General features: G+C 66.7%; 46 protein-coding genes and 1 tRNA gene (2 of these 47 cut by a window edge). 29 read left to right on the top strand and 18 right to left on the bottom strand.

Features of this window, described 5'->3' with window-relative positions; genetic code table 11:
- The 3 genes from KOR34_RS13730 to KOR34_RS13720 all read right to left on the bottom strand — a co-directional run.
- Positions 1-855, bottom strand: partial view of a glycerate kinase type-2 family protein gene (locus tag KOR34_RS13730; protein WP_146565131.1) — the 5' portion only. Its footprint begins 492 nt before the window's first position; 855 of the gene's 1,347 nt are visible here — the first part of the coding sequence; its start codon is at positions 853-855; the stop codon falls past the left edge of the window.
- Positions 856-920: 65 nt separating this feature from the next.
- Positions 921-1,373 (bottom strand): ribose 5-phosphate isomerase B, encoded by a 453-nt coding sequence (gene rpiB, locus KOR34_RS13725; protein WP_146565130.1) that lies wholly within the window; start codon positions 1,371-1,373, stop codon positions 921-923.
- Positions 1,374-1,439: 66 nt separating this feature from the next.
- Entirely contained in the window at positions 1,440-2,576 is a 1,137-nt protein-coding gene (locus tag KOR34_RS13720; RefSeq protein ID WP_146565129.1) for an L-threonylcarbamoyladenylate synthase, read from the bottom strand.
- A gap of 341 nt (positions 2,577-2,917) precedes the next feature.
- On the opposite strand from KOR34_RS13720, the gene KOR34_RS13715 reads away from it, so the two are divergent.
- From KOR34_RS13715 to KOR34_RS13690, 6 genes are all read left to right on the top strand, one after another.
- Entirely contained in the window at positions 2,918-3,847 is a 930-nt protein-coding gene (locus KOR34_RS13715; RefSeq protein ID WP_146565128.1) for a hypothetical protein, read from the top strand.
- 2 nt (positions 3,848-3,849) lie between these two features.
- A complete protein-coding gene (locus tag KOR34_RS13710) occupies positions 3,850-4,293 on the top strand; it encodes a GxxExxY protein (protein ID WP_146565127.1) in 444 nt (147 codons plus the stop codon).
- A gap of 46 nt (positions 4,294-4,339) precedes the next feature.
- The gene (locus KOR34_RS13705; RefSeq protein WP_146565126.1) at positions 4,340-7,450 is read left to right on the top strand and encodes a VWA domain-containing protein; all 3,111 of its coding nucleotides are present in this window, start codon (positions 4,340-4,342) and stop codon (positions 7,448-7,450) included.
- 433 nt (positions 7,451-7,883) lie between these two features.
- Entirely contained in the window at positions 7,884-8,900 is a 1,017-nt protein-coding gene (locus tag KOR34_RS13700; RefSeq protein WP_146565125.1) for an AAA family ATPase, read from the top strand.
- Between the two features lie 67 nt (positions 8,901-8,967).
- Positions 8,968-9,192, top strand: coding sequence for a hypothetical protein (locus KOR34_RS13695; RefSeq protein ID WP_197531398.1), 225 nt, complete (start codon positions 8,968-8,970; stop codon positions 9,190-9,192).
- A gap of 99 nt (positions 9,193-9,291) precedes the next feature.
- A complete protein-coding gene (locus KOR34_RS13690) occupies positions 9,292-10,119 on the top strand; it encodes an enoyl-ACP reductase FabI (protein ID WP_146565124.1) in 828 nt (275 codons plus the stop codon).
- A 13-nt stretch (positions 10,120-10,132) separates the two neighbouring features.
- On the opposite strand, the gene KOR34_RS13685 is transcribed toward KOR34_RS13690, so the two are convergent.
- Positions 10,133-10,990, bottom strand: coding sequence for an excisionase family DNA-binding protein (locus tag KOR34_RS13685; RefSeq protein ID WP_146565123.1), 858 nt, complete (start codon positions 10,988-10,990; stop codon positions 10,133-10,135).
- A 300-nt stretch (positions 10,991-11,290) separates the two neighbouring features.
- Here KOR34_RS13685 and KOR34_RS13680 point away from each other — a divergent pair, with 300 nt between their 5' ends.
- Positions 11,291-12,763 carry an aldehyde dehydrogenase family protein gene (locus tag KOR34_RS13680; protein WP_146565122.1) on the top strand — a complete coding sequence of 491 codons (1,473 nt, stop codon included), beginning with the start codon at positions 11,291-11,293 and terminating at the stop codon, positions 12,761-12,763.
- Between the two features lie 836 nt (positions 12,764-13,599).
- On the top strand, positions 13,600-14,226 hold the full coding sequence (locus KOR34_RS27500) for a tetratricopeptide repeat protein (protein ID WP_146565121.1): 627 nt from the start codon (positions 13,600-13,602) through the stop codon (positions 14,224-14,226).
- 63 nt (positions 14,227-14,289) lie between these two features.
- On the opposite strand, the gene KOR34_RS13670 is transcribed toward KOR34_RS27500, so the two are convergent.
- Positions 14,290-14,913 (bottom strand): antibiotic biosynthesis monooxygenase, encoded by a 624-nt coding sequence (locus KOR34_RS13670; protein WP_146565120.1) that lies wholly within the window; start codon positions 14,911-14,913, stop codon positions 14,290-14,292.
- A gap of 182 nt (positions 14,914-15,095) precedes the next feature.
- On the opposite strand from KOR34_RS13670, the gene KOR34_RS13665 reads away from it, so the two are divergent.
- The gene (locus tag KOR34_RS13665; protein ID WP_146565119.1) at positions 15,096-17,132 is read left to right on the top strand and encodes a LamG-like jellyroll fold domain-containing protein; all 2,037 of its coding nucleotides are present in this window, start codon (positions 15,096-15,098) and stop codon (positions 17,130-17,132) included.
- Position 17,133: 1 nt separating this feature from the next.
- Here KOR34_RS13665 and KOR34_RS13660 read toward each other — a convergent pair whose 3' ends face one another.
- Positions 17,134-18,117 (bottom strand): bile acid:sodium symporter family protein, encoded by a 984-nt coding sequence (locus KOR34_RS13660; protein WP_197531397.1) that lies wholly within the window; start codon positions 18,115-18,117, stop codon positions 17,134-17,136.
- Positions 18,118-18,282: 165 nt separating this feature from the next.
- On the opposite strand from KOR34_RS13660, the gene KOR34_RS13655 reads away from it, so the two are divergent.
- Positions 18,283-19,500, top strand: coding sequence for an Hsp20/alpha crystallin family protein (locus KOR34_RS13655; protein ID WP_146565117.1), 1,218 nt, complete (start codon positions 18,283-18,285; stop codon positions 19,498-19,500).
- Here KOR34_RS13655 and KOR34_RS13650 read toward each other — a convergent pair.
- On the bottom strand, positions 19,445-20,302 hold the full coding sequence (locus tag KOR34_RS13650) for a hypothetical protein (RefSeq protein ID WP_146565116.1): 858 nt from the start codon (positions 20,300-20,302) through the stop codon (positions 19,445-19,447). The two genes, KOR34_RS13655 and KOR34_RS13650, sit on opposite strands and share 56 nt — an antisense overlap.
- 198 nt (positions 20,303-20,500) lie before the next feature.
- Here KOR34_RS13650 and KOR34_RS13645 point away from each other — a divergent pair, with 198 nt between their 5' ends.
- Together KOR34_RS13645 and KOR34_RS13640 are read left to right on the top strand one after the other, a co-directional pair.
- A complete protein-coding gene (locus tag KOR34_RS13645; RefSeq protein ID WP_146565115.1) occupies positions 20,501-21,202 on the top strand; it encodes a hypothetical protein in 702 nt (233 codons plus the stop codon).
- A gap of 64 nt (positions 21,203-21,266) precedes the next feature.
- Entirely contained in the window at positions 21,267-22,391 is a 1,125-nt protein-coding gene (locus KOR34_RS13640; RefSeq protein WP_146565114.1) for an arabinan endo-1,5-alpha-L-arabinosidase, read from the top strand.
- A 12-nt stretch (positions 22,392-22,403) separates the two neighbouring features.
- Here the strand turns inward: KOR34_RS13640 and KOR34_RS13635 are convergent, their stop codons facing one another.
- Positions 22,404-23,264, bottom strand: coding sequence for a helix-turn-helix domain-containing protein (locus tag KOR34_RS13635; protein ID WP_228714605.1), 861 nt, complete (start codon positions 23,262-23,264; stop codon positions 22,404-22,406).
- A 415-nt stretch (positions 23,265-23,679) separates the two neighbouring features.
- On the opposite strand from KOR34_RS13635, the gene KOR34_RS13630 reads away from it, so the two are divergent.
- Positions 23,680-23,997, top strand: coding sequence for a hypothetical protein (locus tag KOR34_RS13630; RefSeq protein WP_146565113.1), 318 nt, complete (start codon positions 23,680-23,682; stop codon positions 23,995-23,997).
- A 15-nt stretch (positions 23,998-24,012) separates the two neighbouring features.
- On the opposite strand, the gene KOR34_RS13625 is transcribed toward KOR34_RS13630, so the two are convergent.
- On the bottom strand, positions 24,013-25,533 hold the full coding sequence (locus KOR34_RS13625; protein ID WP_146565112.1) for a CoA-acylating methylmalonate-semialdehyde dehydrogenase: 1,521 nt from the start codon (positions 25,531-25,533) through the stop codon (positions 24,013-24,015).
- A gap of 195 nt (positions 25,534-25,728) precedes the next feature.
- Between KOR34_RS13625 and KOR34_RS13620 the strand changes: the two genes are divergently transcribed.
- The 9 genes from KOR34_RS13620 to KOR34_RS13580 all read left to right on the top strand — a co-directional run bounded on the left by KOR34_RS13620 (position 25,729) and on the right by KOR34_RS13580 (position 36,455).
- Positions 25,729-26,601, top strand: coding sequence for a nitrilase-related carbon-nitrogen hydrolase (locus KOR34_RS13620; protein WP_146565111.1), 873 nt, complete (start codon positions 25,729-25,731; stop codon positions 26,599-26,601).
- A gap of 25 nt (positions 26,602-26,626) precedes the next feature.
- Positions 26,627-27,100 (top strand): HesB/IscA family protein, encoded by a 474-nt coding sequence (locus KOR34_RS13615; RefSeq protein ID WP_146565110.1) that lies wholly within the window; start codon positions 26,627-26,629, stop codon positions 27,098-27,100.
- Between the two features lie 48 nt (positions 27,101-27,148).
- Positions 27,149-28,633, top strand: coding sequence for a uracil-xanthine permease family protein (locus tag KOR34_RS13610; protein ID WP_146565109.1), 1,485 nt, complete (start codon positions 27,149-27,151; stop codon positions 28,631-28,633).
- A 115-nt stretch (positions 28,634-28,748) separates the two neighbouring features.
- Complete coding sequence (locus tag KOR34_RS13605) at positions 28,749-30,101, top strand: aspartate aminotransferase family protein (protein WP_146565108.1); 1,353 nt, start codon at positions 28,749-28,751, stop codon at positions 30,099-30,101.
- A gap of 92 nt (positions 30,102-30,193) precedes the next feature.
- On the top strand, positions 30,194-31,321 hold the full coding sequence (gene preA, locus KOR34_RS13600) for an NAD-dependent dihydropyrimidine dehydrogenase subunit PreA (RefSeq protein WP_146565107.1): 1,128 nt from the start codon (positions 30,194-30,196) through the stop codon (positions 31,319-31,321).
- 80 nt (positions 31,322-31,401) lie between these two features.
- Complete coding sequence (gene pxpB, locus KOR34_RS13595; protein WP_197531396.1) at positions 31,402-33,099, top strand: 5-oxoprolinase subunit PxpB; 1,698 nt, start codon at positions 31,402-31,404, stop codon at positions 33,097-33,099.
- Positions 33,099-33,851: a 5-oxoprolinase subunit PxpA gene (locus KOR34_RS13590; RefSeq protein ID WP_197531395.1), complete on the top strand. Its 753-nt coding sequence runs from the start codon at positions 33,099-33,101 to the stop codon at positions 33,849-33,851. Before pxpB ends, KOR34_RS13590 begins: the two co-directional genes overlap by 1 nt.
- Before the next feature lie 280 nt (positions 33,852-34,131).
- A complete protein-coding gene (locus KOR34_RS13585) occupies positions 34,132-35,349 on the top strand; it encodes an OmpP1/FadL family transporter (protein ID WP_197531394.1) in 1,218 nt (405 codons plus the stop codon).
- A gap of 17 nt (positions 35,350-35,366) precedes the next feature.
- Positions 35,367-36,455: a fatty acid desaturase gene (locus KOR34_RS13580; protein WP_146565103.1), complete on the top strand. Its 1,089-nt coding sequence runs from the start codon at positions 35,367-35,369 to the stop codon at positions 36,453-36,455.
- A 2-nt stretch (positions 36,456-36,457) separates the two neighbouring features.
- On the opposite strand, the gene KOR34_RS13575 is transcribed toward KOR34_RS13580, so the two are convergent.
- The gene (locus tag KOR34_RS13575) at positions 36,458-42,436 is read right to left on the bottom strand and encodes an ATP-binding hybrid sensor histidine kinase/response regulator (RefSeq protein ID WP_146565102.1); all 5,979 of its coding nucleotides are present in this window, start codon (positions 42,434-42,436) and stop codon (positions 36,458-36,460) included.
- A gap of 419 nt (positions 42,437-42,855) precedes the next feature.
- On the opposite strand from KOR34_RS13575, the gene KOR34_RS13570 reads away from it, so the two are divergent.
- Positions 42,856-43,950: a class I SAM-dependent methyltransferase gene (locus KOR34_RS13570; RefSeq protein ID WP_146565101.1), complete on the top strand. Its 1,095-nt coding sequence runs from the start codon at positions 42,856-42,858 to the stop codon at positions 43,948-43,950.
- Between the two features lie 67 nt (positions 43,951-44,017).
- On the opposite strand, the gene KOR34_RS13565 is transcribed toward KOR34_RS13570, so the two are convergent.
- On the bottom strand, positions 44,018-45,070 hold the full coding sequence (locus tag KOR34_RS13565; protein WP_146565100.1) for an HD domain-containing phosphohydrolase: 1,053 nt from the start codon (positions 45,068-45,070) through the stop codon (positions 44,018-44,020).
- Between the two features lie 48 nt (positions 45,071-45,118).
- Positions 45,119-45,460 carry an Hpt domain-containing protein gene (locus KOR34_RS13560; protein WP_146565099.1) on the bottom strand — a complete coding sequence of 114 codons (342 nt, stop codon included), beginning with the start codon at positions 45,458-45,460 and terminating at the stop codon, positions 45,119-45,121.
- Positions 45,461-45,943: 483 nt separating this feature from the next.
- On the opposite strand from KOR34_RS13560, the gene KOR34_RS13555 reads away from it, so the two are divergent.
- Positions 45,944-47,737 carry a sigma-54-dependent Fis family transcriptional regulator gene (locus KOR34_RS13555; protein ID WP_146565098.1) on the top strand — a complete coding sequence of 598 codons (1,794 nt, stop codon included), beginning with the start codon at positions 45,944-45,946 and terminating at the stop codon, positions 47,735-47,737.
- Positions 47,738-47,763: 26 nt separating this feature from the next.
- Here the strand turns inward: KOR34_RS13555 and KOR34_RS13550 are convergent, their stop codons facing one another.
- On the bottom strand, positions 47,764-48,147 hold the full coding sequence (locus KOR34_RS13550) for a response regulator (protein ID WP_146565097.1): 384 nt from the start codon (positions 48,145-48,147) through the stop codon (positions 47,764-47,766).
- A gap of 54 nt (positions 48,148-48,201) precedes the next feature.
- Between KOR34_RS13550 and KOR34_RS27150 the strand changes: the two genes are divergently transcribed.
- Together KOR34_RS27150 and hemW are read left to right on the top strand one after the other, a co-directional pair.
- Entirely contained in the window at positions 48,202-48,723 is a 522-nt protein-coding gene (locus KOR34_RS27150; RefSeq protein WP_228714604.1) for a hypothetical protein, read from the top strand.
- Positions 48,724-48,754: 31 nt separating this feature from the next.
- Positions 48,755-49,888, top strand: coding sequence for a radical SAM family heme chaperone HemW (hemW, locus tag KOR34_RS13540; RefSeq protein WP_146565096.1), 1,134 nt, complete (start codon positions 48,755-48,757; stop codon positions 49,886-49,888).
- Between the two features lie 7 nt (positions 49,889-49,895).
- Here hemW and KOR34_RS13535 read toward each other — a convergent pair whose 3' ends face one another.
- On the bottom strand, positions 49,896-50,465 hold the full coding sequence (locus tag KOR34_RS13535; RefSeq protein ID WP_146565095.1) for a hypothetical protein: 570 nt from the start codon (positions 50,463-50,465) through the stop codon (positions 49,896-49,898).
- 274 nt (positions 50,466-50,739) lie between these two features.
- Positions 50,740-51,561, bottom strand: a complete 822-nt coding sequence (locus KOR34_RS13530; RefSeq protein ID WP_146565094.1) for a uracil-DNA glycosylase — start codon at positions 51,559-51,561, stop codon at positions 50,740-50,742.
- A 162-nt stretch (positions 51,562-51,723) separates the two neighbouring features.
- Here KOR34_RS13530 and der point away from each other — a divergent pair, with 162 nt between their 5' ends.
- Positions 51,724-53,085 carry a ribosome biogenesis GTPase Der gene (gene der, locus KOR34_RS13525; RefSeq protein WP_146565093.1) on the top strand — a complete coding sequence of 454 codons (1,362 nt, stop codon included), beginning with the start codon at positions 51,724-51,726 and terminating at the stop codon, positions 53,083-53,085.
- Between the two features lie 74 nt (positions 53,086-53,159).
- On the opposite strand, the gene KOR34_RS26720 is transcribed toward der, so the two are convergent.
- A complete protein-coding gene (locus KOR34_RS26720; RefSeq protein ID WP_197531393.1) occupies positions 53,160-53,330 on the bottom strand; it encodes a hypothetical protein in 171 nt (56 codons plus the stop codon).
- A 311-nt stretch (positions 53,331-53,641) separates the two neighbouring features.
- On the opposite strand from KOR34_RS26720, the gene KOR34_RS13520 reads away from it, so the two are divergent.
- Positions 53,642-53,715, top strand: a tRNA-Val gene (locus tag KOR34_RS13520).
- 452 nt (positions 53,716-54,167) lie between these two features.
- Here KOR34_RS13520 and KOR34_RS13515 read toward each other — a convergent pair.
- Positions 54,168-55,769: a sodium:solute symporter gene (locus tag KOR34_RS13515; protein ID WP_146565092.1), complete on the bottom strand. Its 1,602-nt coding sequence runs from the start codon at positions 55,767-55,769 to the stop codon at positions 54,168-54,170.
- Between the two features lie 397 nt (positions 55,770-56,166).
- Here KOR34_RS13515 and KOR34_RS13510 point away from each other — a divergent pair, with 397 nt between their 5' ends.
- On the top strand, positions 56,167-56,730 hold the full coding sequence (locus KOR34_RS13510) for a YXWGXW repeat-containing protein (RefSeq protein ID WP_197531392.1): 564 nt from the start codon (positions 56,167-56,169) through the stop codon (positions 56,728-56,730).
- Between the two features lie 41 nt (positions 56,731-56,771).
- Here the strand turns inward: KOR34_RS13510 and KOR34_RS13505 are convergent, their stop codons facing one another.
- Positions 56,772-57,114: the 3' portion of a hypothetical protein gene (locus KOR34_RS13505; RefSeq protein WP_146565090.1), read on the bottom strand. 1,217 nt of this gene lie beyond the right edge of the window; only the last 343 of its 1,560 coding nucleotides appear in the window; the start codon falls outside the window, past its right edge; the stop codon is at positions 56,772-56,774.

The following is a 57,114-nucleotide window of genomic DNA, read 5'->3' as shown; positions in this document are numbered from 1 at the left end:
GTCGACCGCCGACGCGTTGTTGGCGATCACCACGTTATCGACCACACACGACGCGGGCCCGTCTTGCGCCGGGGGCTTGGCCTGCAGCGCCGCGATCACCGGCTGCGCGTCCGGGTGGTCGGCAATCCCGAGGTCGTCGAACACCCGCAGCGCGTCGGCGACGGAGTCGGGGTTCTGGACCGTCGGGCCCGAGGCAATCGACTCGAGCGGGTCGCCCAGCACGTCGGAGATGATCAGGGTCACCATCTGCGCCGCGCGGCACGCCCTGGCGAGCCCGCCCCCTTTGATGCGGCTGAGCTGCTTGCGGACCGTGTTGAGCTGCTGGATGTCGGCGCCGGCGCCACTGAGCAGTCGAGTGACCGCCGCCTTCTGATCAAGCGTGATGCCGTCGATCGGCGCCGGCAGCAGGGCCGATCCGCCGCCCGACAGCAGGCACAGGCAGAGGTCCGTAGGCTGCAGGTCGGCCACCAGGCGGAGCATCTCCTCCGCCGCCGCTGCGCCCTCCGCCCGTGGCTCGTTGACGCCAGCCGGCCGTCCCGCGACCAGGCGGATGGCCTGCGTCGCCGCCAGGCAGTCGGCCGGCACGCTCAGCAGGCCGGACACCTGCTTCTCGGCGAGGATACGGGGGCCGAGCGCCTGCTCGAGGCCGAGGGCCATGCCGGCGCCCGCTTTGCCGCCGCCCACTACCAGGATGCGGCCGACCAGATCCAGTTCGAACGAAGTATCACCTACGACTAGCAGCTCGTCCTCTGCCTGCACAACCTCGGGCAGGAGCCGCAGCGGGTCGACGGCGTCGACGCCGGCCCGCCAGATGGCCAGAGCGTCTTCACGGAGCTGATCGGGAGATCGGCGCATGGGGATCGGCGGGATTCAGGGGGGAAACGTCTGCTCCGCCCGGCAGACGCGTGACTATCGCCGGGCTAGTTGCAGCAGTTGTCGGATTCGATTTTCGTGATCTTCTCGATCCGCCGCCCGTGCCGGCCCGCTTCGAACTCGGTGTTGACCCACACGTCCACCATCCGTTCCACGACCCGCGGGCTGAGCAGGTCGGCCGACAGGCAGAGCACGTTGAGGTCGTTGTGCCGGCGGCTGATCTCGGCGGTGACCTCGTCGGTGCACGGCGCCGCCCGGACGCCGCGGAACTTGTTGGCGGCGATCGCCATGCCGATGCCCGTGCCGCAGATCAGGATGCCGCGGTCGATCTCGCCGTCGCTCACCTTCTTGGCGACCACGGCGGCGAAGTCGGGGTAGTCGACGCTCTCGTCGCCGCGGGCGCCGACGTCCTGCACCTCGTGGTCGTTCGACTTCAGGAACGACACGATCTTGTCCTTCAGGTGGTACCCACGGTGGTCGCTGCCAACGGCGATACGCATGGTAGTGTCCTCGTCCTCGATGGTTCGCGGTTTCGCTTCGCTGCGGGCGGGGCCTGCGCGGGCTGGCTACTCGCCCGACCCGACGCCGGCGACGACCTCGTCGACGTGCGGGTCTAGCGCTTTCTCAATCTGGTCGGCGCACGCGCGGTAGACCGCGGCCGATCCGCCGATGGGATCGCTCAGGTCGGCCTCGGGGAGCAGCGGCCTGATGCGGGACGCGGCGTCCGGCCACGACGCCAGGATGGCCCGGCGGTGGCCGTGGGTCATGGTGACGATCATGTCGGCCGAGCGTACTAGCTGCTCGGTGAGCTGCTGCGACAGGTGCTTGTCGAGCGGGCAGCCCAGCTCGGCCATCAGCGCGGCCGCCTCGGGGCTGGCGGGCGAGCCGCCGCCGGCGTTCACGCCGGCCGAGCCGACCATCACGCCACGCTCCTCGAGTTCGTCGACGCCGCAGCCGAGCTTCTTGGCCAGCTTGCAGCGCATCAGCATCTCAGCCATCGGGCTGCGGCAGGTGTTGCCGGTGCAGACCATCAGCACCATGAATCGCGACAGCCGGTCGATGGTGGAAGCCCCCACAACGCCCTCCCTCAGTACTTTGTGCGACGAGCCGTCCACCCGCACGACCGAAGATGGCTGGCCGTAGTGGGCCGGGCCGTCGTCCATGACCAACGCCACGTGGTCGCCCAGCGCCTTGGCGGCGTCCCGCGCCGAGAGCGTGTCGGGCTCGCCGTGCAAGTTGGCGCTCGACAACGCCAGCGGCCCCGGGATCATCCGCAGCACGTCCTGCACAATCCTGTGCGCCGGGCACCGCAGGCCGACCGTGCCGTTGGGGCAGACGTGCTGGCGGGTTTCGTCCGGCAGCTGGTTGATCAGGCCGCCGTCGCTCGGCGTGTCAACCACCAGCGTCACCGGCCCGGGCCACGCCCGGCGGGCGAGCCGCCGCGCCAGCGGCGGGGCCGTGGGGGCGTAATCCTCCAGCTCCTGAGCGCTCTTGACCGCCAGGGCGAAGGGCGAGTTGCTGCCCCGCTGCTTCAGCTCCGCCAGTCGGCGCATGCCCGCCGCGCTGCACGCGCTGGCGGCGACTCCGTAGACGGTCTCGGTGGGCATGACCACCAGCTCCCCCTCCGCCAGCGCCTGGACGGCGCGGTGCACCACGTCCCGGATGTCATCCGCTCGGGCGACTTCGATGACAATCGGCGGCATAGTGCCCTGACGCGTTAACTTGAATCGGTTGGGAAGGTAAGGCGAGCCTCCTGCGAGGCGCTGTCGGCGGCGCGACCCGCGTGCCCCGAATCGACGAGCCGTGAACGACGTGATCCGCAGCCAACCGACGACTTACCGTTAGGCGCCCGGGCCCGCCCGGTGCTAGCCAAGACTTTATACCCCTCGAATAATGGCAGGGTCAAGCGGCTCGGTCCGGGGGCTCGGATCGCAAGTTGCTCGCTTGCAAAGGATTAGGGCAAGAGCTGCACTCGCGTGCGATCTCGCGTACCATGCGGCTTAGCGGGCCGCGCGGGGCGTCGCATACCTGGGTTGAGAGCCGCATGAACCGTCGAGAATTCTGCCGATCGATCGCCGCCGGGGCCGCGCTGGCCGCCTGCGGCGGGTGCGACCAGACCGGCGGCACGCTTGGCCGGCTGCAGAGTGTCTGGTCCCGCCGAGGTCTCGTCGACGGCCGTTTGTGGCGGCCCCGGGCGATGGACGTCGACGCCGACGGGCTCGTCTACATCGTCGACTTTACCGCCCGGATCCAGGTGTTCACCCCCGAGGGCGAGTTTGTCCGCGGCTGGCAGACCCCCGACTACAAGAACGGCAAGCCGACCGGCGTCACGATCGCGGACGACCGGCTGCTGGTGGCCGACACCCACTACTTCCGCGTGCTCTCCTACGCCCTGGACGGCACGCTCATGGAAGACGAGACCATCGGCGGCACGGAGGGCCACGGCCCGGGCGAGTTCGGCTTCGTGACCGACGCCGTGCGGGACGCCAGCGGCGCCATGTACGTTGCCGAGTACGGCGACTACGACCGCATCCAGAAATTCGCTCCGGACGGCGAGTTCATCCTGCAGTGGGGCTCGCACGGCGTCGAGCCCGGCCAGTTTGTCCGCCCGCAGAACCTGTTCGTCGACCCCCAGGACCGGATCTGGGTCTGCGACGCCTGCAACCACCGCATGCAGGTGTTCGACACCGAGGGCGAGCTGCTCTTCATGTGGGGCGAAGAGGGCGCCGCGCCCGGTCAGCTCTCGTACCCCTACGACATCGCCATGGACGAGTCCGGCAACGTGATCCTGATCGAGCACGGCGGCAACCGCCTGCAGGTCTTCACCGAGCAGGGCGAGCCGCTCGGATGGTGGGGCAGGGCCGGACGCGCCGAGGGCGAACTCGACCGCCCCTGGGCCCTCGCCCGCGATCACAAGGGGCTGGTGCACGTGCTCGACACCTACAACCACCGCGTGCAGACCATCACGATTTAGCGATGGTTGATCTATCGGAACCACCAAGGCACGAAGACACTAAGAGCTGGATGACAAGCCTTGTTCCGATACCCGCTGAAACCGAGTTGGTGGCCAAGCAAGTTGTTGACGCCGTGTTTCGAGTGCACTCAACGCTTGGTCCGGGGTTGCTCGAGTCGGTTTACGAGACATGCCTTTGCCACGAGCTTTCCAAGCGTTCGGTATCTTTTCGACAGCAGGCGATCCTCCCAATCGAGTACGATAGTGTCACAATAGATTCCGGGCTGAGGCTCGATTTGGAGGTCGAGGAGTGCTTGATCGTAGAGTTGAAAGCTGTCGAAGTGATTGCACCAATCCACTCCGCCCAGTTGCTGACGTACCTCAAACTTGCCGGCAAACGTCTGGGGCTCCTGGTCAACTTCAACTCTGTCCTAATCAAAGACGGCATCAAGCGAGTTGCCCTGTAGCCACCGTGCTTTGTGCCTTCGTGTCTTTGTGGTTCGAATAACTTAGATGGCCGACCTCAACCTCCCCTTCGACAACCCCTGGTGGCCCTACCTGCTGGGGTTGCTGGCGGTGCTCATCGTGGCGCTGGTGGCGATCGGCCGGCGCAGCCTGTCGGGGCTCGGGCGGTGGCGGTGGCTGCTGGCCATGACGCTGCGGTCGCTGGTGGTGGGGCTCATCATCCTGGCGATCGCCGACCTGCAGCACCGCGAGAAGAGCGACAAGCTGACCGTGCTGTACCTGCTGGACCAGTCGCTCAGCATCCCCGAAGACCAACGCGACGCGATGCGGCGGTTTGTCAACGAGTCGGTTGCCGAGCACCGCCGCGACGAGAAGGAAGACCGGGCGGGCGTGATCGTGTTCGGCCGCGACGCCGAGGTCGAGCTGCCCCCGGTCGACTTCGACTACGGCATCACCCGCATCGAGAGCACCCCGGACCGCAACTACTCCAACCTGGAGGGGGCGCTGCAGAAGGCGATGTCGCTCTTCCCGCCCGACGCTGCCAAGCGGATTGTCGTCGTCACGGACGGCAACGAGAACGTCGGCAACGCGCTCCGCCAGGCCCGCGCGATGGCCGGCGCGGGCATCAGCATCGACGTGCTGCCGGTGCCGCTCGAGGCCCGCAGCGAGGTGGCGGTCGACAAGGTGGTGCTGCCGGCCGATGTCCGCCGCGACCAGCCGTTCGAGATGCGCGTCGTGCTCGACAACCAGCCCCCGCCAGAGGACCCCAACAAGGTCGCCAAGGGCAAGCTGCGGCTCGTCCGCAAGACCGGCGAACGCGAGGAGACCCTCGTCGAGAAGCCGGTCGAGCTGAAGCCCGGCAAGAACGTGTTCGGCATCCAGGAGAAGATCGACCAGGCCGACTTCTACACCTACGAAGCCCGCTTCGAGCCCGATGAGACGCGCGCCGACGCCTCGGCCCAGAACAACACCGCCACCGCGTTCACCCACGTCCGCGGCCGCGGCCACGTGCTGGTGATCGAAGACTGGGAGCACCCGGGCGAGTTCGCGTTCCTGGTCGACCGGCTGCGTTCCGAAGGGCTGGAGGTCACCCTGCAGCCGAGCGACCAGCTGTTCACTTCGCTGGCCGAGCTGCAGCGGTACGACTCGGTCGTGCTGGCCAACGTGCCCCGCAGCAGCGGCTTCACCGCCGACGCCGGGGGCGGCGTCGACACCGACACCATCGCCGGCTTCAGCGACGCCCAACTGCAGATGCTGGTCTCGAACACCGAGGACCTGGGCTGCGGGCTGATCATGCTCGGCGGCGACCGCAGCCTGGGCGCCGGCGACTGGGAGGGCACCGAGGTCGAGAAGGCCCTGCCGGTCGACTTCCGCATCAAGGCCGCCAAGGTCGAGCCGATCGGCGCGCTGGCGATGATCATGCACGCCAGCGAGTTCGCCAAGGGCAACTACTGGCAGAAGGTCATCGCCCGCGAGGCGATCCGCACGCTCGGCCCCCGCGACTACTGCGGGCTGATCCAGTGGAACGGCACCGACCAGTGGCTCTGGAACCACCCCAACGGCATGCTGCCGGTCGGACCCAACCGGGCGAAGATGATGGCCCGGGTCGACCGCCTGGTGGTGGGCGACATGCCGCAGTTCGACCCGGGCATGAGACAGGTGATAGCCTCGCTCACCAATCTCGCCAACTCGAACACCCCACCCGCCATCAAGCACTGCATCATTATCTCTGACGGCGACCCGTCGCCCCCGGCGGCGTCGACGATCGCGGCGTTCAAGAAGCAGAACGTGCAGATCACCACCGTGGCGGTCGGCGCGCTGGGCGGGCACGGCGACCTGAAGATGATGCAGCGGATCGCGCTGCAGACCGGCGGCAAGTTCTACGTGGTCAAGAACGCCAACGCGCTGCCCAAAATCTACAAACGCGAGGCCCGCCGCATCGCCCGGCCCGTGACCAAGGAGTTCGACCCGCCGGTCTACCCCACGATCACCAATAATGTGCACGAGATCGTGCAGGGCATCGACAGCCTGCCGCCCATCAGCGGGTACGTGAAGAGCTCGCTGAAGCAGAACTCGCTGGTGGAACAGATCGCGGTCGTCCCCGAGGAGGTCGACGCCAAGTACGCCACGCTGCTGGCGGTGTGGACATACGGCCTGGGCAAATCGGCCGTGGTGAGCACCGACGCCGGCGCCCGCTGGGCCAACGACTGGACCGCCTGGGAGAACTACGGCCGCTTCTACAGCCAGCTGGTGCGTTGGTCGATGCGTCCCACCGGCGACACCGGCGCCTACTCGGTCGCCACCGAGGTGCGCGACGGCAAGACCCGCGTGGTGGTCGACGCGCTCGACAAGGACGACCAGTTCATCAACACCGGCTCGATGACCGCCACCGTGCTGGCGCCCGACATGACCGCCCGCACCGTGGTGATCGAGCAGGTGGCCCCCGGCCGCTACGTCGGCGAGTTCGACACCGACAGCTCCGGCAGCTACATGCTGGCCGTGAACCCGGGGCCGGGCCAGCCGATGATCCGCACCGGCGTGAACGTTGGCTACAGCGACGAGTTCCGCGACCGCGAGACCAACCGTCCGCTGCTCACCCAAATCGCCAGCCTCGAGCCCCGCGGCGGACAGCCGGGCAAGCTGATCGACGAGGAGGCGGGCGTCGAGCTGCCCGCCGCCGGCGACATCCCCGAGCAGCTTGTCGCCGTGGACCCCTACCGCCGCGACATGCCCCAGGCGGTCAGCAGCCAGGACCGCTGGCCCTTCCTGGTGCTGCTGGCCAGCTGCCTGTTCTTCGCCGATGTCTTTGTCCGCCGGGTTCAGTTCGACCTCAGCTGGATGAACCCGGCGATCGACTGGGTGAAGGTGAACGTGCTGGGCCGCGCGGAACAAGTCGCAGCCGCGCCGACGATGAGCCGTCTGCAGAGCAAGAAACGCGAGCTCCGCCAAGCGACCGAGAGCCGCGCGGCCGAGACACGCTTTGAGTACGATGAGGCGGCCCCGCAGGCCGACGTCCCCCTGGCCGATATCAAAACGCCGCCCAAGCCCGACCCCAAGCGGGCCCAGGCCGGCGGCGGCGTGAGCGAAGAGCAGCCGGCAGAAGAGAGCTACCTGTCGCGGCTCAAGAAAGCGAAAGAGGACGCGAAGCGGAAGAAGTGAGTGGTGGGCTGTTGGCTATTGGTTGCTGGCAAGTGAGTAGCACACCCCCAGCAACCCACGGCGGAGGCCGTGGGGGAGACATGCAACCCTTCGGCTCTTGCCGCAGGTTACCGAGCGATACCAAGTACAAAGCGTGGCCTGAAGGGTATGCCTACCCGCCAGCTGGGCTATACCAGCGCGACCCTTTGGACCTAGCGTATGAATACCTCCGACCCCAATCCGTACGAGTCGCCTCTAGCGAACCCAACAAGAGGTCTGCTTCCAGGTAACAATGATCGGCGTTCAGTCAGCCGGAGTCGGTACTCGTGGCTTCTGATTCCGGGCTTGATTATCGCTTTGTTGCTGTTCCTTGATTGGTTTCTGCCAGACGTTCAATGACAAGCATGTCCAAGTAAGCTGTCCCCCTGAATCCCAAACCCTACCCCCTCCCAATATGTCCATCGGCGAATCGATCGAACAACGCGCAGCGGAGTTCTCCGAGCGTTACAAGGCGGTCTTCAACGAGATCAGCAAGGTCATTGTTGGCCACAACGAGATTGTGCACGGCGTCTTGACCTGCCTGTTCTGCGGCGGGCACACGCTGCTCGAAGGCGTGCCGGGGCTCGGTAAGACGCTCCTGATCCGCACGCTATCGCAGACCTTGGACCTCGACTTCAGCCGCATCCAGTTCACGCCCGACCTGATGCCGGCGGATATCCTCGGCACCAACCTGATTGTCGAGGACCCGGACGGGCGGCGGCGGTTTGAGTTCCAGAAGGGCCCGATCTTCGCCCAGATCGTGCTTGCGGACGAGATCAACCGCGCCACGCCCAAGACGCAGTCCGCCATGCTCGAGACCATGCAGGAGAAACGCGTCACGGCCGGCGGGCAGACCTTCGAACTGGACCCGCCGTTCTTCGTGATGGCCACCCAGAACCCGATCGAGCAGGAGGGCACCTACCCGCTGCCCGAGGCGCAGCTCGACCGCTTCTTCTTCAAGCTGGTGGTCGGCTACTCCAGCCGCGAGGACCTCAACACGATCATCGACCGCACCACTAAGGGCTCGTTTGTCACGCCGGAGAAGGTGATGGACGGCGCCGAGATCGTGAAGCATCAGTCGCTGGTCCGCGAGGTGATCCTGGCGCCGCACGTGCAGGACTACATCGCCCGGCTGACGCTCGCCACCCACCCGGAAGGCCCGTTCGCCACGCCAGAGACCAACCAGTACCTCCGCTGGGGCGCCAGCCCCCGCGGCGCCCAGACGATGGCGCTCGCCAGCAAGCTCAGCGCGCTGCTCTCCGGCCGGTACAACGTGAGCTTCGAGGACATCCGCCGCGTGTTCGTGCCCGCGATGCGGCACCGCGTGATTCTCAACTTCGAGGCCGAGGCCGAAGGCGTCAGCCCCGACACAGTGCTCAAGGGCATCCTGAAGAACGTGCCCGAGAAGGCTGACGACGCGAAGGTGGCATGAGATTCGCTGTCGGCGAGTCTGCTAACAGCGGCGCCAAGGTTCCGCCGCCGCCAACGAATCACACCCTATGAACGAGGAACTTTTTATGTCTGGCCAAGGGTCCACCGGAAACGTGATTGCTGCGGTCTGCAGCTTCTTCATCCCCGGGCTTGGGCAGCTTGTGCAGGGGCGGTTCGTCGCCGCGGCGATCCAGTTCGTGCTGGCCGCGGTGCTGTGGTGGGTGCTGCTCGGCTGGATCGTGCACATCTGGTCGATTATCGACGCCGCCCGTTGGCGGGCGCCGCTTGGTTGAGGCCGGCCGCATCGGGCCCGTTCCCGCAGCCCGCCCGCCCTGCTAGATTGTGGGGCCTGACCAAGCAAATCCTCCCCACTCAGCGAAGCGGAAATCCCTATGGCCGGACTGTTCGAAGGCAAGCAGGGCCTGATCACGGGCGTGTTCAACAAGCAATCGATCGCCTGGGCCATCGCCGAGCGGGTGATGGACGAGGGCGGCGTGTGCGGCTTCACCCACATGCCCGACAAGCCGGACGACGCGCGGAAGAAGAACGAGGGCCGCCTCACCAAGCTGATCGGGGACAACCCGGCCGCCAAGTTCGTGATCCCGATGGACGTCACTCGTGACGAGGACATCGCCGCGGTCGCGGAGAAGACCAAGAGCGAGTTCGGCAAGATCGACTTCGTGTTGCACTCCATCGCGTTCGCCCCGCCCGAGGACCTCCGCGGCGAGACGGTCGCCACCAGCCGCGACGGCTTCAAGCTGGCCATGGAGATCAGCGCCTACAGCCTGCTCGCGCTCAGCAACGCGGTGCGGCCGCTCCTGAACCCGGACGCCAGCATCCTCACGCTCACCTACTACGGCGGCGAGAAGATGGTGCAGGGCTACAACGTGATGGGCGTGTGCAAGGCGGCGCTCGACAGCTGCGTGAAGTACCTCGCCTACGAGCTCGGCGCCGACAGCGTCCGCGTGAACGCGCTCTCCGCCGGGCCGCTGCAGACCATCTCCGGCCGCGGCGCCGGCGTCGACGACATGCTCAAGCTGTACGAGGGCATGGCCCCACTGAACCGCAACGTCACGCACGAGGAGGCCGGCAAGAGCGGCGCCTACCTGCTGTCGGACATGTCGAGCGGCGTCACCGGCGAGATCCTCCACCTCGACTGCGGCTACAACGTGATGGGCAGCCCGGGCCGGATGGTCGACAAGCACAAGGCCCAGGCCTAGCCGCCCGCCGGCGCTAGCTGTTGCCGAACTTCGCCAGGTACAGCTCCAGGTCGCACAGCGTTCGGGCCAGCAGGTCGCACTTGAGCGACTTGGCCGCGGCGTGCTCCACCGCGCACCCGCCGATCACCAGCGACACGTTCGCCAGCAGCTCCTCGGCGAGCACCTCGTTCACCTCGTTCACGAAGGTCGGCAGGTCCTCGACGTGCGTGGCGGTCAGGCAGACCAGCCGCGGACGGTGCAGCCGCACCGCGCTGTGGATCTGGTCGAGCGGCAACGAAGCCCCCGCCGCCGCGGCGTTCCAGCCCGCGTTCAGCAGCGTCAGCTCCAAGAGCCACAGCGGTGTCTGCGCAAAGTCCGGCGCGGGCGAGGCGCACAACGCCAGCGGCGCCGACGCCTCTGGCGGCGCTATCCACTGGCGGATTTCGTGCAGCACGGCCAGCACCGCCGTGCAGGCGCGGCGCTCGTGGTGCACGTCCAGTTCGCCGTCTGCCCAGTACCGGCCGATCTGCCGGAACACCGGCGACAGCAGCCGGTCGCCGATCTCCGCGATCGGCAGCCCGTTCTGGTACAGCCCGACCAGGATGTTGCGGGTGGCGGGCTCGTCGCCCTCGATCAGCCGGTTGAACAGGTCGGTCTGCAGCGCCTCGGGGTCGATGCAGCTGATCTTGCTCGCCAGGCCCAGCAGCTCCGGGTCCTTGAACTGCTGGCCGGTGGCCCGTGCGAATGAGACCACCGCGCCCAGCGGCAGCTTGCGGTGGCCGCCCAGCGTGCGAGTCGCTCGCAAGCGGCCGCTGTCGACCCAGCGCTTGATGGTCGACTCGCTCACCCCAAGCGCCGTGGCGACTTGTCGCGGCGTAAAAACCGATTCCATGGTTGCCCCAATAAACACCCACGGGGCGGGCGCCAAATGAGGTTGGTGTCCACCGGGTGGGGTGATTTCTTACGTCCCTGTGGAATACCGTCGCCCGCCCGCTGGGTATTCCTCCGGCCCTCGATGGAACCGGGCCGTATAGCTTGCCACATCGCCCAAAACAATCAATCGTCCGCCGGCGAGATGGCCCGAATTGGCTGGCATTGGCGCTGGATTCACTTAGAATTTCTGCCAGCACTCGTCCGTTCTGCTCTTCTCCATGGAGGGGGCGTCCGCCGTCTTTTCGAAGGAACCATGACCATGGCCACCATTACTGAAGTTACGCAAAGGCCCCAGGTTAAGCAGACCCAATGCTTTATCGGCGGCAAGTGGCTCCCCGCCGCTAGCGGCAAGACCTTCGCGACCATCCACCCCGCCACCGAGGAGGTGATCGCCGAGGTCGCCGAGGGCGACAAAGAAGACGTGGACCTGGCTGTCGACGCCGCCCGCGAGGCGTTCGACCACGGGCCGTGGGGCAAGATGGACGCGCGGCAGCGCGGCCGCCTGATGTTCCGCCTGGCCGACCTGCTCGAGGAGCACGCCGACGAGCTCGCCGCGCTCGAGACCCTCGACAACGGCAAGCCGATCCGCGACTCCTCCGCCGCCGACATCCCGCTGGTCATCGAGTGCATCCGCTACTACGCCGGCTGGGCCGACAAGATCCAGGGCGCCACGGTGCCCATCAAGGGCGACTACTTCTGTTACACCCGCCGCGAGCCCGTGGGCGTGGTCGGCCAGATCATCCCCTGGAACTTCCCCGCGCTGATGTGCGCGTGGAAGTGGGGCCCGGCGCTGGCCGCCGGCTGCACCATCGTGATGAAGCCCGCCGAGCAGACCCCGCTCACCTGCCTGCGGATGGCCAAGCTCGCGCAGGACGCCGGCATCCCCGACGGCGTGATCAACGTGGTGCCGGGCTACGGCCCGACCGCCGGCGCCGCCATCGTCCGCCACCCGGGCGTGGACAAGATCGCCTTCACGGGCGAGCTCGCCACGGCCAAAATCATCCAGCGTGACGCCACCGAGACCATGAAGCGGCTCACGTTCGAGCTCGGCGGCAAGAGCCCCAACATCATCTTCGCCGACGCCGACCTCCAGGCCGCGGTCGACGGCGCGCACTTCGGGCTGTACTTCAACCAGGGCCAGTGCTGCTGCGCCGGCAGCCGCGTGTACGTGCAGGACACCGTGTACGACGAGTTCTGCGAGCGCATGGTCGCCGCCAACGAGCAACGCCAGGTCGGCGACCCGTTCGACCCCGCCACCCAGCACGGGCCACAGGTCGACCAGGACCAGTTCGACAAGATCATGCGTTATGTCGACTACGGCAAGCAGGACGGCGCCAAGCTGCTCTCCGGCGGCGAGCGGTTCGGCGACCGCGGCTACTACGTGCAGCCCACCCTGTTCTCCGACGTCAGCGACGAGATGCGCATCGCCCGCGAGGAGATCTTCGGCCCCGTGATGAGCGTGCTCCGCTTCCGCGAGCCGGCCGAGGTGGCCCACCGCGCCAACGACAGCAACTTCGGCCTGGCCGCCGCGGTCTGGACCCGCGACATCGGCAAGGCCCACCGGCTGGCCGCCAGCGTGCGGGCGGGCACCGTGTGGGTGAACTGCTACAACGTGTTCGACGCGGCGGCGCCGTTCGGCGGCTTCAAGGAGTCCGGCCTGGGCCGCGAACTCGGCGAGGCCGGCCTGGACGCCTACACCGAGACCAAAACGGTCACCGTATCGATGGCCTAGCCACGTCCGGCCCGCCAATCCCCTCCCCCCCCCTGGGGGAGGGCCAGGGTGGGGGCGCCCCGAGGAGAGCCCCGCCAACCCACGCGTCCGCCACCGGGCGCAGCGCCCGAACGTCTACTCCTAAACGTTCTGCCCAAATCGTTCTGCCCAAATCGTTCTGCCCAAATCGTTTTGTCCAAATCGTTTTGTCCAAAAACACGAGCGGAGCGGACAAGACTCGGGGCACAGCTCCGCCCCAATTCCTCGTGTAAACCTTTTTACAGCAGCGACTTGCAGCGTAGCCGGCGTCGTGGGCCGGCTGGGGTTTTGTCCGTTTCTGACCACCACAGCGGACGCAACCCCGACCCGCGGGCGGTCCCCAACAGTTCGGGCGACGCCCCGCACAGAACCCACCTCCAACCGCCTCTGCAAATCGAGCAATCGCCACGCGAAGCCCAACGCAAGAATCCCCTCCCCCTCAGGGGGAGGGCTAGGGTGGGGGCGCCCCACGGACAGCAAACACCCACCGCCGCGCACCCAACTCCGCCCACCGACCAAGCCGCCGCCGCTCCCCCTATTGGACCGCGTTGGGTGGCCGGTTTCTACTGAGAAGTTGGGCGCCTAGTCGCATGCTCGCGCGTGAATAGGTGCGATCTTTCCATCACGTCACGCGTTGTCGGGCGCCAACGAGGATAGATCTCCCAAGCGCAGCGACCAACTCATAGGCATGCCCACGCTGCTACGGGTGGGCATGGCGCCCAGCGATCGCTCAGACCGGCCCGTTCCTCGGCGCGGTCTTGCATGGTAGGGTTTTTCTGGAAGCCCGTTGGATACCCGGATGCCACCGTGATGCGGTTATGACGCACTTGCTTATCCTTAGCCGCAAAGCTGAAGCAGGAAATGCTAGGGCCCAATGCAATCTGGGATGGCTCTATGATCAAGGGCAAGGTGTCCGGAAGTCGTATAAGAAGGCGTTCTATTGGTACTCTAAAGCCGCGACGGCCGGCAACCGGGTAGCCCAATACAACCTCAACCTTTGCTATTTGGAAGGAAGAGGTGTGGATGCCGACGAAGTCCAAGCATTCAAGTGGGTGCAACGCTCCGCAAACGCCTCCTATCCAGATGCGATTCTCGCGCTCGCTTGGCACTACCACAATGGTTGCGGCACCGAGGAAAACTTGAAGGAGGCTGAGCGGTGGTATCGTAAGTCTGCACGACGGCGAGAAGCTAGCGCACAGTTCAGCCTGGGGCAGATGTGCTATGACCGTGAGGACTACGCAGCGGCAAGGGATTGGTTCGAGAAGGCAGTCTTGCAGCGGCATCCAAAGGCGAAATACTACCTTGGGCGCATTTACCTCGAAGGGCGGGGCGTTCGGAGAGATGTTGCTAAGGCGGCCGTGTTAATCCGAGAGGCGTCAAGTCAGCACGTAGGTCGTGCTACACGCTTGTTGCGAAGCAAGAAGTTCAAAAGGTTGACGTCGTGAGCGACGAGGCCGTAGCACGCTATTGGAGCTGTCGATCTGAGTTCCTATCATCTGCGACTCACCTCACCGCGGCCGCTCGCCGTCGGCGGCGACCGGCGCCCCGAGGTGCACCTCGCGCAGTTCCGGTCGCAGCCAGGTGCGCGACCACCGCGTCAGCCGCGGCATGATGACCCACGCCAGCAGCAGCACGACCAGCATCGTCAGCACGGCGGTTTTGCCGGGCAGCGGCCAGCTTTCTAGCAGCGGGGCCACGGTCAGCGACACCAGCAGCACCGACGGGTAGACCGCCAGCCAGGTCAGCACCGCCATCTTCCACCGCGGCGGCACCGCCGCCCCCTCGCGGAAGAACGCCTCGAAGCCGTGCAACGGCCGCACCACCGCCCGGCCCTCGATTAGCGGGCCCGCCTCGCGCTGGTAGTCCTGGAAGAGTTGAGACTCGTAGAACCGCCGGCTCTCCTCGCGGTTGAGGAACGAGCGGTGCAGGTGGAACTCGCGCGAGTCGGATCCTTCCGGCGGCCGCATCAGGTGCACGCCCGTCACGCCGGGCAGGTCGAGCGACCGCTTGGCGAGGTCGACCAGCCGCGCGTCGAGCTCCGCCTGGCGTCCCTCCTTCGCGACCAGCGAGATCGCCCAGTGGACCGCTTCGCTCGGGAGGTTGGGGCTGTGGTGGGCGGTCGGCGGCTTCATGGCGTTGCGTGTTGGCGGGCGGCGGGTGGCGTCGCGCGAGGGACGCCCCGTCGGTTATACACGAGGCGCGTCCCGCTGCGGGAACGCCGCCGCCCGCGGCGGGGCGCACGCAAGCCGCCGGGAGCGTGGGGTATACTGAGGCTCCCTCCCCGCCGCCCCTCTCCCCGACCGAACGGCCCGCCATGCCCCGCCTGCTGCTGCTGATTGTCTGTTTGTTCCCGGCCGCCGCGGCCGCACAGAACGCCGACCGACCGTTTGTGCACCCCGGCATGCTGCACACGGCGGCGGACCTCGATCGCGTGCGGGCCAGGATCGAAGCGGGCGAAGAGCCGTGGCTCTCCGGCTGGCGGGCGCTGGTCGATAGCCCGCTCGCGCAGCTCGACTACCGCCCGCGTCCGTTGGAGCGGGTGGTCCGCGGGGGCCAGGGGCAAAACTTTGTGCTGCTCGCCCGCGACGTGCACGCGGCGTACCAGCTCGCGCTGCGGTGGCGGCTCAGCGGCGACGACGCCTACGCCGACAAGGCGGCCGAGGTGATCAACGCCTGGACGGGCGAGCTGCGTGAGATCACCGGCAACTCCGACCGGTTCCTGGCCGCCGGCATCTACGGCTATCAATTCGCCAACGCGGCCGAGCTGCTACGCGGCTACCCAGGCTGGTCGGGCGAGGACCTGCGCCGCTGCCAGCGGGTGATTCTCGAGGTGTTCTACCCAATGAACCACGACTTCCTAGTCAACCACAACGACGCCGCCATCACCAACTACTGGGCCAACTGGGACCTGTGCAACATGGCCGCGGTGATGTCGATCGGCGTGCTGTGCGACCGCCGCGACCTGTACGACGAGGCGCTCAACTACTTCCACCGCGGCCACGGCAACGGCGCGATGGACAAGGCGGTGTACTTCCGGCACCCCGGCAACCTGGGCCAGTGGCAGGAGGCCGGCCGCGACCAGGGCCACACCACGCTCGGGATCTCCCTGATGGGCCCCCTCTGCGAGACCGCCTGGAACCAGGGGGACGACCTCTACTCGTACGACAACCACCGCCTGCTGGCCGGCGCGGAGTACGTGGCCCGCTACAACCTGGGCGAAGAGGTTCCCTATCAGTTCTACGCGTGGGGCATCGGTCAGCGGGGCGACTACCGCGAGCAGCCGGAGATTTCGGCCGCGGGGCGTGGTGCGCTCCGGCCCGGTTTCGAGCTGGTGCTGAACCACTACACCAATCGCCTGGGGGTCGCCGCCCCCTACAGCGAGCGGTACGCCGCCCGGCTCCGGCCAGAACGGGGCGGCGGCGGGCACGCCTCAACGTACGACCAGGTTGGGTTCGGCACGCTGACCGCCACACGCGAGCCGGAGGTGGACCAGCCCCGCCCATCCGGCCTGACGGCGCGGCGGCACGCCGGCCAAGTAGTGCTCTCATGGTGGGGCGCCGCCGGCGCCAACGAGCACCGGGTGCTCCGAGCAAGTTCTGAGGGTGGCCCCTACGAGGAGCTCGCCCGCTACAACCCGTTCACCTCCACGCATACCGACGCCAATCCGCCGGCCGGCGAGTGCTGGTACGCGGTCGCCGCGGTTGCCGGCGGGAAAGTGCGGTCACGCTCTCAGCCGGTGCGTTTTGTTTCGGCCCCACGGCTGGTGAGCCCCGGGTCCGCTGACTCCGGGTGGCTGCAGCCGGCCGATGGCGCGAAGCTCTCCCCGGCCGGCGTGCTGACGCTCGACGGCGAACGTGGGCACGCTGCGCTGCCGCCGGGCGTGGTGAGCGGTTTGTCCGACTTCACGTTCGCCGTTTGGGTCCGCCTGGACGAGGCCCGGCCGTGGTCGCGGGTGTTCGACTTCGGCGACGACCGCGGCCGCTACCTGTTCCTCACGCCCCGCAGCGACCAGGGCGGCGCCCGGTTCGCCGTGGCGTCCAACTACCGGTACAACGAGCAGCGGATCGACTCCGCGGCGCCGCTGCCGGTGGGGCGGTGGACGCACGTCGCGGTGACGCTGAGCGGCCGCACCGGCACGCTGTACGTCGACGGCCAGCCGGTCGGACAGAACGAGGGCGTCGACTACCCGCCGCACCAGCTTGGCCGCACGCCGGAGAACTGGATCGGCCGTTCGCGGTTCCCCAGCGATCCGCCGCTGGCCGGGCAGGTGCAGGGTCTGCAGGTGTACGACGGTGCGCTGACCGATGGGCAGGTCGCCAAACTCGCCGAGCGGCCGCCGCAGGCGCCGTAGGCTAGGGCGTTTCAGAGTCTGAGTTCTGGTTCGCCTCCGCGGCATCCCCCTCCGGCGAACGCATCCGCCAGGCGACGGCCAGCACGCTGCCGATCACCGAGTGCGCGACCGCCGAGATGGCGCACGGCACGGCGGCCAGGCAGAGCAGCGTCTGGGCGTTGGTGAAGTGCCGGGTGGCCAACGCGGCGCCGAGGCCGGAGTTCTGCATGCCGACCTCGATCGACACCGTCCGCCGCACCAGCTTGTCGTAGCCGAACAGCCACGCCGCGGCGTAGCCCAGCCCGAACCCGCCGGCGTGCAGCAGCCCAACCGCCGCGGTCAGCCGGCCGCTGTGCTCGATCACCTCCGCGGCGTTCCGGCCGATAATGTTCGCGCAGATCAGCGCGATCAGGATCACGCTCACCAACGGCGCCACGGGCGTGACGCGCTCGACCGCTTTGGGCGCCACGTGGTGCAGCACCAGCCCGGCGAGCACCGGCAGCAGCACCACCTGCACCGTTGAGAGGAACAGCCCCCACGCGTCCACCGGCAGCCGCTCACCCACCAGCCACTTGGTCAGCAGCGGCGTGAGCGCGATCGCGGCGAAGGTGCTGCACATGGTCATCAGCAACGACAACGCCAGGTTGGCCCGCGCGATGTAGGTCACCACATTCGAGGCCGTGCCGCCCGGGCAGCAGGAGACCAGGATCAGGCCCACGGCGATCTCGTTGGGCAATCGAAAGGCGGTAGCGATCGCCCAGCCCAGCAGCGGCATGATGGTGAACTGCGCCGCCACGCCCAGCAGCACCGGCCGCGGCTCACGCAGCACCCGCACAAAGTCGCCTGCCGTGAGCGTGACGCCCATCCCCAGCATGATGCCGCCGAGCGCCGGCACGATGTACGGCCCGAACCAGTCGAACAGCGGCGGGTGCACCAACGCCGCCGCGCAGCACACGACCACCCAGACCGGGAACAGGTTGGCGAGGAGGTTGAGGAGGCGAATCACGCGGGGGATTGTAGCAGAAGCCGCCCCGCCGCGCGTCCGCATCTGCTAGAATGCCCGCCAAGCTTCGCAGCGACTCTTCCTTCCCACCTATTCCGCGGCGCTGTCTGCGATCGCCCTCGTTCGATGGGGTCGGCCGACGCCGCCACCTGCCATGGAGCAGCGAGCATGATCTTCAGAGCAACGCTACTGATCCTAGCGGCCGGTCTGCCGGCTGGCCTGGTGTTCGCCCAGCCGGCGCCGCTCGTGTATGACGCGGAGAACTCTAGCGAGCCGTTTGACAAGCCCGTGCTGCCAGGGATCGACGAGCTGCCGTCCGTCCCGATGCTGCCCGACCCGTTCGCGTGGTCGGACGGGAGCGGCGGCTCGACGGAACTCGGCGACTGGCCCCGCCGACGGTCGGAGATCAAGGCGGAGATCGAGCACTACGGCATCGGCCCCAAGCCGGCCCGCCCAGAGAACATCACGGCCGAGTACGCCGACGGCGTGCTGACCGTTGAGGTCACCGTCAACGGCCAGACGCTCACCCTCACCGCCCAGGTCGAGCTGCCCGACGGCGCCGGCCCGTTCCCGGCAGTGATCGGCGTCGGCCGGCCCACGGGGAGCCTGCCGGCGGACATCTTCGCCAGCCGCGGTATCGCGCGGATTGCGTTCGACTTCCGCCAGGTCATGTCCCACACCCAGCGGCGGGGCAGCGAGCCGATCAACCGGCTCTACCCCGAGCTGACGCACATGGGCGCCTACGCCGCGTGGCCGTGGGGCGTGAGCCGGCTGATCGACGGGCTGGAGCTGACGCAGGAGAGCCTGCCCATCGACCTCAAGCATCTGGGCGTCACCGGCTGCTCGTTCGCGGGCAAGATGGCGCTGTTCGCCGGCGCGCTCGACGAGCGAATCGCGCTGACCATCGCGCAGGAGTCGGGCGGAGGAGGGGCCGCGGCATGGCGCGTGTCGGAGACCCTCGGCCGCGTCGAGACGCTCGGCCGCACCAGCCACCAGTGGTTCATCGAGGACATGTTCAAGTTCTCCGACACCGTCGACAAGCTCCCCTACGACCACCACGAGCTGATGGCGCTGGTCGCGCCGCGGGCGCTCTTGGTGTTGGGGAACCCGGACTACGAGTGGCTGGCCGACGAGTCGGGTTACGTATCGTGCCGGGCGGCGCACCAGGTTTGGAAGACGTTTGGGGTGGGCGACCGGTTTGGGTTCTCGATCGTCGCCGGGCACCCCCACTGCCGCCTGCCCGACAGCCAGCGGCCCGAGGTCGAGGCGTTCGTCGACAAGTTTCTGCTCGGCAAGCAGGACGCGGACACTGCGGTCACCAAGCACCCGTTCAAAGACGTGGACCACCGGCGGTGGTACGCCGATTGGGCGACCGGCGACAAGTAGCCACGGCGGCCAGGCACGCTAGGCCCAGCGAGGCGGGCTCCGGCACGCTGCCACCGGTCGAGACCACCGCGTACAGCTTGCCGTCGGTCGGCGCCGTGCCGGCCACCGGCGCCACACCGCCGAACAGGTCGGTCAGCTGCTGGTAGACGCCCACGTTGCCCTCGCCGGTCCAGCCGGCGAGCAGGCCCTCGAAGCTTGGGTTGGTGAGCGAGGCGATGGTCGCGCCGGTGACATCACGGGCGCGGAAGTTGTCGATCGCCAGGCTGGTGTCGGCGAAGTGGTCGAACGTGTCGGCGACCAGGATCTCGAGCGACAGCGGACGGTCGGCCGCCGCGGGCGGGAACGACAACGCCGCGGTCGCCCAACCGGTTCCGCCGTCCAGGTGGTACGCGTCGATGGTCAGCCCGAATCCGCCGGCCGACGCTTCCGACGGCGCGGTGGTCCCCATCGGCGGGGCGCCAACCGGCGTGAACGAGCCAGAGTAGCCGGCGGGCGTCGGGTCGAGGGCCCAGTCCTGCGCGTCCACGACGCTATTGTTGGTCGGGTCGATCAGCCGCACGTAGAAGACATCCTCGCCGCCGCCCCCGAAGAACTCGCTGGAGAACGCCTGCCAGTCGAACTCGATCCGCCCGCCGACCGCCGGCGCGAGGAAGGTCTGGCGGAGGGCCGAGTACTCGGTCTGATTGGCGCCGCTGCCGTCGAGGCTCGTGCCGGGAGGGAAGGCAACCGGCGGACCCGCGGCAGCGGACATGCAGGCCAGGCAGCAGGCGAGCATTGCAAGGCAGGAAGTAGAGCGTTGCACGGCGTGTCTCTCCGGGGTGGTGCGTTGGTCGCAGATCACCAACCGTCGGTGATCCCCGCCAACCCACCCGGATGGGAAGCGTAAGGTGAAACGCTCCGCGGCTTTTTCGTTTTACGGTTGAGTGCGGCGTGCCGCAGTGCTAGTATGGCAACGACGGGTGCGAGATCCTCCCCAAATAGTCGAGGGAAGGGCTGACTCATGTTGCTTACGCTGACTCGACTGGGTTGCTGTGGCGTCGCGGTGGGTTGCGGCTGGCTGGCCGCAACCTGCGGGCCAGCCCTCGGCCAGACGTTCACCGGCAGGCCATCGGCGCCGTTCCGCACTACGCTCGCGACGACTCAGAAGCCAAAGCCGACCGGCGCCTCCAACCCGGCCGGCGTCGGGTGGGGCGCGCCGGCTAGTCGAAGGCCGGCTTTCAACCCGTACGAGAAACGCCTGCACTACGATCTGCACCGACCGACATCGCCGGGCTTCGCTACGCCGGGCGTGGTACACGGTTCGAGTGGACGCCAAGCGCCCAGCGGCGCGCCGCCTGGGACGAAGGCGTGGTGGGAACGTCGGAAGCCGGAGGTCATCAAGAGACAAAACCTGGGCCCGTCGGTCGCCAGGCCGTCAACCGCTCCGCCGCCCACGTCCCAACCGCCCAAGATGCTGTCGGGACCCAGCGACTTTAAGGCGGCGCCCGGCGCCGGCAGAGCGTCTCTAGGGGCGATAGATCTTGGCGGCGCTCTTAATGGGGGGAAACTATTCGGTGGCGCAGCATCCCCTACCATCGCCAAGCCGATCGAGTTCCGCACACCGGCGTTAGATCTCGCCCCTCTGAACCTGCAGCCCCTGGACCTGACGCCGCTGCAGGGCGGGTTGCGGCCGCTTGTCGACACGCCTTCGCTGGCCGATTAACATGCCAAGCAGCGCGGGTGTCGCCCGCGGTGGCTCGTCTTCTCTGTCTTGCATCGGTTTCGGCATGCTTGGATTCTGTTTCGATCATTGCGCCCGCTGGTCGGTTTCCCCGTGGCGAGCCTTCACGTGGCTGGTTGTTGTTGGGCTCTTCCTTGGTGAGGCAGCCACACCGGCCGCTGCTCAGTCAGACCTGCCGGTCGTGCACGACCCGGTGATGGCCAAGCAGGGCGATACGTACTACTTGTTCTGCACCGGTCGGGGCGTCGACATCTGGACGTCCACGAACCTCAAGGAGTGGCGCCGCGCGGGCAGCGTGTTCGAGCGCTCGCCCGAGTGGGTGAAGGAGATGCTGCCCCGCTTCCGCAACCACGTCTGGGCGCCCGACATCTTCCACGACGGCGATCGGTACTACCTGTACTACTCGGTGTCGGCGTTCGGGCGGAACAACTCGGCGATCGGCGTTGTGACCAACACGACGCTCAACCCAGAGGACGAAGCCTACGAGTGGGTCGACCACGGCATGGTTGTGCAGTCGGTCCCGGGGCGGGACATGTGGAACGCGATCGACGCGGCCGTGTTCCGCGACGCCGAGGGCACGCCCTGGATGGCGTTTGGCTCGCACTGGGGCGGTTTGAAGCTGTGCAAGCTATCCGAAGAATTGACGGCTCTCTCTGAGCCGCAGGAGTGGCGGACCATCGCCGCCCGGCACCGCTACTGGAAGCTCGACGAGTTCGACGCGGGCGACTCGGCCAACCCCGAACTCGACTACGACGAGCTCTACAACCCGAAGCTGACGGAGCTGAACCGCGCGTCCCAGAGCGGTGCGATCGAGGCGCCGTTCATCTTCCGGCACGATGGCTACTACTACCTGTTCGCGTCGTGGGACCGCTGCTGCCGCGGAGTCGACAGCACGTACAAGGTGGTCGTGGGCCGATCCAAGGACGTAAAGGGGCCCTACCTGGACCGCGAGGGCGAGTCGATGGTCAACGGCGGCGGGTCGCTGGTAGTGCAGGGCGTCGAGCAGAGCGACCGCTGGGCGGCGCTGGGGCACAACGCGGTCTACACGTTCGACGGGACCGACTACCTGATCTGCCACGCGTACGACAAGCAAGACGAGGGCCGGCCGAAGCTCTTCATGCGTCCGATTGAGTGGGACCCCCAGGGCTGGCCCGTGGTCAACGTCGACTAGCAGCCGGACCAGCTACCTGCGGAACTGCTTGCGGAACGCGCGGGGCGTCATGCCGGTCGACGTGCGGAACGTTCGGTTGAAGCTGCTGAGCGACTCGAAGCCGGCGCCGTACGCGATGTCGATGATCGGCTGGTCGGTGCTGAGCAGCTTGCTCTGCACGTCGGCCACCCGGTGCCGTGTAACCTGCGCATTGATCGTTACGCCGAACGACTTGCGGAACACGGTCGCGGCGTAGTCGGGGTGCAGGTCAACGCTCGCCGCGATGTCCGCGATCGGGATCGCACGCTTGTAGTTCTTGGCGATGAAGCACGCCATCCGCTCCGCCTTCTCGAGGGTCGACGCCTGGGGCTTCGGGCGGACGGCGGAGTCGTCGTCGCCGACCGGCGGCGGGCCGAGCGGCGCCGACTGGCTCAGCCGCATCATCCGCGCCTGCAGCTCCAGCAGCACGATGCGGTGCGTCTGCTCGTCGGCGTGGTTCAGGTCGGTGCGCCACCGCTCCAGCAGGATGGCGTCGATCTGGCTCTGCTGGGGGTCGGTGCACGCGATGGCGTCGCCGACCAGCAGGTGCGACTGGACCGACTCCGGCAGCCCCCACTGCAGGAACCGGTCGAACGGGATCGTGACCACAAAGTAGGACGCCACGCCCTTGAACGAAACGATCTGGTGCGGCAGCGCCGCCCAGAACATGGTCAGGCGGCGGGGCTCAAGGCGGATCTGCCGACCGCCCAGGTTGTAGACCAGCGAACCCTCGTTCAAGTAGTTGATCTCGATCTCTTCGTGCCGGTCGGGCCGCGGCATGCGGTGCGGCTCCCACAGCTCGCAGGTAAAGCCGTAGGGGGCGAAATCGGATCGTCTTGCATTGAAATGCTTCACGGTCTCAGGATATGGCAAGTTGAGCCATCTGTCGAGGGAGAGTAATCATATCCTGATGCAATAGGATGAAGGAACGAGGTAGAGATCCGGCAGGCGGGCCGTGACCGGCCGCCGGGTGCGAATCCTCGACAGGCGGTACTTGTCGCACACGCCCCGCGCCGGGGTCCCCGCTGTTCCGGGGCCCGCTCGGCAATCGGCTCGTTGGGGAGGGCGGTCTGCGGCGGGCGCCGAGCGTAGTCCACACGCGATGGATCCCGGACTTGTCATGATGCCCGAGCACACGGACTGCAGTGTCACGCACGGTCAGATCGCGATGGGGCTCTGCCCCTGGTGCGACGCAGAGCTGAGCAGCGACGCCGCCCGGGAAGACACAGCCGCGGCTAGAACCCGCAAGTGCTTTTGGAGTACGACAGCAATGGCTACGGCGCTAGAGAATCTGGATTCTGGTATCCGCTCCGCGACGGTCACCAACCTGGTCGTCGAGCACGGGCCCGAGGTGTCGGCCGCGATCCCGCTGCTGTCCAAGGCGTTCAAGGACCGCTCGCCGCGGGTGCGCGACCTCGCCCACGGGGCGCTGGAGCGTCTGGGGCAGGGCCTGTCGGCCGACGAGGCCCGGGACCTGGCCGACCACCTCCTCGACTCGCCGGGCGAGCTCGCGGTGCGGTCGTTGCTGCTGGCGTACTACAACCTCGGCTCCGGGAACTTTGGTTCGGGGCCGGCGCCGGCCAACTAGCCGGCGGCACGGTCGCTAGCGCGACGTCTTCCAAACCGGGTCGGCGTGCGACTGGTCCGGCCGCGGCCAGCGGGAGAGCGTCACCTTCTGACGCGTGTAGAACTGGATCCCCTCGACGCCCTGCACATGCAGGTCGCCAAAGAAGGACCGGTTCCAGCCGGTGAAGGGGAACCACGCCATCGGCGCCGGCACGCCCACGTTCACGCCGATCATGCCGGCGTTGAACCGCTGCGTGAACTCACGCGCCGCGTAGCCGCTCTGCGTGAAGATCACCGCCCCGTTGCCGTACTCGCAGTTGTCGCCCAGCGCGAGCGCGTCCTCGAGCGTCTTGACCCGGCTCACGCTCAGCACGGGTCCGAACACCTCCTCGGTAGCGATCCGCATGCCGGGCGCCACGTGATCGACGACGCTGGGCCCGATCAGGAACGCGTCCTCGGTGTCGCCGCGACGGCCGTCGAGCGCGACGGTCGCGCCGTCCGCGCCGGCGATGTCCAGGTAGCCCGCCACCCGCTGCCGGTGGGCGTCGCGGATCACGGGGCCCATGTCGACCGACTCGGCGGCGTCATCGACGTCGGGATCGCTCGGTCCGACGTTCATCTTCCGCGAGAAGTCGACCAGGCCCTCGACCAGCGGGTCGCCCGCGGCGCCAACCGCCACGGCCATGCTGCCGGCCATGCACCGCTGGCCGGCGCAGCCGTAGGCGCTGGCCGCTAGCGCCTTGACGGTCTGGTCCATGTCGGCGTCGGGCATGATGATCAGGTGGTTCTTCGCGCCGCCGGCCGCCTGCACGCGCTTGCCGTGGGCCGTGCCGGTCTTGTAGATGGCCTCGGCGATCGGCGTGGAGCCGACAAACGACACCGCCGCCACCTGCGGGTGCGTGAGCAACGCGTCGACGCACGGCTTGCCCCCGTGCACCAGGTTGAACACGCCGGGCGGCAGCCCGGCCTCGTCGAGCAGTTCGCCCAGCAGCACCGCCGACAGCGGCACCTTCTCCGACGGCTTGAGCACAAACGCGTTCCCGCAGGTGATCGCCACGGGGACCATCCACAGCGGCACCATGTTGGGGAAGTTGTACGGCGTGATCCCCACACACACGCCTACCGGGTGACGCACGCACGATGCGTCGACCCCCGCCGCGATGTTCGGCAGCGAGTCGCCCATCAGCAGGCTAGGGATGCCGGCGGCGAACTCCACCATCTCCACGCCGCGGTTCACCTCGGCCCGCGCCTCGGCGAGTGTCTTGCCGTGTTCCCGGGTGACCAGCCGGGCGATCTCCTCGAACCGCTCGTCCATGAGCTGCCGCAGCTTGAACATCACGCGGGCCCGCTCGACCACCGGCGTGTCGGCCCAGGCGGGCAGGGCGGCGGCCGCCGCCGTCACAACCCGGTCGACCTCCGCGGCGCAGCCCAGCGGCGTGCGGGCGATGACCTTGCCGCTGGAGGGGTTGTAGACGTCCTCGTACGCGTCGGCTTCGAGCTGCAGCCACTGGCCGCCGATGAGTGAGGGAACGGTTTCGACGCTGACGGCGGTGCTCATTATCATCCTAGGGAGTATCCCCAGGCTACGGTGAGGTTGGCGCTGGGCCAACATGGAAGGTTGCAAGAGTCCTCTTCGCACGACTGCGCTGCTTGCGGTAAGATACCACCTCCCGCAGATTGCACCAAACTGGCAAGCGGGGAGGGCGGACCTTACGACGCAGCTTCCCGCATTCCTCTACCGAAGGTCCCGCGTATGCCCCGCCCCGTCCGTGGCGCCCTGATCCAGGCCACCACCTGCGAGCCCACCACGTCGCCCACCGCCAAGATCAAGCAGGCGATGATCGACAAGCACGTGGCGATGATCGAAGAGGCCGCTAGCAAGGGCGCGCAGGTCTGCTGCCTGCAGGAGATCTTCTACGGCCCGTATTTCTGCGCCGAGCAAGAGACCAAGTGGTATGAGCTGACCGAGCGGATCCCTGACGGCCCGACCACCAAGCTGATGCAGGAGCTGGCCAAGAAGCACCGGATGGTGATGGTCGTCCCGATGTACGAGGAGGACCTGACCGGCGTCTACTACAACACGGCCGCCGTCATCGACGCCGACGGCGAGTACCTCGGCAAGTTCCGCAAGATCCACATCCCACACTGCGCGCCCGGCTTCTGGGAGAAGTTCTACTTCAAGCCCGGCAACCTGGGCTACCCGGTGTTCGACACCGCGGTGGGCAAGGTGGGCGTCTACATCTGCTACGACCGCCACTTCCCTGACGGCGCGCGCTGCCTGGGGCTCAACGGCGCGGAGATCGTGTTCAACCCGTCCGCCACCGTGGCCGGGCTGAGCGAGTACCTCTGGAAGCTGGAGCAGCCCGCCCACGCGGTCGCCAACCAGTACTTCGTCGGCGCGATCAACCGGCCCGGCTGGGAAGAGCCGTGGCGGATCGGCGAGTTCTACGGCCAGAGCTACTTCGTCGACCCCCGCGGGCAGTTCATCGCGTCTAGCGAGAAACGCGACGAGGACGACATCGTTATCGCCGACATGGACCTCGACCTGATCCGCGAGGTGCGGAACACGTGGCAGTTCTTCCGCGACCGCCGGCCAGAGACTTACGGGGCGATCACGGAGTTGTAGGAAGACCATCAACTAGGATGATGTCATGAGAAGATTCTATTTGCCGAGTGTCCCGCTGATTCTCGTCTTGATCGGTGTTGTTGGCTGCACCGACGAACGTTCTGCGTTGCAAGGCGACGGTGCGACGGGAACTCCAAATGCTGCCGTGTGCGCCGCGGTGCCTGACGGAGCCGCAGAGGTGATTTCGTTGACTCCGGCTGCAGCCGCGCAACTGAGGCTGGTGATGGAGCAGAACGATCTCTCGGAAACCGACTACTTGCGAGTCTTGGTCACTCAGGGCGGTTGCCAAGGTTACCTATATGACATGCGGTTCGTTACGGAAGTTGAGCCGCAGAGCGACGTTGTCCTGCTCTCCCATGGAGTGAATGTAGTAGTCGACAAGAAGAGCTTACTCTTCCTCAGCGGCACAACGATCGATTTCTACGACGGAGTGGAGAAACGTGGATTCACGTTTGAGAATCCGAATGCCGTAACATTTTCGGGCGATCAATCGTCTTAATACGGGGCATCCAGGCCATCAACTCACAGGCGAGTTTGGCGAGAGTGAATGGCAGAAAGCAACGTCATCCACGGCCTCGACGATAGGCCTCCCCTCGGCCGCGCGGTGGTGCTCGGCCTGCAGCACGTGCTGACGATGTTCGGCTCCACGGTGGCGATCCCGCTGCTGTTTGGGCCCGCGATGGGGATGTCGATCGAGCAGATCGGCGTGCTAATCTCCTCGGTAATGCTCTGCAGCGGGCTGGCGACCATGATCCAGGCGACCTTCGGGTCGCGGCTGCCGATCATCCAGGGCGTCAGCTTCTCGTTCATCGCGGCGTTTTTCGGCATCATCGGCGCCGTGTCGGCCGACGGCGGGTCGTCGTCAGAGATGATGCAGTACATCGCCGGCGCGGTGATTGTCGGCGCGGTCGTCGAGATGGTCGTCGGCTTCTCCGGCCTGATGGGCTGGGTCCGCACGGTGCTCTCGCCGGTGGTCGTGGGGCCGGTGATTATGCTAATCGGCTTAGCGCTGTTCCAGCACGGCGCGCCGAAGGCGGGGACCGACTGGGCGATCTCCGGGCTCACGATGGCCCTGGTGATCCTGTTCTCGCTCGTGCTGTCGCGGAATAACCGCTGGTTCAAGCTGTTCCCGATCATTACGGCGCTGGTCATCGTCGTGACGCTCTGCTGGGTGCTGTCGCTGGCCGGGCTGTACGGCGGCGACCACCCCTCGCACGTTAACCTCGACGCGGCCAAGTCGGCCCAGTGGGTGCGCTACCAGCCGAGCGAGATCTTCTTCCCATGGGGCTACCCCAAGTTTCAACTCGGCTTCATCATCGCCGTGCTGGCGGGCTACCTGGCGAGCATGATCGAGTCGTTCGGCGACTACCACGCCTGCAGCCACATGGCCGGTGGGGGCGACCCCACGCCGCGGCAGATCTCACGCGGCATCGGCTGCGAGGGGATCGGCTGCCTGCTGACCGGCGTGCTGGGCGGATTCAGCTCCACCAGCTACTCGGAGAACGTGGGCCTGATCGGACTGACCAAGGTCGGCAGCCGGTTCGTCGTGCAGATCGGCGCCGGTATCCTGATCCTGCTCGGCTTCTTCGGCAAGTTCGGCGCGCTGGCCGCGGCGATCCCCGGGCCGGTGGTGGGCGGGCTCTACTGCGTGATGTTCGGCCTGATCAGCGCCGTGGGGGTCCAGCAGTTCGCCAAGTGCGACCTGCGGAGCGACCGCAACCTGCTGATCGGCGGCTTCTCGCTGTTTATGGGGCTCAGCATCCCCACGTACTTTTCCTCGGTCGCATCACCGGAGGGGATACAGGCTGGTCAGACGCTAGCGCTCTACCGGCCGACCGCCGAGAGCTTCCTCGGCATGCTCCCCGCTGGCATGCAGTCGATTGTGATCTCAATCGGCTCGACCGGGATGGCCGTGGCGGCGATAATCGGGATTACGCTCGACAACCTGATCCCCGGCACGAAGGAGGAACGCGGATTGCACGACCCGGGCGTCCTCGTTCCCGAAGCGGGCGACGTTGGCGAGGGGGCGTAGGTCTTATAACCACAATTGACACGAAGAGCACGAAGGAGAGTCCGCTCGAGGAAAGCATCCAGTCGTGCTTCGTGACCTTTGTGTCCTTCGTGGTAAACCAGTGAGGACGTCGGCTATGTCTAGCGACGCGAAGCTCCAGCTCCCCGTGATCGACCACAAGCCTGCCGCGTACAACGGCCCGTCGCGTGAAGAAGTTATTGCGCTGCGGAAGCAGTACGTGTCGCCGGGCGTGATCACGTACTACAAAGAGCCCCTGATGGTGGTCGAGGGGAAGATGCAGTACGTGTGGGACGAGACCGGCAAACGCTACCTCGACGCGTTCGCCGGCATCGTCACGGTCAGCGTCGGGCACTGCCACCCGAAGGTCCTGGAGAAGGTGCACGCCCAGAACGGCGCGCTGCAGCACACCACCACGATCTACCTGCACCCCGGCATCGCCCAGTTTGCCGAGAAGCTGGCCAGCAAGATGCCGGCAGGGCTGTCGCGGTCGTACTTCACCAACAGCGGCAGCGAGGCGAACGAGATCGCCATCCTCAGCGCCCGCGAGCACACCGGCAACACGGACGTGATCGCGCTGCGGAACGGCTACCACGGCGGCACCGCGACGGCAATGGGGCTGACCGCGCACGGCACGTGGAAGTTCAAGTCGAACAATGCCCCCGGCGTCCACCACGCGCACGCCGCCTACTGCTACCGCTGCCCGTTCGGGCTGGAATACCCGAGCTGCGGGCTGAAGTGCGCCCACGACGTTGAGAACGTGATCCGCTACCAGACGCCGGGCGAGGTCGCGTGCTTCATCGGCGAGCCGATCCAGGGCGTGGGCGGCACGGTCACGCCGCCCAAGGAGTACTTCCAGATTGTCTACGAGATCGTGCGGAAGCACGGCGGGATCTGCATCGCCGACGAGGTGCAGGGCGGCTTCGGCCGCACGGGCGCGCACTACTGGGCGCACCAGAACTACGATGTGGTGCCGGACGGCGTGACCATGGCCAAGGGCATCGGCAACGGCGCGCCGCTGGGCGGGTTCACCACCACCGAAGAGATCAGCCAGGTGATGACCAACCGCATCCACTTCAACACCTTTGGCGGCAACCCCGTCAGCATGACCCAGGGGCTGGCCACGCTAGAAGTGATCGACGAGGAGGGCATCCAGGAGAACGCGCTAACGGTTGGCGCCCGGCTGAAGGACCACCTGCTCGAACTGCAGGACAAGCACCCGCTGATCGGCGAGGTCCGCGGCATGGGCCTGATGCTCGGCGTCGAACTGGTCCGCGACCGCAGAACCAAAGAGCCCGCCAACACCGAGGCCGCCGAGGTCATGGAGCAGATGAAGCACCGTGGGGTGCTGGTCGGCAAAGGTGGGCTGTACGGGAACACCCTCCGCATCAAGCCGCCAATGTGCCTGACCGCCGACGACGCGGACTATTTGGCGGCTATGCTGGACGAGGTGCTCCAGAACCTAGAGTAGAATAGCTACAGAGTCACCTAGAGCACGAAGGCGCCGCCGCGGCCCCTTTGTGTCTTCGTGCCTTCGTGGTTCCCCACTCATTCGAGGTAACGATGGCTTCCTTAGCGACTACCGTCAACGGCCTGAAACTCCCCAATCCGTTCGTTATCGCCTCGGGCCCTCCCGGGACGAACGGTAAGGTGATTGGCCGCGCGTTCGACGAGGGCTGGGGCGCCGTGGTGTGCAAGACCGTCAGCCTCGACGCGTCCAAGGTGGTGAACGTGCAACCGCGGTACGGGCGGCTGCGGAGCCGCGAATCGAACGAGATCTACGGCTGGGAGAACATCGAGCTCATCAGCGACCGCCCCTTCGAGGCCTGGATCGACGAGTTCAAGGCGCTCAAGGACTCGCACCCCGACGGCGTGCTGATCTGCTCAGTGATGGAGGAGTACAACAAGGACGTGTGGCAGGAGATCATCGGCCGCTGCGAGGAGGCGGGCGTCGATTCCTTCGAACTGAACATGTCCTGCCCCCACGGGCTGCCGGAACGCAGGATGGGTGCCGCCATGGGCGAGAACCCGGACATCCTGCAGGAGGTGTGCGGCTGGGTGATGGAGGTGGCGACCAAGCCGGTGTGGGCGAAAATGACGCCCAACGTCACGCACATCGAGGACCCCACCCGGGCCAGCCTCCGCGCCGGTTGCGACGGCATCGCCGCCATCAACACTATCCGCAGCGTGATCGGCGTCGACCTTCAGACGCTCCGCCCCGAGCCATCGGTCGAGGGGTACACCACGCCGGGCGGGTACAGCTGCCAGGCGGTGCTGCCCATCGCGCTTCGGATGTGCATGGAGGTGGCGACCGTCATCCGCGACGAGTTCCCCGACGCCACCCTGAGCGGCATCGGCGGCGTCGAGACCGGCGAGGACGCCGCGCAGTTTATCCTGCTCGGGTCCCACACGGTGCAGGTCTGCACCGGCGTGATGAAGTCGGGCTACGGCATCGTGGCGCCGATGAAGGAGCAGCTGCTTGCTTTCATGGAGAGGCACAAGTTTGCATCGCTGGACGACTTCCGCGGGCACTCGCTGCAGTACTTCACCACCCACGCCGACCTGGTGAGGCGCCAAGCCGAGGCCCGGGCCGCCAAGAAAGCGGAGCACGACAAGAAGATGGTTAAGGCCGACACCGAGTGGGACGGCGACGACTTTGTCGATCAGAGCGACGCTCTGGCCCGCGGCTAGGGGCAGGGCGACGGCGATGTGGTTCCTAATGGGCGCCTGGTGAATGGACGTTCGGCGGCCAGTCCGTAGAATTGTCCGCTGTGCCAAGCCAAACGCCACTCTCCGCCGACACATCCGACCTGCGCTTCGAACTGCTAGGCGACGCAGCGTTGCTGGTCCACATCGGCGGCGAAACGGGCGAGCGACGCAGCCTCGCGGCCGCGTTGGTCGAGGCGTGCCGCGATCAGCCGCTGCGTAGCATTTGCGATGTCGTCCAAGCGTTCGACGTCGTGGCGGTTTTCTTCGATCCAGGGGCAGCGGAGCAGGGCGGCGGCGTCGAAAGCTGGGTCCGCGGGCGCAGGGCAACGTTGAACGGCGCGCCGCGCGTGACAAGCCGGACGCACACCTTGCCGGTGTGCTATGACCGCGAGTTCGCACCCGACCTGGCCGCGCTGGCGGCCCACGCCGGCTTGAGCGAAGAGGAGACCGTGCGCCGACACAGCGGGGCAGAGTACACGGTGGGCGCCGTCGGCTTTACCCCAGGTTTCGGATACCTAGAGGGTCTGCCGGCGGAGTTGCAGATGCCCCGCCGAGACACCCCGCGAACACGTGTCCCGGCGGGCGCAGTGGCGGTCGGCGGGACGTACACCGCGGTCTACCCAAACGAGTCCCCCGGCGGATGGAACCTCGTTGGCCGTTGCCCGCTACGGATGTTTGACCCGTTGGGTCAGCCGCCCGCAGTGCTGCAGGCCGGCGATCGGGTGAAGTTTGAGCGGATCGACCGCGACCGATTTGAGCAGCTTGAGGAACACTCGCGATCTCTTGGGTCAAACGCTCCAGATGGAACGCCCGTGTTGCGTGTCGTCTCACCGGGAGTTCAGTCGACCCTGCAGGACCTCGGCCGTCGCGGTGTGCGGCGGTGGGGAGTTGCTGTCGGCGGGGCGGTGGACACCGCCGCGCTCCGCATCGCGAACGCGTTGGTTGGAAACCCCGCCGGCGCCGTTGCGATGGAGGCCACCCTGGTGGGGCCGGTGCTCGAGTGCCTTGCGGACTGCGAGGTCAGTGTCGCGGGGGGCGTGCCCGAAGCCATCGGCGGGTCGCGGCGGCTGTCGCTATCGGTGGGCGACCGGCTTGATCTCCGCGGGCTGACGGGCGGCCGCGCCTACCTCGCGGTGCAGGGGGGATTCGCCGCGTCGACCGTTTTAGGCGGCGCCGGAACCGATCTGCAGGCGGGCTTCGGTGGTCTAGGCGGACGCATGCTGCGAGCCGGGGACTCGCTCCATCAAGCCAACGCGACCGCCGCACAGCGTGCTGATTCCCGTCGTGATTCCGGGCAATTCTTTGTAGGGCGGGAGGCGGACCCCGACGTGACGGTGCTGCGGATCCTGCCCGGGCCGCACCGAAACGCTGTAGACCCCACCCAATGGGAGGCGTTTATCTCAACCGTGTACGAGGTCTCGTCGGAGTCGAGCCGCATGGGGATCCGTTTGAGGGGCCCGTCTTTGGCCTCCGGTGGAATGGGCTACGGCGCGTCATTTCCCGTGTGCCCGGGGGCGATCCAAATCCCCCCTGACGGGCGCCCCATCGTGCTGTCCGCCGATTGCCAGACACTGGGCGGCTACCCCGTGGTGGCTTGTGTTATCGCCGCGGACTTGCCAGTATTGGGGCGGTTGCGGCCGGCCGCGGGTGTTCAGTTTACTGAAGTAACTATGGAGCAGGCAGGATGCTATCGCCTAGCGGCGCAGCGGGAGCTCTCGACCACCCTGGCCGGGGTGGCGTTGGCCAACAGGGATCTCTGATGCGGCAAGTGGACCTGAACGTCGATGTCGGCGAGGGCGCCGGCAACGACTATGAATTGCTGCAGTACGTGACGTCAGCCAACATCGCGTGCGGCGCCCACGCCGGCGGCGAGCAGACGATGCGCGTGACAGTCGCAAGGGCGGTTGAGTTGGGAGTGGCGATCGGCGCGCACCCGGGCCACGCCGATCGAGAGCACTACGGCCGACGCGAATTGCCGCTCACCCCTGCCCAGGCCAAGAGTCTGGTCGCCGAGCAGCTAGAGCGGTTGATGAGAGTGGTCGACCGGCGCAACGGCAGGCTGGCGTACCTGAAGCCCCACGGCGCGCTGTACCACCAGTTGGCCCGCTGCCCCAAGCTTGCCGAGGCCGCCGTCCGCGCCGCCGTTGAAGCAGGCCCGCCGTTGGCGGTGCTGGGTCCGGCGGGGTCGTGCCTCGAGGCCGCCGCCCGCGAGGCGGGAACGCCATTCTTCGCCGAGGCGTTCGCCGATCGGGCCTACCTGTCCAACGGCGAGATCGCCCCGCGTTCCCACCCGGGCGCGCTGTTCGAAGACGAGAGCGAGGTGGTCCGCCAGGCGTTGTCGCTCGCCACCCGACGTGCTGTCACAACCGCCGACGGCGGCTGCCTGTCGGTGCCCTGTGACAGCATCTGCCTGCACGGCGACACGCGCTGGGCGGTCGAGTTCGCCGCCGGCGTCCGGCTGGCGCTCGCCCGCCGCGGAGTTCGCGTCGAAAGCTTCGCTGGGCGCTGCTAGCACTCCGCCCGAGGCGGTTGCGGTCCGCGCGGAACCTGCGCAAACCTTGCCGGTTGTGCCTGCCGGCCGGACCACTGTTTCACGCCTCACGACCGGAACAGCCGTTCCCACCGCGCCAGCCGGCCGATACGGACCATGAGCCCCGGGCAGCGTCGCTGCCGTGGGGTGTTCCGTTTAGGCTTTCACGAGGCTCGTCATGCGGACTTTTAACCCAGCGGTCACTCATCTGGCGGGTTGGTGCTTGGCGCTGGCCGTTGTAATTCATGCGCCGTCGGCAGCTATGGGGCAGGGCCTCGTGCTGCAGGGCGTCGGCACCGTTAACCGCGCGATGGCTGGCGTCGGCACCGCGTTGCCGGTAGACGCCGCGGGCGCCATCTTCCGTAACCCCGCAACCATGACCGGGATGCGGTGCTCCGAGGTCACGTTCGGCGCCGAGCTCTTGCTGCAGACCGAGACGCTCAGCTCAACCTTCCCCGCCGTGGGCAGCGGGTCGACCGGCGCGGAACCAGGCGCGTCGGTAATCCCCGCGGTTGCGCTGGTCGAGCGAGACTTCCGTAGCCCCGTCACGCTTGGACTCGGCATGTACGGCGTGGCCGGATTCAAAGCGAATTACCCGTCTAGTGTCACGAACCCCGTGCTGGCCGCCCAGCCGAACGGGCTGGGACGCGTCTACGCTCAGCTCGAGGTATTCGAGGTGGCGCCCGCCGCAGCCGTCGAGGTGACGCCGCATCTATCGGTCGGCATCTCGCCTATCCTGGCGATGGGGACGCTTAACGCGGCGCCGCTGTTCCTCGTTCCGCCGGACAACGCGAACCTCGATTCGTCCTTCACCTACCCCGATGGGCTGGGCACCCGCTACCACTACGGCGGCGCCGTGCAGCTGGGCGTGTTCTACGACTCGCACTGCAACTGGACGGTGGGGGCCTCGCTGAAGAGCCCGACCTGGTTCGAGGATTTCCGCTTCTTCGCCCAGGACGAGGTTGGCAACCCACGCGTCGACAAGCTGGACGTGGACATGCCGCTGGTGGCCTCGCTTGGCTTTGGGTACACGGGCATCCGCCACGTCGCGTGGGGTCTCGACCTGCGTTACTTCGACTACAAGAACACCAAGGGGTTTGGCGTCGCGACCTACGACGCGTTTGGCGCCGCAACCGGCCTGGGATGGGACAGCGTGTTCTCGGTGTCCACTGCGGCTCAGATCCAGGCCACCGACCGCCTAATCCTGAGGCTGGGCTACACCTACCAGACCAACCCGATTAATGCGGACACCGCATTCTTCAACGTTGCATCGCCGCTGGTCATCGGCCATATTGTCTCACTGGGCGCGACGCTGGATGTCTCGAAGAACACCAGCTTTAACATCGCGTACCTCCACGGGTTTGAGGGCGAGGCCTCCGGGCCCTGGAACCTGCCGGGCTTCGGCGAGATCCCCGGGTCTTCGGTCCGCAGCGAGGTGTCGGCCGACGCCCTCTCGGCGGGCTTCACCGTGCACTATTGAGCCGAAGAGTCTTGGCGATGACGCGCGCAGCAGAGGCAGATCCCGCCCACGTCAGCGGCCCGGCGCCGAGCGGTCAGAAGCTGTTCACCGATGAGGAGTCGCGCAGCCTGGTCCGCAGGAGCACGCTGCGGGGCGTCCTCTACTGCCTGGTGGACGTTGCGGTCCTGGCGGCACTGCTCGCGGGCGCGCTGCTCGCTGAGCACCTCCTCGTCCAGTTGGTCCTGAGCGTGGCGGCCGGCGTGATGATCGGCGTGCTGTTCGTCGTGGGGCACGACGCGGCGCACCAGAGCCTGACCGATTCGCGGACGATGAACTACGTCCTCGGCCAGGTCGCGCTGCTGCCCGCGTTGCACCCGTTCAGCTTCTGGGTAAAGGTGCATAACCAAACCCACCACCGCTGGACGAATCTCAGCCCGCAGGACTACGTGTGGACGCCCCTTTCCCAGGAGGGCTACGAGCGTCTGACGCCGTGGGGGCGGGCGGCCTACCGGTTCTACCGGGGCCCCTTGGGCCCGCTGGGGTACTACCTAATCGAGTTCTGGGGGCGGCGGATCTTCATGCCGTCAGCCGCCGAGAACGGACGCTACACCAAGCCCCAGGTAAAGGACACCGCCGTGGTGCTGGCGGCCGCTGTCGCTTACGCGGCGTTCCTGGGCGCCGGCGGCGGCGGGGAGTGGTTCGGCGCCGGCAAGGCCTGGTGGAACGCGCCGCTGTTTGGGTTTGTTGTGCCGTTCTTCGTCTGGAACACCCTGATGTCCCTGGTGATCTACCTGCACCACACCCACCCCGAGCTGACGTGGTACGACGATCAGGCCGAATGGAAGCGCGACGCGTCGCAGCTGGAGTCCTCGGTCCACGTGATCTTCCCCGGCCCGATCAACGGCTTCTTTCATTGGATCATGGAGCACAGCGCACACCACGTTCGCCCGGCGATCCCACTCTACCACCTGCCGGAAGCGCAGCGGATTATCGAGGAGCGGGCGCCGGGTCGGGTGATTGTGTTCAGGTGGACCGTGGCCGGCCACCTCGAAGTGGTGCGTCGGTGCAAGCTGTACGACTACCGCGCGAAGCGGTGGATGGACTTCGCCGGTTCGTACACCACCTAGACCTAGGCGGTAGGCTGCTCCTGAGTCGAGTCGACTAGTGTCGCGGCCTTCTCGAGCTCGTCGAACAGCAGCTGCGGCTGGATGGGCTTGGTCAGGCAGGCGTCCATCTCGGCGGCCTCGCACTTCTCCCGCACCACGTGCATCGCGTGCGCCGTCATTGCGATCACGCGGGTGTGCACGCCGAGGCGTTGGTCGCGGGCGCGGATGTGGCGGGTGGCCTCCAGGCCGTCCATCACCGGCATCTCGAGGTCCATCAGCACCACGTCGTACTCGCATTGCTCCAATGCCTGCAGCGCCTCGGCGCCATTGTCAGCCGTGGCTACTGTGTGGCCCCGCGTCTGGAGTAGCCCGACGCCGACCTGCTGGTTGACCTCGCTGTCGTCGACCAGCAGTATTCGGAGCGGGCGGCAGTCCCTATGGTCGGGGAGTTGCGTGGCCGCCGCCGCTGGGGCAGCCATCTGCAGCGCTTCGATCGAGGCGTTGATCAGGTCGTGGCTCGTGACCGGCTTGGTCACCCGCACGCCCTGCAGGGGGCGTTCGGGGTCGTCGACCCAATCGATCGGGGTTAGCCACAGGGTGTCCCATTGGTGGCGTTGGGCCAGCGGCGTCCACTCGGCGACCAGGCGGCGTCCGAGGTTCTTCCGGTTGGTGAGGTCGATCACCGCGAGCCGGGCCGCGTCGTCCGGGAGCGCGCCGGCGGCCGCCGCCAGCGAAGCGCCCGGGGCGACGACCTCCGCCTCGGCGCCGTACCTCCCGAGGGCTTCCAGGTAGAGCTGCTGCGCACTCTGGCAGTCGCTCAACACGACCGCACGCACGCGGTTCAGCGAGTCCGTCTTCTTCTGCGACGCATCCGATGGGGCCGGTGTCTGGAGCGGGATCTCGAACAGGAAGGTGGAGCCCACGCCGACCTCACTCTCGAGCCAGATCCGGCCGTCCATCAGCCCCACGAGCTCGGTGGAGATCGACAGGCCCAGGCCCGTGCCGCCGTACTTGCGGGTGGTGGACCCGTCGCTCTGCTGGAACGCGGCGAACACCTTGGCCTGCTTGTCCTCGGGGATGCCCGGCCCGGTGTCGCGGACGGAGAATCGCAGCACCCAGCCGCGGCGGAGCTTCGGCACGATCTCGACCGACACCACGATCTCGCCCTCTTCGGTAAACTTGACGGCGTTGCCCACCAGGTTCACGATGATCTGACGGAGCCGGTTCGGATCGCCGATGACCACCGGCGGGGCGGCCGACGCGATGTGGCAGAGCAGCTCGATCTGCTTCTTGGCGGCCGCCGCCGACATCAGCTTCACAGCGTCCCCGACTACCGACCGCAGTTCGAAGTCGATCTGCTCGATCTCCATCTTGCCCGCCTCAATCTTGGAGAGGTCGAGCACGTCATTCAGCAGGGTGAGCAACGCCTCGCCCGACTGCCTCACGGTCTTCAGGTACGATTCGAGCTGCGGAGACAGGTCGGACCGCAACGCCAGCTCGGTCATCCCCAGGATGCCGTTCATTGGGGTGCGGATCTCGTGGCTCATCGTGGCGAGGAACTGGCTCTTGGCCTCACTGGCGGACTCGGCCGCCTGCATCGCGACCCGCAGCTCGTCCTCTTTCGTTCGCAGCTCGGTCGCGACTCTCACGAGCTCCTCGTTCGACTCGGCGAGCTCACGGGCCTTGCCCTCCGCGGCGGCGGTGCGTTCGGTGACACGCGCCTCGAGCGTTGCGTTGAGGTCCTGCAGCTGCTGGAACCCCTCGGAATTCTCAAGCGCGGCGCCGGCGATCGCGGCGATAAACTCCGCGATCCGCAGCTCGTCTTCACCAAAGAGGTTGTCAAGCTCGGCGTGCGCGACGAGCATCATAGCGGAGATGCGGCCCCGCACCAGGATTGGGGCCGCCAGGCACGAACCCTGCGACCGGGGGCTCCCGTCTGCGTTGAATAGCGACGCCAGTCGGGGTCCCCAGCAGCTTGCCCCGGTGACCAGGTCGCGGTAGTGCTCGGGGTCCAGCAGCTGCTCTCGGTTTGCGGACGCGTCGTGCAACGCCTTCTGCGATGCGTCCGGGTCGCTGTCCCAGATCACACACTCCTGGCCCCGCAGCAGCCGGAGGGCGGCCGCCTGTGTCTGCTGAAAAATGGCGTTGGCGCCTAGCGATGACGCGATGCTCCGGCCCGAGCCCAGCACGGTGTCGAATCGGTCAATGAGCGACAGGGACGCGGCCTGCTGTGCTGCTTCGGACGAAGGAGCGTCGCCGCGGGCTTTGATAGCGAGCAGGTTGAGCGTCCTCTTCGCCGAGGCGAGCCGCGCGGCGGCCTTGGCCCAGCCGAGCGGTTCGCCGATCCGGCCGTACGCCTCGAGGCAGAGGGCGAACTCGTGCCTAGCGCGGTGCTTCTTGGCGATGTTGAGGGCTCTGATGAGCCTCCGCTTCGCGCGGCGCGGCCGCCCCATCATCGCGTCCGCAATGGCGGCCTCGCGGAGGAGCCGTGGCACGTCGTTCCGGCACGCCCACGACTCGAACAGACCGTGTCCCGCCGCTTGGAGGGTGCTCCGGAGGAACAGCTGGCGCCGGCGGTGGTCCAGCGGAGAGGTGTGCTCGGCGCGCTGGCGCTCGGCGGTGGCGAGCCACGCCAGCAGCGGTGTCGTGTACGCGTTCTTGACGCCCCGTCGGTGGGTCATCTCCAACGCCTCACGCAGCACCCGGATAGCCTCTTCTTCGCGTCGTTGCCGGATCAGCCACACGGCCTCCGCCAAGAACACCTGCGCCGACCCCTGGGTGTCGAAGCGGTCTCGCTGGAGCTCGAGGTCGAGTATCTCACGGTCGAGGTCGCCGCCAGACGCGCGCACCCAGACATCGAGATTGATCCCCGACGCCTGCCAATCCCCGGTCAGCAGACCAGACTGCCGGTTGCGTTGCGCCTCGTCGATCGCGGCCGCAAAGTCGCCCAGGTGGTAGAGCGACGCAGCAATCTGGTACCGCGCGGTGTGCATCTGTTGGAAGTCGCCCATCTGCTCCAGCAGCTTCACCGACTTGCTGCACTTGGCGATGCAGTCGTTGAAGCGGGAGGCCGCGTACAGCACCACACCCCAGTAGTGGAGCGTTTGTCCCTGGCCCCAGAGGTCATCCTGGGCGATGCGGATCTCTAAGGACCGACGGCAGTACGCCTCGGCGCGTCCGGTCATCGCGAACAGCGTCATCCCGACGCCGTGCGACGAGTACGCGTCAGCCAACTCGGCCGTGGGGAGGTAGCGCTCGGCCTCATTCATCCCGGCCAGGTGCGCCCAGAAGACGCGCGCCCGGTTGCTTGCGTACCAGTAGGCCTGGGTGAGGCCGCTAAGGAGCTGCAGCTTCAAACGGACCGACGCGTCGGGCAGCCGTTTCCGGCGGTGCAAGAACCGAGACGGCGCCACCGTGTGCAGCACCTGGACCACGCCCTGAAAGGCGAGCATGATCGCGCAGGTCACGATGCTGCGTGGCACGCGGACGCGCAGCCGACGCAGCGCGGCCTCGTACTCGTCGACCGCGACGTTCATGTCGCCCCGCTTTACGCTCAGCTCAGCCAGCTTGCCCCGTATGGAGGCGCGGGCGTGGTCTCCGTCAGCCAGTGGGCTGGCCTGCGTGAAGCACCGGAAGGCGTCGTCGTACCTTCCCTTCAAGAGGAAAACGTCGCCCAGCCCCTCGTAGATGCGGTACCTGGTAGTGCGATCGTCTGCGGGGACGCCGCGCTCCGCTATGCGGTACTGGTCCTCGGCAACCTCGAGCGCGAATCTTCCCCGTGCTTCGATCGCCGCCTTCAGGGCGAAGTTGAGCGCGGCGCGCGAGTCGCCGCACGCGTCGAAGTGGTGTGCGATATCGGCGGCGTTGGCGCCCTCGATACCACACATCAGCACCGCGGCCTGGCGGTGGATGTGCCGTTCACGCCCATCGCCCAGGGCGTTGAGGACGGCCGCCCGGATCTTGTCGTGGACGAAGACGCACTGGCTGCGGTCCGGGCGGACCCAGATCAAGCGACGCTCCTTCGCCTCGTCGAGGGCCGCCACGAAGTCTTGAGGATCGACGCTCATCAGATCGGCGGCGAGCGCCAAGTCAAACTCCTTGCCGAGCACAGCGCCGACCGACAGCAGGTCGGTCGCGGGTTGGCTCAGGAGCTCGACACGCCGGCTGAGCAGGTCGGCAGCCTGGTCGGATGATTGGCAATCGGCCAGCCGTTGCTCGTCTACCTCCCAGCCGTTCGGCCCGGCGGTCAAGGCGCCGCACTCGTTCAGACCCCGCAGCACCGCGGAGGCCATAAACGGGCTGCCGTCCGCCAACCGAGTGACGACATCGATAATCTCATCGGGCAGACCGGCTGCCATGGACGCGACAAGGCGCCGCACCTCGGCGGTTGTGAGCGGAGAGAGGGCGATCTGTCGAGAGGCGTTAGTCTTGCGGAGGGCGTGGTCCGGCGGCGCCTCCTCGGACCTGAATGCTGCGACCACCAGCACGTGCACGCCCCCGCTCTGCTCCTGCAACGACCAGTGCCGTAGCAGCTTGAGGGCCATCTCGTCTGCCCACTGGCAGTCATCCAGGAACACCAAAGCCGGGCGGTCTGCCGTTCCGAGGGCCGACAGCAGGGTGGCGAGGGCGCGGATCGCCCGCGACTCACCAAACTGCTCGGGCGCCGCGGCGCCTTCGCCGCCGCCCACTAAGGGGGCCAGGCGCGGGAGGATCGCCGGGAGCGTCATGGCCTCGGACCGCAGGGCCTCGCTCAGCTCGTTGGCGATGCCGGGCTCGGTGCTAGTCTTCGAAAGGATGTCGGTGACGACGCCGTCCAGCACCCCCAGGTTGCGCCGCCCCGAGTCGTTGGTCTCCTGGCCGCTGAGCACCCACACGCCCTCCCGCCGTGCGAGCTGCGCGAGTTCGGTCTTCATCCGTGACTTGCCGCCGCCCGAGGGCGCCTCGAGGAGCGCCAGACCGCCGACACCCCGCTTGGCGTCGCGGATTCCTTCGGCTAGTGAGTTGAGCTCCGCCTGCCGCCCAACGAACTCGGGCTCGGAAATGACGCACTTCCGCTCGCCCACGCCGACCACAACGTCAGGGTCCTTGTCGCCCTGGCGGTACGCTTCCAAGATCTTGCGAACGTCGGACAGCACCTGCTCCGCCGATTGGCTCCGGCCGCGTGGATCCTTTCGCAGGAGCTGCTCGATTACACGCTCCATCGCCCGTGGCACAGAGCGTACGCCACGCGAAGCGAGCGACGGCACCGGCGCTGTCATGTGTTCGAACAGCACCTGGCCGATATCCGTGTGCCGGAACGGGAGCCCACCGCTAGCGGCCTGGTAGAGCAGGACGCCGGCCGAGTACAAGTCGGACCACGGCCCGGTGTCGTACTCGATTGCCCCGGCCGCCTCGGGCGAGCAGTAGTGCGCGTGCAGCAGGGCGACCCGATCGCCGCTCTGCGCCTGTCCCGTCGGAGGGACGTCGAAGCCCTCGAGCACCGCCTGAGAGGCGTCGCCGCCGGGCAGCACTACCGCCCCGGCGGTGAGGACTCCGTGGACGACTTTCAGCTCGTGGAGGGCGTGAAGCCCCTCAAGCAGCCTGCACGCCAGCTCCAGGAGTTGCTCGGCGTTCAGGGGGCCGGTAGCGAGCACCGACTCAAGTGAGCTTCCGTCGGTGTGGCGGAAGATCGCAACGCGTCGGTCCTCGAACGACTCCCACTCCAGAAGCCCTGCAACGCAGTCGGTGTGGACGCGTCTGAGGTACGCCGAGTCGCGGTCGAGCCTCAGACGCTGCCCGTAGGAGATCGAAGCGTAGTCGAAGACCTTGACGACTCGGCGAGCCTCGCCGTGTCGTTCCTGTCCGACCAACACGCTAACTTCGGGGCGGGTGCTGACCAGTCGCAACGCCGAGAACCGGTTGGGAAACGCCTCGTGCACCGAACGCACCACGTCGGGCGATACGCCTTCGACATACGCGCAGGACGTCGCGGAATCGTCCAGCGGGTTGGAGTTGTCGGTCATCGGGGGCGCGGGTGGCCGGTGCGTAGATGGTCCTATTCAAGAAAGGTTAAGTCGCAGAACGCGTTGCATGGTCGCTGCGCAACCGGACGGCGGAGTGTGAGCAGCGAGTGACTGGTAGGTTTAACCGGTAGTGTCGATTGCGCCGACACTGTGCACGCTCAGCAGGCATCGGCAAGTTGACTGTGAGTAAAGAAGCTTTGAGTCTTGTAGGGCGTGTCCGGTTAGTGGGCGCAAAACCGTAGCACGGTTGCAAGCGGCGCTGGTCGGATTTTTGTTGCAGGACGAACTGGTGACAACTATAAACGAATCACTGTCCGCGGATGCGCGTGGCGAAGCGATCATCAGTCGTCAACGCGCGCCGACGTCCCGCGCACCATTGGCGCTGCTCCTCATAGCCAACGACCAAACGAGACCCCGATATGCCGACCGTCGACCAGAGCAAGCTGATCGAAACGTTCTTCGCCACCGATGTTGCGCGGTTCACGTCAGGGCTCGATTCGATCGCTCAACGGTTTGGCGTCGACACCGAGCCGGTGCGTGGCGCCGAGTACTCCTCGCTGTTGGAGCTGCTGTCGGGCGTACGCGCAGCGTGCCGGCGGCTCGAGGAGCAACTGGCCGGCGACGACGTCACGCTCCGTGACGTTCAGCAGCGCTACCAGGACTCGATTGAGCCCTGGTTTTCCCAAAGCTGGCTGATGAACCACGCCCGCACAAAGCCGCAAGGCTACGCAGGCGACTACGCGATGCTGACGTGCATCTATGAGGGCGAGCCACGTTCCAAGGGGCTCGGGGGGCTGCTCGATCTCTTCTTCCTCGACACCGAGTTGGGCAGGGCCGTCCCCGCGCGCAAGGAGGCACTGCAAGACTTCTTAGCGGCAGAACTCAGCACCCGCGAGCCTGGGATTAAGGTGCTGGACGTCGCGTGTGGCCCCTGCCGCGAGTTCCAGGATGGCGTGCCGTGCCCCGCTGACGCCGACGTCACGGTGACGTTTGTCGACTATGACGAGGACTCGCTCGAGTTCGCCGAGCAGACGCTGCTATCGCAGCCCAGCCCCTTCGAGTTCAGTTTCGTCCGCTACAACGCCCTGCGGATGCAGTCGCCGAAGCGGTTCGTTGAGGAGCACGGGCTGTTTGACGTGGTGTACAGCGTCGGCCTGTGCGACTACCTGAGCGACCGTCAGCTGATCGCGATGTTCAAGGGTTGGAAGGCGATGCTCAAGCCCGGCGGCGTGTTGTATGTGGCGTTCAAAGACCGGCACAAGTACGACAAGACCGACTACCAGTGGCTGACCGACTGGTTCTTCCTAGAGCGAGACGAGACCGATTGCCGGAGGCTGTTCGCGGACGCCGGTTTCAAGGAAGGGGAGGTTGTGATGAAGCGGGACGCGACCGGCATCATCATGAACTTCGACGCGCGTTCGGAGGCCTCGCTGCGCATCGATCGGCCGCACGCCGTCGGCAGCCCCAAGCTTACTGCCGAGACGCAGGCCGCGCAACAGAACATCGGCGGCTGAGGCTCGTTCTGTGCTTGGTGAGTAAGCAGAACCCGGTGCGGTTCAAGTAGTCGCAACGCGGATGGAGTCAGACGCCGCCAGCAACCGCGGGCGCGTTGACGGCCGAATTGATCTCGGAGTCGGCGTCCTGCAGCGCCTCTTTGATCCGCACAAAGTCCTGCTCGCACTGCAGGAAGGCGTCGACCACGCACGGGTCGAACTGCGTGCCCCGGCCCTCGAGGACGATCTCCCTCGCTTTCGCGTGGGGCATCGCGTCCTTGTAGACGCGTTTGGTGGTCAACGCGTCGTAGACGTCCGCCAACGCCATGATACGGCCCGAAAGCGGGATATCGTCTCCGGCGAGTTGATTCGGGTAGCCTGTTCCGTCGTAGCGTTCGTGGTGTGTCCACGCGATGTCGCGGGCGACTTGGAGGAACGACGCCGAGGGGTGCGACGCGAGGGCCGCGTCCAGCGTGCGGCCACCGATGACCGTGTGCTGCTTCATCCGGTCCATCTCTTCGGGCGTCAGCCGGCCCGGCTTCAGCAGCACGTCGTCCGGAATCCCCACCTTGCCGATGTCGTGAAGCGGGCTCGACAGGTACATCATCTGGATGAAGTCGTGGTCCACCTGCGAGCTGAACCGCTCGTTCTGCATCAGCCGCTGGCTGAGTATCCGCACGTACTCGCGGACGCGTTCCAGGTGGGCGCCGGTCTCGGGGTCACGGGATTCTGCGAGCTTGGCCAGCGTGAAGATTACCAGGTCGCGGCTCTCAAGCGAGACGACACGCTCGCCGACCTTCATGCGGACCCGCAGTTCCGCCGCGTCGAATGGCTTGGTGATGAAGTCGTCGGCGCCGGCCTGCAGCCCCTCAACGAGGTTCTGGGAGCCGGATCGGCTCGTCAGCAGGATCACGTAGACGTAGCTGCTTACCTGACGGCTGCGGATCCGCCGGCAGAGCTCGAGCCCGTCCATGTGGGGCATCTGCCAGTCGGAGATGACGATCCGGCAGTCGTTGTTGCGGAGCAACTCCCACGCCTCGGCGCCGTCCGAGGCGACCAATACCTCGTAGCCCAACGAAACAAGCACACCCTCGAGGATGAGGGCGCTGCTCTTGTCGTCTTCGGCAATTAGGACTTGCATGGGATGCGTTCCTCTCGGGACGCCACCTCCGGCGTAGCCGGCGGCGGGTCAGAGCACCGATTCCTCTAGGCGTTTTAGTTCGTCGGCGATCGTCGCGGCCAGTTCCCGCTTCTGCTCACGGTCGCCCTCGGCCGAGAGCGACTCCATTGACTCCAGCAGCCCGGCCAGCGACTCCGCCCCGACGTTTCGGGCGGCGCCTTTCATACGGTGGGCAAGCTGGGACACGGCCTCCGAGTCGTCGAGCTCGATCGCCTGCTCGAGGTTGCTGTGACTGGTAGGGAAATCGTCGAGGAACGCCTCGATCGCCCGCTCCGCGAGGTCGAGGTTGCCCAGGCAGCGTTGCAGCAGGGCGTCGAGATCGATTGCCGGCGTTGCTGTGGAGGGAGGCATGGGGCTTGGCAGGCGACGGGTGTTCGGATCGCGGAGGGGTGAGTGCTCTGGTTTGCGACGCGCGTTCGGGCTGCTCGCGCCCAAAACGCGGGGCTCCGTGCCCTCTGGATATGCTATTGGAAGCTTAGGGTGGGGTAATTACTTGTCAAAGCAAGGGCCGCCAGCAGAGGGCGAACCGCACGCCGGCGGTAGGGCCTGTCGCGTTGTAGTGGATGCAGCGATTGCGCTGGTTGGTCCGCGGCGCCACCCAGTGGAGGGACCTTGCCGGAGCCAGACCGCTGTTTCTGGTCGCGATCCGGGGGAAAGTGAGGACAAGATGGTCGCCTTGACGGACGGCAGCGAATTCTCATGATGGCCTTGTGCGGCGTCGGACCAGGCTTGCTGCGGACGCTCTTGTACTTCAACTCTCAGTGGCGGCGACCTATGTGGGCAACGGTCCTTGCAGCGCTCTCCGAAGGCCAGGCAGGCGATGTTGCGGGCCGTGTGGCCCAAGCCATTGTCGACCAACCCGGGGTAGAAGCCGTCACCTTGCTGCGGGCGGCGCCGCCCGATTGGGAGGTGCTGGCCGCGGTAGGGAAGACGGCCCCCGTAGAGCTGGCGGCCGAGGCGCTGGACGCAGGTCGCACTCGCGATGATGGGGAGTGGTCCGCGGCGCCGCTAGCGGGCGTCTCGGACGTGCTGCTTGTCCGGCCCGCCGTGGCGGACGATGACCTCTCCTCGTTGGCGGGACTGGTCGGCCACTGCCTGTCAGCGGCAAGAAAGCTGCAGCTGCTGGAAGGCGAGGCGGAACGGGCGTCGACGCTGCTGGAACTGGTGCACCAGTGGCGGAGGTCCAACGACCTGCAGCAACTTCTGCAAGACATGGCCGACGCCGCCTGCCGCTTGTTCGATTCAGACAGGGCCAGCATCTTCTTGTGGGACCGGAAGTCCGCGACGCTGGTCGGCCGCCCGGCCATCGGCATTGAGGGGGGCGAGCTGCGCGTGCCCGACAACTCAGGGGTGGTCGGCGAGGTGCTGGCGAGCGGCGAACCGATGCGGGTGTCGCCTGGGCACGACGCGAACGCGATTGACCGGACCACCGACGAGCGGACCGGGTACCGCACCCGGTCGTTGCTGGCCGTCCCGCTTGTAACCGCCGAGCAGGACAAGCTCGGGGTATTTGAGCTGATCAACAAACGCGGCCGTCCGGGGTTTTCCGCCGAAGACCAGCAGGGGTTGATCGAGTTTGCGGAGCACGCTTCGGCCGCGCTGGCGGCCACCCAGGAGTTCGAGACCCTGCTGGAGCGTCACGAGCAATACGTGCAGCAGCAGTTCGCCGGCGTCGAACTGGTGGGCGAGTGCCCCGCGATCCAGGCGTTGAGATCGACCATCCAACGCGTGGCCGACACCGACCTCTCCGTGTTGATCCTGGGGGAGAACGGTTGCGGCAAGGAGGTAGTCGCCCGGTTGCTCCACTACAACAGCAGCCGCCGATCGGCGCCGTTCGTGGCGGTTAACTGCGCCGCTATCGCCGAGACCCTGCTGGAAAGCGAGCTCTTCGGTCACGAGAAGGGCGCCTTTACCGACGCCCGCGAAACGCGGCCCGGCAAGTTCGAGCTGGCGGATGGCGGGGCGCTGCTGCTCGATGAGATCGGCGACATGAGCCTGTCAGGCCAGGCGAAGCTGCTGCGGGCGCTCGAGGAACGCAAGGTAGTGCGGGTAGGCGGCTCGGTCGAGATCCCCACCAACGTGCGTGTGCTGGCCGCGACCAATCAGGATTTAGCCAAGCTGGTCCGAGAGAAGCGATTCCGCGAAGACCTGTACTTCCGGCTCAACGTTGTGACGCTGGAACTGCCACCGCTGCGGCAGCGCGGGGATGACCTGATGCTGCTGGCCGACAACTTCCTCAAGCAGTTCTGCCGCGCCGCGGGTCGCCCGGCGCCGAAGTGGACCGCCGAGAGCCGCAAGCTTATGGCCGCCCACCGCTGGCCGGGCAACGTCCGCGAGCTTCGTAACATGATGGAGCGGCTGGCGTACCTATCCACCGGGGAAAAGATCGAGGCCGGCGACCTCGCGTTTATCGCGGCGCCAAACGCGGGCGGCGAGTCGCTGCTCGATCTGGGCCTACCGCTCTCGCAGGCCACCGAAGAGTTTCAGCGGCGCTACATCACCGGTGCGATCGAAGAGTCTCGGGGCAACGTCAGCGAGGCGGCCAAGCGGCTGGGCGTCTACCGCACCAATCTGTACCGCAAGATGAACTCGTTGGGGATGTCGGGCGACGACCGCTCGGACGAGTGAATCTGCCAGTCTGGGCCTGGCCGTTGCTAGACCCGGTGAACCGCCAGGCGGGCCTCGATCGCCTTGTCGATCTGCTCCTCGAGCAGGTCGATCGGACAGGGCTTGTTGAGGAACGAGAACACCTTGCCGCTGGCCATCGCCGTGTCGCGCGTGGCGTCGTCGCAGTTGCCGGTCAGCACGATGAACGACGTGTTGGGGCTCATCTCGCCGGCCTGGCGGATCAACCACATCCCGTCTCCGCCCGGCATGCGCATGTCGGTCACGACGACAGCGAACTTCTGCTCGCTCAAGAGCCGTAGCGCTTCCTCCGCGGAGTACGCGGTGGTGATGTCGTAGGTGGTGCTAAGTGCGCGATTAAGCGACTTCAGCACAATGCCTTCGTCATCGACAAACAGGACTCGGCTGGTCATGGAACGCGCGCTCCGGAATCGATTCTTCGCCCGTCTCAGAACTGTGGCAGAACCGTGATCGGCCACACATTAAGAACTTACCTCTCCACGGCGTTCGTCACGCTTGACTGGCGGATCAGCAACGGAAAACCGACGCGCCGGCCACCCCTCCTTTCCGGCGTATCCGGGACATCCGCACCGCTCAGCCAGTTGGGTGATGACGGTACGCAGCGAATGGACTCGCATCAAACGCTGAGAAACCACCCGCACCGCGAACCGGCGAGCCGTGGCGCCGGTCGCCCTTTGAGCTGTCGCCCGTCCCGCATAGAATGCGGGCGACCGGATGCAACGGTCGCGACGCCTTTTCACTTCCTGCAACGGAGCCCGAACGTGACGCTCAACGAATTCCACAACGAGGTCGCCCGCCGGACCGACACCGCCAAGACCAAGATCAACGCCGCCGAGACCCGCCGCGTCATTTCCGAGGCGTTCACCGTTCTGGCCGGGATGAGCGCTCCCGAGTCGTCGGCTCTGATCGCGAAGGCCTTGGCTGCGGGCGCCAAGAAGACGGCTGCGACGAAGAAAAAGAAGAAGTAGCCCCCAACCGACCGGCGCCAGACGAACCAGCATGCCCGGTCACGCCGAGCCACGTTCCGCCTACCTGCATGTGCCGTTCTGCGCACACAGGTGCGGCTACTGCAATTTCGCCGTCATCGCCGGGCGTGAGGACCTTGCCGGGGACTACGTGCGGGCTATCGAGGCCGAGCTCGCAAGTCTAGGCCGTCCGCGTCCGGTCGAGACGCTCTACTTCGGCGGTGGCACGCCCACCCGGCTCCCGCTGGAGTTGCTGGAGCGGCTCTGTCAGGTGACGAGAGGCTGGTTCCCCCCTGAGCCTGGCTGTGAGTGGACCGTCGAGGCTAACCCGGTTGACGTCACTCAGGACCTGCTCGCGGTGCTCGTCTCATGCGGAGTGAATCGGCTTAGCCTCGGTGGTCAGTCGTTCCAGCCGGGAAAGCTGTCGCTGCTGGAACGCGACCATGACGCCGGCCAGATTGCGCGGGCCGTGGACCTCTGCCAGGAACACGGTCTGGAGTGCTCGCTTGACTTGATATTCGCCGCTCCGGGCGAGACGCTCCGTGCCTGGCGGGGGGACGTGGACCAGGCGATTGCGACCGGCGCCGGGCACGTTTCGACGTACGGTTTAACGTTCGAGAAGGGAGCGGCGTTCTGGTCCCGCCTTGTCGGCGGGGACCTGGCCGAAGTCGATGAGGACCTGCAGCGCGAGATGTACCTCGCGGCAATTGACGGGTTGTGCGAGGCGGGTTTCGAGCACTACGAGGTCTCAAATTTCGCCCGGCCGGGGCGTCGGAGCCGGCACAACCAGGTCTACTGGTCGGGCGCGGGCTGGTACGCGGCGGGGCCCGGGGCGGCTAGATATGTGGATGGCGTCCGAGAGACCAACCACCAGAGCACCACGACCTACCTCCGACGCGTCCTGGCCGGCGAGTCGCCGGTCGCCTTCCGCGAGGAACTCACTGCGGAGCAGGAGGCCCGCGAGCAGCTCGTGTTTGGGCTCCGGCGAATTGAAGGCGTAGAGCGGTCTGAGTTCGCGGAGAGGACCGGCTTCTCGATAGACCAGCTTGCCGCGGGGCAGGTAGATCGGTTCTGCGAGCTCGGGCTGCTGGAGGATACTAAGGACCGGCTGCGTTTGACGCGCGAGGGCCTGCTGATAAGCGACGCCCTGTGGCCCGAATTCCTCTGAACCTCACTCAGAGGGGCGCCACCGGCAGCCGGCGGCGGTGCATCGGCTCCTGCTTCGCCGGCAGGTCGCCGCCGGTTTCGTCCGCCCACATGTCGCGTTCCGCGTCGTTCGCGTAGTAGCGGAGCCACGCCTCGGGGTCGCCGTCGGTGTTAGCGCAGTCCCAGTGCAGGTAGCTCTCGCGGCGGTCGATCTTCTTCTCGAACGACGGCAGGATGTCGCGGTAGATCAGCGTGTACAGCTGCCGGTCGGAGAGGTGGTCGGTGAAGTCCAAGACGATGTGCTTCTCGAAGAGCCGCGTCGTGACCTCGGCGATCAACGCAGGCAGGCGCCCGGCGTCGACCTCCTCGGGGGACTCGAGGGTGAGCCGGGGCTCGAACCACTCGCAGATCGGCGCCATCGGCGCCCTCTCCCACTCCAGCATCGACTGGAGGAACTCGTTCTCGCTGTGGGTCGTCATCCGGTTGACGTCCACGCAGCCGATCGACTCGTCGTACAACGGCTCAAGCTCGTCCCGCAGCTGTGCGTTCCGCAGCAGCTGCTCGACGGCGTCCGGTCGGGATTGGTGGTGAGGCAGCATCCAACAAAGCTCTAAGTTAGCGGGTCTCTGCGCAAGCCGGCAGCCACGGGTCCGAGGGGTTCCGAACCCCCCGCCAGGTCGCCTGCCTGCGGCGAGCGGCCATGAATCTGACTCTACCAACGAACCCGCCAGATCGAAAGCATTTGGCGGCCGCTGGCGGCAACTCCGGGCGGGGCGCCGGCAGCACGACCGGCACGACTGGTAAGGTCTACCGCTGCCAGCATCTCAACCCACAAACTTGACGCGGGGCATCGGCCCACAATGGCCGGAATTGCTAAAGCTGGACGCCCATCAGCCCCATGAGCATCTTCATGTCCTCCCAGGCGTCCTTCTTGGCCGAGGGGTTCCGCAGCAGGTACGCGGGGTGGTAGGTGCAGACCACCTTGATGCCGCGGTACTCGTGCACCCGACCGCGGAGTCGCCCAATCGGGGTCTGCGTCTGGAGCAGGTTCTGGGCCGCGACCGCCCCCAGGCAGCAGATATACTCGGGTTCGATCAGCTCCAGCTGCCGGTTAAGGAATCCGCTGCAGTTGGCTGCTTCGGCCGGGTTGGGGTTCCGGTTGCCCGGCGGCCGGCACTTCAGCACATTGAGGATATAGACCTCCTCGCGCTGCATCCGGCAGGCCTGGATAATCTTGTTGAGCAGCTGCCCGGCACGCCCGACAAAGGGCTCGCCCTGCCGGTCCTCATCCGCGCCGGGCGCCTCGCCCATAAAGCACAGCCGCGCGTCCCGTGAGCCGACGCCGAACACCGTCTGCGTGCGGGTGGTCGCGAGCTCTTGGCAGCGCACGCACGCGGCCACCTCGTCGCGGAGCACCTCAAGCGTCGGCGCTGTGGACTTCTGCGGGCCCTCGGGAGCGTCCCCCATGCCCGGGAGGAGCGAAGCAGCGGCAGGAGCGGGAGATGGTCGTTCAGCGACCGGGGGCTCGGCCGGCGCCGCAGCCGGCGTGATCGCGGCGGGCTCTGGATCCGGCGACTGCGGAGACTCCATTACCTCCTGTGGCAACGCCTCCCCTCTTGGAAGCTGTCGGACGCCAGCCGCCAGGAGGCTCTCGAGCCGCTGCTTCAGGGCGAGGTGGTGGTTCGGGGTGCTCATTTCGCTTCCAGGATAGGGTCGGGCGCCGGAACGGAGTTTAAGTCCGCAGCGAGGATCCGGCCACCCGCGGGGCAACGCCGCTACACCCCGGGTGACTGGCTGCTTATGATGAACCACACTGTACCCGTTCCGAAAGCACCTCGTCGCGACCCGCACCCCGCTATGGGCGTCCCCCAGGTAGTCATTGTTGGCCGTCCGAACGTCGGCAAGAGCAGCATCTTCAACTGGCTCGCCGGCCGGCGGATCGCCATTGTCGATGACCGGCCCGGCGTCACGCGGGACCGCATGTCCCACCTGATCGAGCACGAGGGGCGGTTTTTCGAGCTCGTCGACACCGGCGGGATGGGGCACCAGGACGAGGACAACCTGACCGACGATATCGAGAACCAGATCGCCTTTGCGATCGACTCGGCGGACGTGGTGCTGTTTGTCGTCGACACCCGCAGCGGCGTTGCCACGCTCGACCAGGAAGTCGCCAAGCGGCTCCGGTACCTGAAAGCGCCGGTGGTGTGCGTCGCCAACAAAACCGACGACGAGACCTTCGACGGCGCCTCCGAAGAGTTCGCCCGCCTGGGGCATGGCCGGGCGGTGAAGGTCAGCACGCTGCAGAACCGCGGCCGGGCGGTGCTGATCAACACGCTGGTCGGCAAGCTCCCGCCGCCCGGCGAGGGCGACGGCGCCGAAGAGACCGAGATGAAGGTCGCGATCGTTGGCCGGCGCAACGTGGGCAAGAGCACGTTCATCAACACGCTGGTTCAGTCGCAGCGGATGATCGTCAGCGAAGTCGCCGGCACCACCCGGGACAGCGTCGACGTCCGCTTCGAGATGGACGACAAGTCGTTTGTCGCGATCGACACGCCCGGCATCCGCCGGCGGCAGGGCCGCAAGCAGGACATCGACTTCTACGGCACGCACCGAGCAGAGCGGAGCATCCGCCGCGCGGACGTGGTGCTGCTGTTCATGGACGCCACCCAGCGGATCGGCAAGGTCGACAAGCAGCTCGCCGACTACATCAACAAGCAGTACAAGCCCTGCATCCTGGTTGTCAACAAATGGGACCAGCTCTCGGACACCATGCCGACCGAGAAGTGGGTCAACTACCTGCACGACAACTTCCGCACAATGCGGTATGCGCCGATCGCATTCATCACCGGGCAAACAGGGAAGAACGTCAAGGCGCTGCTGAACCACGCGCAGATGCTGTTCAAGCAGGCCAGGCAGCGCGTCAGCACCGGGCAGCTCAACCGGCTGCTGCGCGACGCGGTCCGCAGCAACCCGCCGCCCGTGTACCAGAACCGCCGTCCGAAGATCTACTACGCAACGCAGGTGGGGGTCGAACCGCCCACACTGGTGATGTTCTGTAACCAACCGTCGGCGATCGCGGCGCCCTACCAGCGGTATCTGCTCAGCCAGTGCCGCGACGCGTGCGAATTTGCCGAGGTGCCGATCAAGCTGTACCTCCGCCGCCGCGATAAAACCGATCACACCGACGAGATCGACAGCCGCCTCGCCTCAGACGCGTAGCATCCGCGTGCTGGCGAGCATGCCCGTATTGGGCGCTCGTAGGGCGGATCTAGAGAGGGACCCGCGGGCCGCCGTCAATCGAGCGGCAGGCCGGCGGCGCCGGCCGAGACGACCTTGTTGGCCTCTGGCGCCGAGGAGTCGTTGCCCGAGTGGCTCAGCGCCACCACCAGGCCGACAGCCCAGGCGAAGACGAAGCCAAACACTTCGCCGTAGTAGATCGCGTTGTTCCAGTTCAGCCGCTTCATCGGGGCAACGCCCAGGGAGAATTGTGTCCGTACGGTATTCGGGGTTGCAGCCCGTTCCTTGCCGCTCCTCCAACGCCTGATTACAACGAATCCCTTCCAGGCAGGCAAGCGCAATCATGCCGGAACTCCTTGCCAGGCAAGAATTTCCGCCATCCGCCCTGAAATTGGGCGATATGGGCTAACTCTCGGGGCAGGCGGCGCCCCCGGGACACGGAATAATCCCCACCGCCCCGCCGCGGGCTAAGCCCTAGCCGCCCACGGAGCCGACGCTATACTGAGTGGCTCGGCCAATTCGGCCGAACCACCCGAAAGGGCGCGTAGCTCAGTTGGTTAGAGCGCTTGCTTGACATGCAAGAGGTCACAGATTCGAGTTCTGTCGTGCCCACTTTCTCTTGATTCCAGGCCCCGTGGCGTTCAGATCACCTGTCTTTAGGGCCTGAGGCGTCGGTGGCCGCTGCCTTGGGTGTTAAGCCGTGCGGCTGTTTCGTGCGTCCTTGGCCTGATTGCGTTCGCATGCGTCGGTGGGCGCTGACGCCGTTCATAGCTGCTAATCCGCAACAGGTTCATCTCTGCAGCCTGAGAGGGACGACTACCTCCCCGGCTGCTCTAGCGGGGTGTAACCGGCCATCAAGCCCAGCACATGCAGTCGTCAGTGGCGTTGGTCCGTCTGGGGACGACGGGGTTAGCTGATACGGCCATGCGGTCTATCCAGGCAGCTCTGATAGCGCTCGCCTTTAGGCCCTTGTCATGGCTGCGGAGGGAGAAACTCAGCGAAGGTATTGGACCACGGTTTGTAGCCGGTTTCACCTTTATTCCGCTAAGAACCGCCGCGGGCGCCTACCGACGCGTTGGACTGCCGGCGCGTGCGACGAGCAAGCCGAGCATCACCATCACAACCGGTCCCACGACCACCACCAAGAGTGGGTGGAACGGGCTGGTGAGTCCAGCGAGCGGCTTGGGCCAGTAGGCGCCGATTGAGAACGTCATCCAGGCGATCACCGCCAACGCAACGACGAAGATGCCCACTGCCTGCCGGTTCTGGAGCGTTGGCACAACGAGTCCAAGCAAAAAGAGCCCGACGATCGCGGCGCCCAACACCGACGAGAACAGCCACCATACATCAAGCGCGCTATCTGTGAGGCTCACCAGCGCGATTGCCATTGCCGTGCCCATGACGCCCCAGGCGATCGTTGCGCACCGCAGCACAAGCACCTGCTGGCTGTCTGAGGCGTCTGGCCTCACCAGGCGGACGTAGAGGTCGCTCATTACCAGCGTGGCGGACGAGTTGAGAGAGGTTGACACCGTGCTCATCGCGGCCGCAAACACGGCCGCGATTAGCAACCCCCTCGCCCCCTCGGGCAGCTGCGACGCGATGAAGTGTGGGAACACCCGGTCGCCGAGTTCCTTGTCGGACAGCCCGGCGGCCACCTCGTCCACCTGCTGCAGGTAGCTGTCCGCCTCCGACGACACGCCCTCCTGCATAAGCTTCTGTTCGGCCACAATCTGCCGCACCTCCTCTAGCTCCGCCGGGTGGCTCTGGTAAAACGCGTAGAGCGACGACCCGATAAACAGGAACAGGGCGCTGACTGGCACATAGAGCAGTGCGCCGAGCCACACACTCTTGGCGGCCTGGTGATCGCTGCGGGCGGCGATGTAGCGTTGGATGTAGCTCTGGTCGACGCCGAAGTTGCGGAGGTTGTCGAACAGGCCAAACGCCAGCACCACCCACAGGGTCGGCTCGGACAGTATCCACAGCGAACTGCTGCCGAGCGAGAACTTGCCGCCCTCTCCCGCGACTCGGATGACTTCTTCCGGCCCGCCCGGCATGCGGGCGAGCAGGATCCAAACCGCCAGCGCGGCGCCCGCGAGCAGCACGATCGCCTGGATCGCGTCGGCCCAGATCACCGCGACGATGCCGCCCACAAACGAGTAGGCTGTGACGATCACCCCGGTGACGATTATCACGGTCCTGATGTCCCAGCCGAACAGCACCGCCATGGGCAGTGCCATGAGGTACATCACCACACCGATCCGGGCGATCTGGTACAGCAGGTAGAACACACTGGCACACGCCCTTGCCCACAGGCCGAAGCGGGCCTCGAGCCACGAGTAGGCGGAGATCTCGCCCGACTGGCGGTATAGCGGGACGAACCACCGGACCGCGATGTATGCCGCCAGCGGCAGCGCTAGCGAGAACATGAAGATGTTCCAGTTGTCGACAAACGCCTTGCCTGGCAACGCCAGGTAGCTGATGCTGCTCAGGTAGGTGGCGAAGATCGACATCCCGCACAACCAGCCCGACAGTGTGCGGCCGCCGGCGGTGAACTGGTCGGCGGAGTTGTTGCGGCGCCAGAAGAACAGGCCGAGGGCCATTATGCCGACGAAATAGGCGACCAGCACCGCCCAGTCGACGCTTGTAAAGTACACGGCCGCGAGCATTGGGGAACGGGGCTTTCGGTTGATGGGATGCGGTCTAGTTGCGGCGGTTCAGTCCGCGGCCGGGAGGGTCGCTCGATCTGGACGGCGTCAGGGACGGCACTCAAGCTGGCGGTGCAACGAGAACGCCCGGTGTTTGCGGAAGAGTGGCCGCTTCGGGTCAGCGGCGTCGGGCGGACTGTTGGCGATCGTAACGGATCGACTAGGCCGGGACAACGAGCGCTGCAGGGAGGGCCATTGGACTTTGACGTACCTACACAAAGGCGCCTACTCAACGCTTGTCGGTCGGCGCAACGGTCGCTGCAACCGGGCTGGCTGGCGGCCATCCGCGTAGATTAGATTAGCCGGCTCACGAGCCGTGTGCCTCGCGCGGTGGCGACACCCCCGTATGGAGACGACAATGCGACTGAGCCTGCCAACCGTTGTTCTGTTCGGCTTTTCTGGGTTCTTGGGCCTGCATGCCGGCCACGCTCCCGCCCAGGTCTACGCGCCGCAGTACATCGTCCCCCCTCCCGCCAACCGCGAGGTCGTCACCGAGGCGCCCTCGGCGCAGCACGTCTGGGTCCCAGGGCACTGGAACCGGACGCCCGATGAGTGGCAGTGGACCGGCGGGGCGTGGATGGTCCCGCCGGCCGGCAACGCCTACTGGGTCGACGGCTACTGGCAGCACCGCGGTGGGCAGTTCGAGTGGGAGCCAGCTCACTGGGCGACGGCCCGGCAGGGGGTGATTGTCAACAAACCGGTCAACGTGCCGAAGGCCTACCAAGAGGCCAAGCCCGCGCCGCCCGCGGCCAGCTCGATGGCGTGGCAGCCTGGTCACTGGGACTGGCGGGGCACGTGGGTCTGGGAGCCCGGCGCGTACGTCGCGACGACGGTCAGCAAGTCACGCTGGGTGAACGGCAAGTGGATCGCCGGCGCCGACGGGCAGTGGCGGTGGATGCCGGCCCACTGGGAGGCTCAGTAAAACTCGTCTTGTTGTTTCCGGCCCCTGCCACAGGCGGGCGTCTATCCGGCGCGCCGCCGTGGGGGTTCGGGGATGGCTTCAGGCTGCGCCGCATAGGCGAAGATCCTCGACCCTTCGAGGTCGTCTTCGGCGACCCCGCGCTTGAACGCCGAGAACCACTCCACGATGGCCGGGCGGCCGGGCAGCTCGGCCGCCGCGGGGCTCTCGGCGCCGCTCTCCAGCGCGACGTTGCAGCTAATCAGGTCGAGCACATCGGGGTGGTCGAAGTACGAGGTGTGCACCAACTCACGACCGGAGAGCTGGTTGCTGATCGACTCCAACCCGGTGGAGAAAGTCGGGCAGGCCAGCAGCTGACGCAGCAGCGGCGCCACGCCGCCGGCGTGC

This window comes from Posidoniimonas corsicana (assembly GCF_007859765.1).
GTDB classification, from domain to species: Bacteria; Planctomycetota; Planctomycetia; order Pirellulales; family Lacipirellulaceae; genus Posidoniimonas; species Posidoniimonas corsicana.
The sequence above is the reverse complement of the archived record's forward strand: the minus strand, read 5'-3'. Positions and strand labels throughout refer to the sequence as shown.

What these genes read in the sequence shown, in the direction of transcription:
- rpiB (WP_146565130.1), bottom strand. Translation starts at nt 1,373, where the DNA reads ATGCGTATCGCCGTTGGCAGCGACCACCGTGGGTACCACCTGAAGGAC.
- KOR34_RS13720 (WP_146565129.1), bottom strand. Translation starts at nt 2,576, where the DNA reads ATGCCGCCGATTGTCATCGAAGTCGCCCGAGCGGATGACATCCGGGAC.
- KOR34_RS13715 (WP_146565128.1), top strand. Translation starts at nt 2,918, where the DNA reads ATGAACCGTCGAGAATTCTGCCGATCGATCGCCGCCGGGGCCGCGCTG.
- KOR34_RS13710 (WP_146565127.1), top strand. Translation starts at nt 3,850, where the DNA reads ATGGTTGATCTATCGGAACCACCAAGGCACGAAGACACTAAGAGCTGG.
- KOR34_RS13705 (WP_146565126.1), top strand. Translation starts at nt 4,340, where the DNA reads ATGGCCGACCTCAACCTCCCCTTCGACAACCCCTGGTGGCCCTACCTG.
- KOR34_RS13700 (WP_146565125.1), top strand. Translation starts at nt 7,884, where the DNA reads ATGTCCATCGGCGAATCGATCGAACAACGCGCAGCGGAGTTCTCCGAG.
- KOR34_RS13695 (WP_197531398.1), top strand. Translation starts at nt 8,968, where the DNA reads ATGAACGAGGAACTTTTTATGTCTGGCCAAGGGTCCACCGGAAACGTG.
- KOR34_RS13690 (WP_146565124.1), top strand. Translation starts at nt 9,292, where the DNA reads ATGGCCGGACTGTTCGAAGGCAAGCAGGGCCTGATCACGGGCGTGTTC.
- KOR34_RS13685 (WP_146565123.1), bottom strand. Translation starts at nt 10,990, where the DNA reads ATGGAATCGGTTTTTACGCCGCGACAAGTCGCCACGGCGCTTGGGGTG.
- KOR34_RS13680 (WP_146565122.1), top strand. Translation starts at nt 11,291, where the DNA reads ATGGCCACCATTACTGAAGTTACGCAAAGGCCCCAGGTTAAGCAGACC.
- KOR34_RS27500 (WP_146565121.1), top strand. Translation starts at nt 13,600, where the DNA reads ATGACGCACTTGCTTATCCTTAGCCGCAAAGCTGAAGCAGGAAATGCT.
- KOR34_RS13670 (WP_146565120.1), bottom strand. Translation starts at nt 14,913, where the DNA reads ATGAAGCCGCCGACCGCCCACCACAGCCCCAACCTCCCGAGCGAAGCG.
- KOR34_RS13665 (WP_146565119.1), top strand. Translation starts at nt 15,096, where the DNA reads ATGCCCCGCCTGCTGCTGCTGATTGTCTGTTTGTTCCCGGCCGCCGCG.
- KOR34_RS13655 (WP_146565117.1), top strand. Translation starts at nt 18,283, where the DNA reads ATGATCTTCAGAGCAACGCTACTGATCCTAGCGGCCGGTCTGCCGGCT.
- KOR34_RS13645 (WP_146565115.1), top strand. Translation starts at nt 20,501, where the DNA reads ATGTTGCTTACGCTGACTCGACTGGGTTGCTGTGGCGTCGCGGTGGGT.
- KOR34_RS13640 (WP_146565114.1), top strand. Translation starts at nt 21,267, where the DNA reads ATGCTTGGATTCTGTTTCGATCATTGCGCCCGCTGGTCGGTTTCCCCG.
- KOR34_RS13630 (WP_146565113.1), top strand. Translation starts at nt 23,680, where the DNA reads ATGGCTACGGCGCTAGAGAATCTGGATTCTGGTATCCGCTCCGCGACG.
- KOR34_RS13625 (WP_146565112.1), bottom strand. Translation starts at nt 25,533, where the DNA reads ATGAGCACCGCCGTCAGCGTCGAAACCGTTCCCTCACTCATCGGCGGC.
- KOR34_RS13620 (WP_146565111.1), top strand. Translation starts at nt 25,729, where the DNA reads ATGCCCCGCCCCGTCCGTGGCGCCCTGATCCAGGCCACCACCTGCGAG.
- KOR34_RS13615 (WP_146565110.1), top strand. Translation starts at nt 26,627, where the DNA reads ATGAGAAGATTCTATTTGCCGAGTGTCCCGCTGATTCTCGTCTTGATC.
- KOR34_RS13610 (WP_146565109.1), top strand. Translation starts at nt 27,149, where the DNA reads ATGGCAGAAAGCAACGTCATCCACGGCCTCGACGATAGGCCTCCCCTC.
- KOR34_RS13605 (WP_146565108.1), top strand. Translation starts at nt 28,749, where the DNA reads ATGTCTAGCGACGCGAAGCTCCAGCTCCCCGTGATCGACCACAAGCCT.
- preA (WP_146565107.1), top strand. Translation starts at nt 30,194, where the DNA reads ATGGCTTCCTTAGCGACTACCGTCAACGGCCTGAAACTCCCCAATCCG.
- KOR34_RS13590 (WP_197531395.1), top strand. Translation starts at nt 33,099, where the DNA reads ATGCGGCAAGTGGACCTGAACGTCGATGTCGGCGAGGGCGCCGGCAAC.
- KOR34_RS13585 (WP_197531394.1), top strand. Translation starts at nt 34,132, where the DNA reads ATGGGGCAGGGCCTCGTGCTGCAGGGCGTCGGCACCGTTAACCGCGCG.
- KOR34_RS13580 (WP_146565103.1), top strand. Translation starts at nt 35,367, where the DNA reads ATGACGCGCGCAGCAGAGGCAGATCCCGCCCACGTCAGCGGCCCGGCG.
- KOR34_RS13575 (WP_146565102.1), bottom strand. Translation starts at nt 42,436, where the DNA reads ATGACCGACAACTCCAACCCGCTGGACGATTCCGCGACGTCCTGCGCG.
- KOR34_RS13570 (WP_146565101.1), top strand. Translation starts at nt 42,856, where the DNA reads ATGCCGACCGTCGACCAGAGCAAGCTGATCGAAACGTTCTTCGCCACC.
- KOR34_RS13565 (WP_146565100.1), bottom strand. Translation starts at nt 45,070, where the DNA reads ATGCAAGTCCTAATTGCCGAAGACGACAAGAGCAGCGCCCTCATCCTC.
- KOR34_RS13560 (WP_146565099.1), bottom strand. Translation starts at nt 45,460, where the DNA reads ATGCCTCCCTCCACAGCAACGCCGGCAATCGATCTCGACGCCCTGCTG.
- KOR34_RS13550 (WP_146565097.1), bottom strand. Translation starts at nt 48,147, where the DNA reads ATGACCAGCCGAGTCCTGTTTGTCGATGACGAAGGCATTGTGCTGAAG.
- hemW (WP_146565096.1), top strand. Translation starts at nt 48,755, where the DNA reads ATGCCCGGTCACGCCGAGCCACGTTCCGCCTACCTGCATGTGCCGTTC.
- KOR34_RS13535 (WP_146565095.1), bottom strand. Translation starts at nt 50,465, where the DNA reads ATGCTGCCTCACCACCAATCCCGACCGGACGCCGTCGAGCAGCTGCTG.
- KOR34_RS13530 (WP_146565094.1), bottom strand. Translation starts at nt 51,561, where the DNA reads ATGAGCACCCCGAACCACCACCTCGCCCTGAAGCAGCGGCTCGAGAGC.
- der (WP_146565093.1), top strand. Translation starts at nt 51,724, where the DNA reads ATGGGCGTCCCCCAGGTAGTCATTGTTGGCCGTCCGAACGTCGGCAAG.
- KOR34_RS26720 (WP_197531393.1), bottom strand. Translation starts at nt 53,330, where the DNA reads ATGAAGCGGCTGAACTGGAACAACGCGATCTACTACGGCGAAGTGTTT.
- KOR34_RS13515 (WP_146565092.1), bottom strand. Translation starts at nt 55,769, where the DNA reads ATGCTCGCGGCCGTGTACTTTACAAGCGTCGACTGGGCGGTGCTGGTC.
- KOR34_RS13510 (WP_197531392.1), top strand. Translation starts at nt 56,167, where the DNA reads ATGCGACTGAGCCTGCCAACCGTTGTTCTGTTCGGCTTTTCTGGGTTC.